Source organism: Eisenbergiella sp. OF01-20 (assembly GCF_003478085.1).
Lineage (GTDB): Bacteria > Bacillota > Clostridia > Lachnospirales > Lachnospiraceae > Eisenbergiella.
Map to the genome: position 1 here is coordinate 230,687 of NZ_QUES01000003.1, position 57,671 is coordinate 288,357.

General features: G+C 50.9%; 48 protein-coding genes (2 of these 48 running past the window's edge). 35 read left to right on the top strand and 13 right to left on the bottom strand.

Annotated features, from left to right (window positions below; genetic code table 11):
• Positions 1–429, top strand: the 3' end of a protein-coding gene (locus DXA36_RS06425) for a Gfo/Idh/MocA family protein (protein WP_118677476.1). The gene continues 648 nt to the left of window position 1, outside the view; 429 of the gene's 1,077 nt are visible here — the last part of the coding sequence; the start codon falls outside the window, past its left edge; its stop codon occupies positions 427–429.
• Positions 430–549: 120 nt separating this feature from the next.
• Here the strand turns inward: DXA36_RS06425 and DXA36_RS06430 are convergent, their stop codons facing one another.
• On the bottom strand, positions 550–1,614 hold the full coding sequence (locus DXA36_RS06430) for a helix-turn-helix domain-containing protein (RefSeq protein ID WP_118677478.1): 1,065 nt from the start codon (positions 1,612–1,614) through the stop codon (positions 550–552).
• Positions 1,615–1,798: 184 nt separating this feature from the next.
• On the opposite strand from DXA36_RS06430, the gene DXA36_RS06435 reads away from it, so the two are divergent.
• The 3 genes from DXA36_RS06435 (at position 1,799) to DXA36_RS06445 (ending at position 7,119) form a co-directional block, all read left to right on the top strand.
• Entirely contained in the window at positions 1,799–4,303 is a 2,505-nt protein-coding gene (locus DXA36_RS06435) for a glycoside hydrolase family 2 TIM barrel-domain containing protein (protein WP_118677480.1), read from the top strand.
• Between the two features lie 59 nt (positions 4,304–4,362).
• Entirely contained in the window at positions 4,363–4,791 is a 429-nt protein-coding gene (locus DXA36_RS06440; protein ID WP_118677482.1) for a pyridoxamine 5'-phosphate oxidase family protein, read from the top strand.
• A gap of 372 nt (positions 4,792–5,163) precedes the next feature.
• Positions 5,164–7,119 (top strand): six-hairpin glycosidase, encoded by a 1,956-nt coding sequence (locus DXA36_RS06445; protein WP_118677484.1) that lies wholly within the window; start codon positions 5,164–5,166, stop codon positions 7,117–7,119.
• On the opposite strand, the gene DXA36_RS06450 is transcribed toward DXA36_RS06445, so the two are convergent.
• On the bottom strand, positions 7,068–7,286 hold the full coding sequence (locus DXA36_RS06450; protein WP_147366553.1) for a hypothetical protein: 219 nt from the start codon (positions 7,284–7,286) through the stop codon (positions 7,068–7,070). The two genes, DXA36_RS06445 and DXA36_RS06450, sit on opposite strands and share 52 nt — an antisense overlap.
• A gap of 46 nt (positions 7,287–7,332) precedes the next feature.
• On the opposite strand from DXA36_RS06450, the gene DXA36_RS06455 reads away from it, so the two are divergent.
• Together DXA36_RS06455 and DXA36_RS06460 are read left to right on the top strand one after the other, a co-directional pair.
• Positions 7,333–7,779: a hypothetical protein gene (locus DXA36_RS06455; RefSeq protein WP_147366554.1), complete on the top strand. Its 447-nt coding sequence runs from the start codon at positions 7,333–7,335 to the stop codon at positions 7,777–7,779.
• A gap of 245 nt (positions 7,780–8,024) precedes the next feature.
• Positions 8,025–8,999 carry an alpha/beta hydrolase gene (locus DXA36_RS06460; RefSeq protein WP_118677706.1) on the top strand — a complete coding sequence of 325 codons (975 nt, stop codon included), beginning with the start codon at positions 8,025–8,027 and terminating at the stop codon, positions 8,997–8,999.
• Positions 9,000–9,013: 14 nt separating this feature from the next.
• Here DXA36_RS06460 and DXA36_RS06465 read toward each other — a convergent pair whose 3' ends face one another.
• Positions 9,014–9,619: a peptidase C39 gene (locus DXA36_RS06465; protein ID WP_118677490.1), complete on the bottom strand. Its 606-nt coding sequence runs from the start codon at positions 9,617–9,619 to the stop codon at positions 9,014–9,016.
• A 271-nt stretch (positions 9,620–9,890) separates the two neighbouring features.
• Between DXA36_RS06465 and DXA36_RS06470 the strand changes: the two genes are divergently transcribed.
• The 6 genes from DXA36_RS06470 to DXA36_RS06495 are packed head-to-tail and all read left to right on the top strand — an operon-like array spanning position 9,891 to position 16,591.
• Positions 9,891–11,570 carry an ABC transporter substrate-binding protein gene (locus tag DXA36_RS06470; protein ID WP_118677492.1) on the top strand — a complete coding sequence of 560 codons (1,680 nt, stop codon included), beginning with the start codon at positions 9,891–9,893 and terminating at the stop codon, positions 11,568–11,570.
• A gap of 25 nt (positions 11,571–11,595) precedes the next feature.
• On the top strand, positions 11,596–12,570 hold the full coding sequence (locus DXA36_RS06475) for an ABC transporter ATP-binding protein (RefSeq protein WP_118677494.1): 975 nt from the start codon (positions 11,596–11,598) through the stop codon (positions 12,568–12,570).
• A gap of 2 nt (positions 12,571–12,572) precedes the next feature.
• Positions 12,573–13,580 carry an ABC transporter ATP-binding protein gene (locus DXA36_RS06480; RefSeq protein ID WP_118677496.1) on the top strand — a complete coding sequence of 336 codons (1,008 nt, stop codon included), beginning with the start codon at positions 12,573–12,575 and terminating at the stop codon, positions 13,578–13,580.
• Positions 13,581–13,582: 2 nt separating this feature from the next.
• Positions 13,583–14,530, top strand: coding sequence for an ABC transporter permease (locus tag DXA36_RS06485; protein ID WP_118677498.1), 948 nt, complete (start codon positions 13,583–13,585; stop codon positions 14,528–14,530).
• A gap of 12 nt (positions 14,531–14,542) precedes the next feature.
• The gene (locus DXA36_RS06490; RefSeq protein WP_118677500.1) at positions 14,543–15,436 is read left to right on the top strand and encodes an ABC transporter permease; all 894 of its coding nucleotides are present in this window, start codon (positions 14,543–14,545) and stop codon (positions 15,434–15,436) included.
• 42 nt (positions 15,437–15,478) lie between these two features.
• Positions 15,479–16,591 (top strand): amidohydrolase, encoded by a 1,113-nt coding sequence (locus tag DXA36_RS06495; RefSeq protein ID WP_118677502.1) that lies wholly within the window; start codon positions 15,479–15,481, stop codon positions 16,589–16,591.
• 44 nt (positions 16,592–16,635) lie between these two features.
• Here the strand turns inward: DXA36_RS06495 and DXA36_RS06500 are convergent, their stop codons facing one another.
• Both DXA36_RS06500 and DXA36_RS06505 read right to left on the bottom strand, forming a co-directional pair.
• On the bottom strand, positions 16,636–17,883 hold the full coding sequence (locus tag DXA36_RS06500) for a GNAT family N-acetyltransferase (protein ID WP_118677708.1): 1,248 nt from the start codon (positions 17,881–17,883) through the stop codon (positions 16,636–16,638).
• A 274-nt stretch (positions 17,884–18,157) separates the two neighbouring features.
• Complete coding sequence (locus tag DXA36_RS06505) at positions 18,158–18,826, bottom strand: Crp/Fnr family transcriptional regulator (RefSeq protein WP_118677503.1); 669 nt, start codon at positions 18,824–18,826, stop codon at positions 18,158–18,160.
• Positions 18,827–18,920: 94 nt separating this feature from the next.
• Between DXA36_RS06505 and DXA36_RS06510 the strand changes: the two genes are divergently transcribed.
• Both DXA36_RS06510 and DXA36_RS06515 read left to right on the top strand, forming a co-directional pair.
• Complete coding sequence (locus DXA36_RS06510; RefSeq protein ID WP_118677505.1) at positions 18,921–19,547, top strand: ATP-binding protein; 627 nt, start codon at positions 18,921–18,923, stop codon at positions 19,545–19,547.
• 93 nt (positions 19,548–19,640) lie between these two features.
• Positions 19,641–19,976 carry a cupin domain-containing protein gene (locus tag DXA36_RS06515; RefSeq protein WP_118677507.1) on the top strand — a complete coding sequence of 112 codons (336 nt, stop codon included), beginning with the start codon at positions 19,641–19,643 and terminating at the stop codon, positions 19,974–19,976.
• Between the two features lie 143 nt (positions 19,977–20,119).
• On the opposite strand, the gene DXA36_RS06520 is transcribed toward DXA36_RS06515, so the two are convergent.
• Complete coding sequence (locus DXA36_RS06520; protein ID WP_118677509.1) at positions 20,120–20,956, bottom strand: polysaccharide deacetylase family protein; 837 nt, start codon at positions 20,954–20,956, stop codon at positions 20,120–20,122.
• 272 nt (positions 20,957–21,228) lie between these two features.
• Here DXA36_RS06520 and DXA36_RS06525 point away from each other — a divergent pair, with 272 nt between their 5' ends.
• A complete protein-coding gene (locus DXA36_RS06525; protein WP_118677511.1) occupies positions 21,229–24,054 on the top strand; it encodes an ATP-binding protein in 2,826 nt (941 codons plus the stop codon).
• Here the strand turns inward: DXA36_RS06525 and DXA36_RS06530 are convergent.
• A complete protein-coding gene (locus DXA36_RS06530; protein WP_118677513.1) occupies positions 24,047–24,559 on the bottom strand; it encodes a ferritin in 513 nt (170 codons plus the stop codon). The genes DXA36_RS06525 and DXA36_RS06530 overlap by 8 nt on opposite strands.
• A gap of 239 nt (positions 24,560–24,798) precedes the next feature.
• On the opposite strand from DXA36_RS06530, the gene DXA36_RS06535 reads away from it, so the two are divergent.
• Positions 24,799–25,029 carry an HPr family phosphocarrier protein gene (locus DXA36_RS06535; RefSeq protein WP_118677515.1) on the top strand — a complete coding sequence of 77 codons (231 nt, stop codon included), beginning with the start codon at positions 24,799–24,801 and terminating at the stop codon, positions 25,027–25,029.
• A gap of 52 nt (positions 25,030–25,081) precedes the next feature.
• On the opposite strand, the gene DXA36_RS06540 is transcribed toward DXA36_RS06535, so the two are convergent.
• The 5 genes from DXA36_RS06540 to DXA36_RS06565 form a co-directional block, all read right to left on the bottom strand.
• The gene (locus DXA36_RS06540; protein WP_118677517.1) at positions 25,082–26,287 is read right to left on the bottom strand and encodes an FprA family A-type flavoprotein; all 1,206 of its coding nucleotides are present in this window, start codon (positions 26,285–26,287) and stop codon (positions 25,082–25,084) included.
• A gap of 92 nt (positions 26,288–26,379) precedes the next feature.
• Positions 26,380–28,335: an HD-GYP domain-containing protein gene (locus tag DXA36_RS06545; RefSeq protein WP_118677519.1), complete on the bottom strand. Its 1,956-nt coding sequence runs from the start codon at positions 28,333–28,335 to the stop codon at positions 26,380–26,382.
• Positions 28,336–28,809: 474 nt separating this feature from the next.
• Positions 28,810–30,639, bottom strand: coding sequence for a right-handed parallel beta-helix repeat-containing protein (locus DXA36_RS06555; protein WP_118677522.1), 1,830 nt, complete (start codon positions 30,637–30,639; stop codon positions 28,810–28,812).
• Between the two features lie 6 nt (positions 30,640–30,645).
• Positions 30,646–32,007, bottom strand: coding sequence for a carbohydrate ABC transporter permease (locus DXA36_RS06560; RefSeq protein WP_118677524.1), 1,362 nt, complete (start codon positions 32,005–32,007; stop codon positions 30,646–30,648).
• Between the two features lie 12 nt (positions 32,008–32,019).
• On the bottom strand, positions 32,020–32,919 hold the full coding sequence (locus tag DXA36_RS06565) for a carbohydrate ABC transporter permease (protein WP_118677526.1): 900 nt from the start codon (positions 32,917–32,919) through the stop codon (positions 32,020–32,022).
• Between the two features lie 287 nt (positions 32,920–33,206).
• On the opposite strand from DXA36_RS06565, the gene DXA36_RS06575 reads away from it, so the two are divergent.
• From DXA36_RS06575 to DXA36_RS06585, 3 genes are all read left to right on the top strand, one after another.
• Positions 33,207–34,619 carry an extracellular solute-binding protein gene (locus DXA36_RS06575; protein WP_118677530.1) on the top strand — a complete coding sequence of 471 codons (1,413 nt, stop codon included), beginning with the start codon at positions 33,207–33,209 and terminating at the stop codon, positions 34,617–34,619.
• Positions 34,620–34,753: 134 nt separating this feature from the next.
• On the top strand, positions 34,754–36,673 hold the full coding sequence (locus tag DXA36_RS06580; protein WP_118677710.1) for a cache domain-containing sensor histidine kinase: 1,920 nt from the start codon (positions 34,754–34,756) through the stop codon (positions 36,671–36,673).
• A 50-nt stretch (positions 36,674–36,723) separates the two neighbouring features.
• Positions 36,724–38,259, top strand: coding sequence for a response regulator (locus DXA36_RS06585; RefSeq protein WP_118677532.1), 1,536 nt, complete (start codon positions 36,724–36,726; stop codon positions 38,257–38,259).
• Positions 38,260–38,331: 72 nt separating this feature from the next.
• Here DXA36_RS06585 and DXA36_RS06590 read toward each other — a convergent pair whose 3' ends face one another.
• Positions 38,332–38,652 (bottom strand): hypothetical protein, encoded by a 321-nt coding sequence (locus tag DXA36_RS06590; RefSeq protein ID WP_118677534.1) that lies wholly within the window; start codon positions 38,650–38,652, stop codon positions 38,332–38,334.
• 220 nt (positions 38,653–38,872) lie between these two features.
• On the opposite strand from DXA36_RS06590, the gene DXA36_RS06595 reads away from it, so the two are divergent.
• The 16 genes from DXA36_RS06595 to DXA36_RS06675 all read left to right on the top strand — a co-directional run.
• Positions 38,873–39,532 (top strand): response regulator transcription factor, encoded by a 660-nt coding sequence (locus tag DXA36_RS06595; RefSeq protein ID WP_182478961.1) that lies wholly within the window; start codon positions 38,873–38,875, stop codon positions 39,530–39,532.
• Positions 39,529–40,953 (top strand): sensor histidine kinase, encoded by a 1,425-nt coding sequence (locus DXA36_RS06600; protein ID WP_118677538.1) that lies wholly within the window; start codon positions 39,529–39,531, stop codon positions 40,951–40,953. The genes DXA36_RS06595 and DXA36_RS06600 overlap by 4 nt, the downstream gene beginning before the upstream one ends.
• A gap of 61 nt (positions 40,954–41,014) precedes the next feature.
• Positions 41,015–41,812, top strand: a complete 798-nt coding sequence (locus DXA36_RS06605; RefSeq protein WP_147366555.1) for a hypothetical protein — start codon at positions 41,015–41,017, stop codon at positions 41,810–41,812.
• Between the two features lie 365 nt (positions 41,813–42,177).
• The gene (locus DXA36_RS06610; RefSeq protein WP_118677712.1) at positions 42,178–43,116 is read left to right on the top strand and encodes a hypothetical protein; all 939 of its coding nucleotides are present in this window, start codon (positions 42,178–42,180) and stop codon (positions 43,114–43,116) included.
• 40 nt (positions 43,117–43,156) lie between these two features.
• Positions 43,157–44,209, top strand: a complete 1,053-nt coding sequence (locus tag DXA36_RS06615) for an NAD-dependent epimerase/dehydratase family protein (protein ID WP_118677542.1) — start codon at positions 43,157–43,159, stop codon at positions 44,207–44,209.
• Positions 44,210–44,674: 465 nt separating this feature from the next.
• Positions 44,675–45,619, top strand: coding sequence for an ABC transporter permease (locus tag DXA36_RS06620; protein ID WP_118677714.1), 945 nt, complete (start codon positions 44,675–44,677; stop codon positions 45,617–45,619).
• 18 nt (positions 45,620–45,637) lie between these two features.
• A complete protein-coding gene (locus DXA36_RS06625; RefSeq protein WP_118677544.1) occupies positions 45,638–46,546 on the top strand; it encodes a carbohydrate ABC transporter permease in 909 nt (302 codons plus the stop codon).
• Positions 46,547–46,615: 69 nt separating this feature from the next.
• The gene (locus DXA36_RS06630) at positions 46,616–48,268 is read left to right on the top strand and encodes an ABC transporter substrate-binding protein (protein ID WP_118677546.1); all 1,653 of its coding nucleotides are present in this window, start codon (positions 46,616–46,618) and stop codon (positions 48,266–48,268) included.
• Between the two features lie 43 nt (positions 48,269–48,311).
• Entirely contained in the window at positions 48,312–49,376 is a 1,065-nt protein-coding gene (locus tag DXA36_RS06635; protein WP_118677548.1) for a LacI family DNA-binding transcriptional regulator, read from the top strand.
• A gap of 21 nt (positions 49,377–49,397) precedes the next feature.
• Complete coding sequence (locus DXA36_RS06640) at positions 49,398–51,887, top strand: glycoside hydrolase family 2 TIM barrel-domain containing protein (protein WP_118677550.1); 2,490 nt, start codon at positions 49,398–49,400, stop codon at positions 51,885–51,887.
• A gap of 316 nt (positions 51,888–52,203) precedes the next feature.
• Positions 52,204–53,052: an SAM hydrolase/SAM-dependent halogenase family protein gene (locus DXA36_RS06650; protein WP_118677554.1), complete on the top strand. Its 849-nt coding sequence runs from the start codon at positions 52,204–52,206 to the stop codon at positions 53,050–53,052.
• Between the two features lie 98 nt (positions 53,053–53,150).
• On the top strand, positions 53,151–54,209 hold the full coding sequence (gene hisC / locus DXA36_RS06655) for a histidinol-phosphate transaminase (RefSeq protein ID WP_118677556.1): 1,059 nt from the start codon (positions 53,151–53,153) through the stop codon (positions 54,207–54,209).
• Positions 54,210–54,261: 52 nt separating this feature from the next.
• On the top strand, positions 54,262–54,762 hold the full coding sequence (locus tag DXA36_RS06660) for a COG2426 family protein (RefSeq protein WP_118677558.1): 501 nt from the start codon (positions 54,262–54,264) through the stop codon (positions 54,760–54,762).
• Positions 54,763–54,787: 25 nt separating this feature from the next.
• Positions 54,788–55,564 (top strand): class I SAM-dependent DNA methyltransferase, encoded by a 777-nt coding sequence (locus DXA36_RS06665; protein ID WP_118677560.1) that lies wholly within the window; start codon positions 54,788–54,790, stop codon positions 55,562–55,564.
• Position 55,565: 1 nt separating this feature from the next.
• The gene (gene hslO / locus DXA36_RS06670; RefSeq protein ID WP_118677562.1) at positions 55,566–56,450 is read left to right on the top strand and encodes an Hsp33 family molecular chaperone HslO; all 885 of its coding nucleotides are present in this window, start codon (positions 55,566–55,568) and stop codon (positions 56,448–56,450) included.
• Positions 56,451–56,490: 40 nt separating this feature from the next.
• Positions 56,491–57,671, top strand: partial view of an NAD(+) synthase gene (locus DXA36_RS06675; RefSeq protein ID WP_118677564.1) — the 5' portion only. The gene runs 745 nt beyond the window's last position; 1,181 of the gene's 1,926 nt are visible here — the first part of the coding sequence; it begins with the start codon at positions 56,491–56,493; its stop codon lies beyond the right edge, outside the window.

Sequence of the window (57,671 nt, forward strand, 5' to 3'; positions counted from 1 at the left end):
GATGCCACGGTGGTGAACAGTGAGATTGGGAATTACAATCATCCGGAATATCCCGAACTGGATGATTTCGGGGATGCCACTCTTGTGGGAAATAACGGTGCCATGGGTTATTTCCGTGTGGACTGGTTCACACCTGACGGCCTTTCCACCTGGGGGGACGGCCGTACCTTTATCCTGGGAACGGAAGGTTATATAGAACTGCGTAAATATGTGGATGTGGCCAAAGAAGAGGCCGGCGACCATGTTTTCTGGGCGGACAAAGACGGCGAGCATTACAGGAATGTCAGCGGGCAGGTGGGCTTCCCTTATTTCGGGCAGCTGATACTGGATTGTATCAACCGGACAGAAAATGCCATGACCCAGGCCCATGCATTAAAGGCGGCGGAGCTGTGTGTGAAGGCACAGATGCTGGCAAGGAAAGTAAAATAGACAGCAGCTTGATGCGGGGGATTGCGGCAAGCAGCCAGGGGCAGGCATACCTGTTCCTGGCTGATGCCGTGAGCAGGCAGACTTGTGCATGGCTGACACCGTGAGGGCATATCCCCCGTCTCACTGCCTGTTGCGGTAATCGAGCGGCGTTTCGCCGAAGGTCCTCCGGAAGACCCGGTAAAAATGGCTGCGGTTGGAAAACCCAAGCTCCGTAATAATATCTGATATACTCATATCTGTATCCAAAAGCAGCCTGCGGGCTTCCTCCAGATAGATATCCTGTCCATATTCCAATAATGTTTTTCCGCTGTATTTTTTAACGATTCGGTTCAGGTATTCGCCGTTATAGTGCAGCTGCATTTCCAGATATTCCCGGGAAACCCGGCCGCGGCTGGCTTCCATGATATGGCATACCTTGGAATAAATGTATTCCTGGCCGCTGGCATCAGACTGCACTCTGTCCATACAGTAAAGGGACGGCGTGTGCAGGATACGGAGAAAGCGGGAAAAAGCCCCTTTAAGAAAGAACCGGGAGCCTGGTTCTGTTTTCCGGATCTCTTCCACCATAAAATTAAAAAGAGGATGCAGCCGTTCCAGAGCGTCGTCTGCAGGGATGACAGGCAGGTAATCCAGATATACCTTGTCAAAACGCCTGTTTTTATTCAGGCTGTCCAGATAAAGCTGGAACACAGGGCCGGTATCCGCCGAAGAGGAGGGGGAAGCCGGCTCATATTCCGCCAGAAGCTGTTCCAGGAAAATATCCTGTATCATAAAAAAGACTACCTGGAAATCACCGGACAATTCCTCACAGTGCTTGATATTTTTATTCATTACACAGCACTGGCCGGGGCCGTAGGTGAAGGTCTGGTTTTCCACATGATTGGTGACAGAACCGGAAAGTACAAACATGATTTCATAGCAGCTGTGCTGGTGCAGCGGTCTGTTTATCAGATTTGTATAGCCGGAAAAGGTCAGCTGGGAAGAAAAGGACTCCTGTTCTGTAATTTGGTACATGGAGATGAAATCCCTTTTTTCATGGCAGGTTTCCAGCAGTATCATGAAAGGCGTGTGCAGCTCATACAGCTGCAGGGTGCTGCTGTCGGGATTAAGTACGACAAGATTATCCGGGGCCTCACGGAGCAGCTGTTCCAGGGATTTTTCCCTTGATACCGATTCATATTTCATTGCTTTCTCCAGGTTGGTTTTGGTTACAGTGCGGCCGATGAGGTTCGGTTCCCGTTATTGCGGAGGCACGCCCTGCTTTTTATACTGTTGGTAGCGGTACAAAACAGTTGCTTTTGTTTTACAGTATACACGAACCGGGTGAAAAAGGAAACCGGTATGCGCGCAGGCGCGGAAGGGAGCGGACGTGAAAAAAATCAGGTTTAATGACAACTGGAACTATCATGACGGCGGGGGAGGGGCATTGGATGCACTGATGCAAAAGGGGCAGAATACCGGAAAACCGGTAACCCTTCCGCATGATGCCTCTGTGGGAAAACCCCGTGACGGTAAAGCCGTGAACGGAAGCGGAAACGGCTTTTTTGTAGAAGAAAACTGCCATTACACCAAGGAGTTTTGGGTGGAGGAAGCGGAGAAGGATAAGAATGTCCTTTTGGAATTTGAAGGTGTATATCAGAACGCTTTTGTTTATATCAATAATTCCTTTGCAGGGCAGTGTCCTTATGGCTATGGGAACTTCTATATCGATGCCACAAAATTTATTCATTTCGGAGCGGCTAACCGGATCAAAGTAGTGGTGAAGAACGGCGTGCCCAGCGGACGCTGGTATACCGGAGGAGGTATTTACCGGGATGTAAATCTGATGATTGCGGATCGGATGCACTTTATTCCCGACGGAATCCATCTGGCCTGTATGGATGTGGACACGGATCTTGCAGTGATCCGGGCGGAAGCGGTACTGGAATATACCGGCTGCAAAACCAGGGATGTGGTATTGGAGCTGGAACTGTTTGACGAAGAAGGCAGGATAGCGGCGTCGGACTGTATGCCGGTTACGGTGGAGGAGCATACCCGGAATGCCTTCCGGCAGAAACTGTATGTGAAGGAACCCAGGCTCTGGAACGTAGATACCCCTTACCTGTACGGATACCGGATTCGTATCAGGGAAGGAGAGGCCGTTCTGGATGAGGAGACGGGCAGCTTTGGTATCCGCAGACTGCAGCTGGACAGGGTTCACGGTCTCCGGATTAACGGGGAAACCGTAAAGCTCAGGGGCGGCTGTATCCATCATGACAACGGGATTATCGGATCTGCGGTTTTTGCCCATGCGGAAGAATTCCGGGTGAAAAAACTGAAGGAGGCGGGCTATAATGCCATCAGAAGCTCTCACTACCCCATGAACAGAAAGCTGCTGGAAGCCTGCGACAAGTACGGCATGCTGGTGATGGATGAATTCTCGGATGTTTGGACCACCACAAAGGTGGATTTTGATTATGGCATGCATATGGCCGGGTGGTGGGAGCATGATGTGACCAATCTGGTGAATAAGGACTATAACCATCCCTGCGTTATCATGTACTCTGTGGGAAATGAAATCCCGGAAACCGGAAACCGGTTTGATGCGGCATGGGGAAAGAAGCTGGCAGATAAAATACGCAGCCTGGATGATACCCGTTTTGTAACCAACAGCGTGAACCTGATGCTGAGTATTATGGATCGGATGGAAGAGCTGATGGCAGGTATGGCGGCAAATGATTCCCCGGCGGCAAAGGATTCCATAGCAGCGCAAGAATCCCCGGCGGCAGAGGGTTCCATGGAGGGAACCGTGGAAATCAACAGTGCCATGAGCAATTTGGGAGAACTGATGAACCAAATTGTGGCGGGGGAAACCGCTGGAAAAGCGACGGAAAGCGCCTTTGCCCAGGTGGATATCGCGGGGTATAATTATGCCGCCTGCCGGTATGAGCCGGACGGGTTAACCTATCCTAACCGGATTATCGTGGGTTCGGAAACCTTTCCCCAGGATCTGGATGTGAACTGGGAACTGGTGCAAAAACATCCTTACCTTATCGGGGATTTCTCCTGGACGGCCTGGGATTACCTGGGGGAAGCCGGAATCGGAAAGATTTCCTACGGACAGAATCCGGGAATGAGCTTTTACGCGGAGTATCCATGTAAAGCGGCGTATTGCGGGGATATGAACCTGCTGGGAGACAGACGGCCGGTATCCTACTGGAGAGAGATAATCTGGGGCTTGCGGAAAGCGCCTTATCTGGCGGTGCAGCCGCCCGAACACCACGGGGAACAGCATTACATGAGCAGCTGGAGTATGACCAATGCGGTGCACAGCTGGAACTGGTCCGGATATGAGGGCAGGCCTGTAACCGTAGAAGTATACACGGATGCCGAGGAAGCGGCTCTTTATGTAAACGGAGTGCTTCAGGAGAAAAAAGAGGCGGGGAAGGAAAAGAAAGCCAGGGTACTCTTCGAGACGGTATATACCCCCGGGATTCTTGAAACTGTCGTTTACCGGGGCGGAATAGAAAGCGGCAGGGATCGAATCGTGACGGCAGCCTGTCCCGCAATGCTTCAGGCTGAGGCGGATCGCCGGGAAATTCCGGCGGACGGAAGCGATATCGCCTTTGTGGAAATCTGTGTGGCGGATGAAGAAGGAAACCGGAATCCGCAAGCGGATACGACAGTCCATATCAGCGTGGAAGGGCCGGGGATCCTTTTGGGGTATGGCAGCGCCGATCCGGAATCGGAGGAAAATTATTTTGATACCACGGCAAGGGCCTATGAAGGCAGGCTCAGAGCGGCCGTCAGGGGAGCGGGCCGGAAAGGCGTCATAACCGTAACCCTGCAGGCCCGGGACTGCAAAACGGTAACAGTTGAACTGGAAGCGGTTTGATGGTATGCTGATCCTGTAACCAACTGGTGATTTGCAGCATTAGCGGAGGGATAAAAGCGATGGAGAAACTAACGGCAGCAACTGAGACGATCATGACAGAGCGTTTCGGCAAAGACAGCATAATAGCATTGGCAACCGAAGCGGACGGAGTTCCTTATGTCCGTTATGTGGACGGCTTTTATTTGGACGGGGCTTTCTATATAATTACATACGCCCTTTCCAACAAAATGAAGCAGATCGAAAAAAATCCCGTGGCAGCCATAGCCGGAGAGTGGTTTACCGCGCATGGAGAGGGGATCAATATGGGGTATTTCTGCAAAGATGAAAATCATGCAGTTGCGGAAAAGCTCAGGAAAGCATTTGCGGAATGGATTGACAACGGACATAACGATTTCAAGGATACGAATACCTGTATCCTCTGTGTCCGGCTTACGGACGGAGTCCTGTTTTCTGACGGCCATCGTTATGATATTGATTTTACCGCCTGATACGGAGACGGTTTCTTCCCTCACCGGTCCCGGGATGCTGCCCGGGAAACCGGAAAGGGGCAATACAGTATAGGAACCGGCGGCCGGATTATTCCGGCCGCCGGTTTTCGGGCTCATCTCCATGGCCTGAGAGGATCTGGTGAACATTCCTTTTCCGTCCTGGGGACACCGCTCTGCCAGCGGGCGGAAGGCCATTTTGCTCCTGCGAAGTTTGAGTTAGGTACATATGATGTCAATATTGTTATAAAAAGAAGGAAATCTGTAGAATAAAGGCAAAAAAATGAAAGAAAAACTCAGAGTATTGCTATACAATTATTGTATTCCCGCGGGAAACAAACCAGAGAGAAAACATGTGCATATAGGAGGAAGGCAATGAAAGAAGCGGTATATGAGAAACCGGCAGGGACCAATCCCGGGTTCGCCCTGGAATATAACGGGGAAGGACAGCTTGTGTCCTTACAGCATCCGAAGGACAAGGACGGCATGAACTGGGTGAAGGGAAACGAGCCATGGGGGAAGGTGAAAAGCGGTTTGGAGCTGAGCCTTGGGGTGAGCAGGGAATTTACGGAAAGGGATACATTGCTGGAAACCTATACGTTCCGGAATGAGACACCATTCGACATCTGGTCCCTGGGAACCTCTCTGGGCATCTATGTGCCGTTTCCCGATTTTTATGCAGATGCGCACACCTGCATGACGGGCTGCTGCAATACGCATCTGTGGTGCGGCGGAAACAGCAGCTATATCTGCGCACTGCGTATGGGCGGGGGAAATAAGAATCTGGGCATGGTTCTGACACAGGGAAGCCTGCAGGGCTACAGTGTGGAGAGGGATGAGGAAAAGCTGAGCAACGACAGGGGGGTATTTCTCCTGCATCCGGAAAATCTGCATCTTCACCCCGGGGAAACGTATACGATAGCCTGGGAGCTTTTCTGGTTTGAAAATAAGGAAGCCTTCCTGCAGAAGCTGAACGGATATCCCGGATTTGTAACAGTAGATGCCCCGGCTTTCCTTCTGCTTGGAGAAGAATCCGTCCGCTTTACCGCCCATGTGGGAGGCGCGGAAGGGGCGGAGAAACCTCTCATCCTGCAAAACGAAAGGGAAATCCCTTTTGTATGGGAAAACGGGACGGCTTATGTGGAGGACAGGCCTGAAAATACGGACGGACAGGGACATACAGCGAAGAAAACAGGGGAATACCGGTACGATATCCTGTGGAGGGGAAAACGTTCCCATGCTGTTTTCCTGGTACAGCCCAAGCTTCAGGAGCTGGCGGAGCGCCGCTGCCGTTTCATCGCAAAAAAGCAGCAGTGCCGGGATCCGCAGAGCCATTTGGACGGCGCTTACCTGATCTATGACAACGAGGAAAAACAGCAGTATTACAGCCATCTGGACGATCATAACGGGGGAAGGGAGCGCGTGGGAATGGGTTCACTGCTGGCACTGTATCTGCAGCATTACCCGGATCCGGCGCTGGAACAAAGCCTGGATATGTATATTTCCTATGTAAAACGGGAGCTTTTTGATACCCGGACCGGAGAAGTGTATAATGATGTCTGCCGGAATAATGACTGGAAGCGGATGTACAATTTCCCCTGGATCACGGTCCTGTTCCTGGAGCTGTTCCGTCTGAAAAAAGACAGGGAATATCTGAAAGAGGCTTATGCTTGTATGAAAGCCTATTACCGGGGCGGCGGCAGTCATTTCTATGCCATCGGGATTCCCATGTATGAGATGACAGGGCTGCTGCGTGAGAACGGCATGGAGCAGGAAGCGGACAGCCTTCTTTCGGATTTCCGGGAGCATGGGGATTATATCGCCGGATGCGGAAAGAATTATCCGCCCCATGAGGTAAATTATGAGCAGAGTATCGTAGCCCCCGCCGCGGCCTGTCTGTGTGATCTGTACCGGCTCACCGGTGAGGGGGCCTACCGGGAAGCGGCCCGGACGCAGCTTGCGGTCCTGGATTTATTCCAGGGTTTTCAGCCGGATTATCATATGAATGAGGTGGCCATCCGGCATTGGGACGGTTATTGGTTTGGAAAACGCAGATGCTTTGGCGATACCTTTCCTCATTACTGGAGCGCCCTTTCCGGCCTTGCATACCGGGAGACGGAAGAGATTGCAGGAAGCGGCATTTACAGCCGGAAAACGGAAAAAACACTCCGGGGCGTCCTCAGCATGTTCCGGGAAGATGGGAGTGCCTCCTGTGCCTGTGTGTATCCTATGTGTGTCAACGGGCGTAAGGCCGGTTTTTATGACCCATGGGCGAATGATCAGGACTGGGGCCTGTATTTCATGCTGAAATATGCAGGCATCCCGGAGTAATGCCCCGTTGCCTGCGGCGGGAAGCTGCCTGCCGCGTGATAGCTGCTGCGGCATAAATGGTATTTGGTAATAAAAAAATGGGAAGCGATATCATCCAGGGTAAAAGCGTCCTGATAATGCTGCCCCAGATAGGAAAGGATGCCTGCGGCCAGAGGCCCTGCCCGCAAGGCGGCCGGTTTCCCTGCTCTCTTCCCGGTACTCTGTGGATAACAGATGCACAAGTCTGACGAACCGTGGATAAATCCGGGCATAGTCATTCTTTGCCGCCAGATCACCCAGTTGCAGACAAAGGGCCTTAACTTCGGGAAAAACCTCCGTCTTTATGCGAAAGTGTGTGAGCCTGAAATCCTGCAGAAGCAGGATGCGGCTTTCCGGGGTAAAAAAGCGGTTGAGGAAAAGTTCGCCGAAATAAAGGATAAGAAGCTCATTGCCGGAAGAAACAAAGGACTTGTGCATGCAGCCGGGCCGGGTGTAAGACACATCACGGGGGCCGATATGGAAGGCTTCGTCCATGGTGACAAGCGTATATTCGCCGGTGACGGGAATACAGATGAGAGTGCATGGGCAGGCTCCTCCGTCCGTTATTGTCCGTTCCCCCGCCTGCAGAAATACCGTCCGGCGGGGGAAAAGGTGGTGGCTTATTGTTACTTTATCATATAAGCCCCGGAGGAAAATAGCAAGAATCATCTTCCTGCCGCAACGGTTACTCCCCAAAACTGAAATTTTTAGTGATTCAGGATAGAAATCAAGAGACAAAACGTTTATTATAGTATGTATGTGTATAAACCGATAAAGCACGGCGATGCATGTGCATAAAAGGATAGGGTGCCGGACGTCTGCAGAACGCAATGTTCAGACACACGCTCGGGGAAAGGAAAAAAGGACGGAAAAGGAGACAGGAAGATATGAAAAAGGAAAAACTGGTAATATGGGAGGAGGGGGAATACGGATATCCCCTTGCGTTTGGATTCGTTCCCAATCTGGTGGGGTATATCCATGAGGAGGATACACAGACAAGGCCCTGCATGCTTGTGGTCCCGGGAGGCGGTTATTGTGTGGTATCGCCAACCGAGGGGGAAATTGTGGCGATGGAATTTTATGAAAAGGGCTACAATGCCTTTGTTCTGACATATACTACCAATCCGTTGATGCTGGAGCCTTTAAAGGAACAGCCTATGAAGGATCTGTCCAGGGCCGTCCGGCTGATAAGAAGCCGGGCGGACGGATACCATATCGATCCCGGCAGAGTATTCCTGTGCGGTTTCTCGGCAGGCGGTCATCTTTGTGCCAGCGTCTGTGTCCATTACAAGGATGTGGCAGATGACAGATACGGCTGCTTTTCCAACCGGCCGGATGCCGCGGTCCTGTCCTATCCGGTTATTACGGCGGGGGACAAGGCACACAGAGGATCCTTCCAGGCGCTGCTGGGAGAGGAGGCGTCGGAGGAGCAGCTGGAATATATGTCGCTGGAGAAGCAGGTTACGCCCGAGACCCCGCCCTGTTTTTTGTGGCAGACAGCTACAGATGACGCGGTGCCTGTGGAAAACAGCTATCTGTTTGCAGAGGCGTTGAAGGAACAGGGAGTACCCTTTGCCCATCATGTATTTTCTGCCGGCAGGCACGGCCTTTCCCTGGCTGATGAAAAGTGGGCAAAAGGAGAATACGGCGATCCCTATACGATGGAACAGACATTGCAAATAGCAGAAAAGGTGAAGAATGGAACCATTCCGGTATCCGAGGAGGTGAAGGCAAGCTTTCTTCCTCAGTTCGAACGCAGCAAAGAGGAAACGGATGCGCTTCTTGCGGAAAACAGCCCCAATGATGAAGTGGTTATCTGGCCGGTGCTTGCCCATCAGTGGATAAAGGCCGTGTTTCATTAAAGGGGGGCTTTCCATTATTTTCCGGTATTAAACATAATCAGGGCTTCCCGGCAGGAGTAATCCCCCATTTCATAATAGTTCTTACCGAACCGGTTCAGCCTCTCTATCGAGACTGCCCGGTTTGCTTTTTTAGGCTGGTCGTTAATAAAGGTGATACCTTCCGTATAATATTCCGCGTCGAATTCCGGGGTGCCCTCTTCCTCATAATAAGGATCAAACAGAAGGACCCTGTCATCCTCTATCCCTGTGAGAAGCACATAATGGCCGACCTCAAGAAAGACGTGCAGCAAAACCACACCCCCCTGCCGGAGGGCATTATATATCTGGTTTCCTTTTGTGATGGTCACGGTTTCGCCGGACAGGAACTCACAATGGATGGGAAACGGCTTGACCTGACTGAAATGGTTCAGCCAGCTGGAAACGAAATTCATAGCCGCTGCGGAGGTGCCGTGTTTGCAAAGTTCCCCCGCTTCATTATAAGTATCCATACAATAGAGCATAATAAATTTAATGACATCAGGATATATTTCTTCCCTGTCAAATAAATAGCGGATGCCGTTGATAAGGGAAACGGGGCCGCAGTCATATTCCGAGGACTGATAAATTAAAAAGTTTTTCATTTTTATTGTACCTTTTTCACAGAGTGTAGTAAAATAGATAAGGTTGTAAAAAGGACAGAAAACGCAAAGTGATTGTAATATAACCCTACGGGCCTGTTTTGTCAAGAAAAGTACAGCGATTAGGCATAACTTTTTTTTAGAAAATCTTGACAAGGGGGTTGTGTAACGATATAATAAACCAATTTATTTCATATCTGTCAGGTAGGAAAACTATAGTATCTATATTATTTATAATACGTAGGGATACGTAAAAAGTGAAGGAGGAGTAACCATGAAAAGATTTATAAGCAAGACCTTAAGCCTGCTGCTTGCAGCCGTTATGGCCTTATCTCTGGCAGCCTGCGGCGGTGCTACAGATGGTGGTACCGCAGACGGCGGCGCAGCTGCCGAAAGCGCAGCCGGCGGGGAAAGTACCGCTTCCACGCAGCCTGCCGGTAATTCCGGTGAGAAAATTGTGAATGTGGGCGTGACGGATACCCTGAACAGCCTGAATCCGCTTTTGTTAAACGGCGGGGAGATCAATAAATATGCCACGGCTCTTATGTTCCTTCCTCTGATGGAGCTGGATGCGGATCTGAACTTCCAGGGAATGCTGGCGGATTCCATCACCACGGAGGATAACCGGAATTTTATAGTCCATATCGATGATGCGGCAGTCTGGTCCGACGGAACGCCTATAACGGCGGAGGATGTGGCTTACACGGCTCTCCGGCTGACCAGTCCGGTAATCAACAATACTTCCATGATGTATTATGTGTTTGAAGGCGTGGGCGAGGACGGATTTGTGGAAGCCGGCGCGGACAGCGTGGACGGCGTCCAGGTAATTGATGAAAAGACCGTTCAGTTTACCACGAAGGAATCCATGTCCCTGACAACCTTCCAGAACTCTTATGCGAGATATCTGCTGACCCTTCCCAAGCATGTGATTGAGAAGTACAGCGAGGAAGAGCTTTCCACAGCAGAATGGTTCAACAAACCGGATGTTGTAAGCGGCCCCTTTTATGTGACGGAGTTTGATGTGGATCATTATATTTCCTATCAGGCAAATGCGGATTACTGGAGAGGCGCCCCTAAAATTGACAGGCTGAATATTAAAATCGTGGATGGCAGCCAGCTGTATGCAGGTCTGCAGTCCGGCGAAATCGATATTACCCAGCATACCATGAGTGTAATCCCTCCGGAGGATTATGCCAGCGTGGAAGCTCTTGAAAATGTGGAAGTGGTTTACGGTTCTCCCGTGACCAACCAGTCCATGTTCATCCAGACCGCAAACGTGCCGGATGTAAGGGTGCGCCAGGCCATGCTGTATGCCATTAACAGAGAGCAGATCCTGACGGAGCTGCTGAACGGGCACGGGGAAGTCGTGGATGGTTTCCTGTCCAGCGCCAGCCCTTTTTACGATGACAGCATCACTCCGATTACCTATGATCCGGAAAAAGCAAAGGCCCTTTTGGAAGAGGCCGGCTGGGACGGATCCCAGACGCTCCGCTTTTATGTGAACTCCGGTGACAGCACCTTTGTGAACGCGGCGACCGTAATGGTGGCCCAGTGGGCGGCCGTAGGCATCAAAGCGGAAGTCCAGACTGTGGATTTTGCCACACTGATGTCCGTGGGAGGCTCAAGAGATTATGATATCCTGGCCGTACAGTATACGTATGCACCCGTGGATCCTTATCCCGATGTGGCATGGCTGCTGGGCGGCGAAGGCAGCTGGACCGGCTATGGGGACGAAGAAGTTACCAACGCGCTGACCTCCACCCAGCTGACAAGCGATGTGGAAGAGATCAAAGGCCTTTATTCCATCGTCGATAAAAAAGTACAGGAAGATGTCCCTATGATTTCCGCCTATATCATCAGTGCACAGGGAGCGGTAAACAAGCGCCTGACAGGGGCGGTTCCCAGTGTATACGGATTCTTTAACGACGTACAGAACTGGGATATCGTGCAATAATATGGAAAGCAAGTGAGGTAACGATATGTCGCATTTACTGGAGGTAAACGGGCTGACCACCGCTTTTACCGGTGATTATGGAAAAACGGTCAGCGTGGATCATGTGGATTTTTACGTGGATGAGGGAGAAGTGGTCTGCATCGTGGGGGAATCCGGGTGCGGAAAAAGTGTTACCTCACTTTCAATTATGGGATTGTTAGGAAGGGGCGGGGCCGTCATAGACGGCTCTGTCCTGTTTGATGGTAAGAATCTTCTGGAAATGGGGGAAAAGGAGCTGGATGATATCCGGGGAAACCGCATCACCATGATTTTCCAGGATCCCCTGACCTCCCTGAATCCTGTTTTTACCGTGGGCAACCAGATAACGGAAAGCATCCGCAAGCATATGCATCTGCCTAAAGCGGAAGCGGCCAAAAGAGCGGAAAGTATATTGGAAAAGGTAGGGATGCCGGATGCCCATGCAGCCATGCGCAAATTCCCCCATACCCTTTCCGGGGGAATGCGTCAGCGTGCCATGATCGCCATGGCCCTTTGCTGCAATCCGGCCCTGCTCATCGCGGATGAACCCACAACGGCGCTGGATGTGACCATCCAGGCCCAGATTATGAGTCTGTTAAAGGAGCTTCGGGAAGAAATCGGGATGTCCATCATCCTGATCACCCATGATATCGGACTGGTAGCCAGCATGGCGGATCGGGTCCTGGTGATGTATGCAGGGCAGATTATTGAAGAAGCGCCGGCAAAGGAAATCTTCCTCGCCCCCAAACATCCGTATACCAAGGCGCTTCTGGCTACGGTACCCAGCATTTACGACGGGGAGGACAGACAGCTGGTATCCATACCGGGAATCGTGCCGGAGGGCTACGATGATATACCGGGCTGCCGGTTTGCCGATCGGTGCACGCTGCGCAGGCCCGAGTGTGATAAGCCCCAGGAGAATTATTCCTTCGGGGAAAATCACAGGGCGAAATGCGTTGTTATGAAGGAAGAGGAAAAGTAAGGATGGATCAGGATAAAAGAAAAAAAGTTCCTCTGATAGAAGTGGAAAATATGAAAAAGTACTATCCCATCAAGGGCGGGATCGTCACCCATACCACCGGCTATGTAAAAGCGGTGGACGGCGTTAGTTTTTCCGTGATGGAGGGGGAAACCCTGGGGCTTGTGGGGGAATCCGGCTGCGGGAAGTCCACCATCGGGAGGCAGATCGTAGGGCTGGAGCAGCCTACGGAAGGGAAAATCTATTATGACGGCAAGGATCTGTCCGCATGCAGGCCCGGGGAAATGAAAAAAATCCGTACCCAGCTGCAGATGGTTTTCCAGGATTCCTATTCCTCCCTGAATCCCAGGAAGCATATTTATGAAATACTATCCCAGCCCATGCTGTATCACCATATTTCCACGCCGGACACCATTTCCGGGGATGTGGACAGAATCCTGGACATGGTGGGGCTTTCCAGGAATGTGCTGGGCAGGTATCCCCATGAGTTTTCGGGCGGGCAGAGGCAGAGAATCGGGATTGCCAAGGCCCTGTCCTTAAATCCCCGGTTCCTGGTATGCGACGAGCCGGTAAGCGCCCTGGACGTGTCTATCCAGGCACAGATCCTGAACCTGCTGCGCCAGCTGCAGAAGGAGCTGCACCTTACCAGCCTTTTTGTGGGCCATGGCCTGGGGGCGGTGAATTATGTGAGCGACCGGATCGCGGTGATGTATCTGGGTAAAATAGTGGAAATCGGGAAAGCGTCGGAGGTGTTTCATTCGCCGGTGCATCCGTATACCAAAGCGCTCATCCAGGCGGTACCTATAGCGGATCCGGACAGAGCGGAAGAAAAACGGAACCTGCTGCAGGGAGAAATCGGTTCCAGTACCAATCCTCCCGCCGGCTGCCGGTTCCATCCCCGATGCCCTTATGCGGTGGAAAGCTGCAGCAGGGAGGAACCCGGGATGGCAGAAACGGTTCCCGGGAGCGGCCATATGGCGGCTTGTCCCGTCGTAATGAGGAAGGAGGCGTAAGTATGAGCAAATATATCATAAAACGGATTTTGATTGCCATACCCGTCCTTATCGGGATCACCATTATTGATTATGCCATTATGTGTCTGGCGGGCAGCCCGCTGGAAATGCTCCAGGGTCCCAGGGTTTCCCAGGCGGCTGTGGAGGCAAAACGGATTGCCCTGGGGCTGGATCAGCCTTTTTATGTCCAGTATTTTGTCTGGCTGGGGCAGCTGCTCCAGGGAAATATGGGGTATTCCCTTAAAAGTTACCAGTCGGTGAGCGCCATGATCGGCAGCCATCTGGGACCTACCCTGCTGCTTATGGGCGCCTCTCTGGTGGTGAGCCTTATCATGGCGGTGCCTGCGGGGATATACAGCGCCATCCACCAGTATTCCAAAGGGGATTATACGGTAGTTACGTTATCGTTTCTGGGCAGCAGTATTCCCGGATTTTTCCTGTCCCTGCTTCTTATTTTTATCTTTACCGTGAAGCTGGGCTGGCTTCCTTCCAGCGGGATGACCACGCTGGGGACAGCGGGAGGAGCGGCCGATGTGGCAAAGCATATGGTCATGCCTGTGCTGGTGCTCGCCACCTCCATGGCAGGCACCAACATCCGGTATATCCGGAGCGCCGTCCTGGAAATCCTGCAGCAGGATTATCTGCGTACCGCCAAAGCAAAAGGGATCGGACGCTTTAAGGTGATTAACAAGCATGCCCTGCGCAACGCCCTGATTCCTATTGTGACGGTAATCGGTATGGAAATTCCGATGCTTTTCGGCGGACAGGTAATTATTGAACAGGTGTTTTCCTGGCCCGGGCTGGGCCTGATGACCATGAGCGCCATAACAAACAGGGATTATCCGGTAATCATGGGTGTGTGTCTGTTGTCCGCGGTGGTGGTTCTGGCGGCGAATCTGCTGACCGATATTTTATACGCACTGGTGGATCCTACGATTCAGCTGCAATAGGAGCAATGGGATATGTGGAAGAATAAACAAACGGAAGAACCTAAAAAAAGAGATATAACGAGAGAAAGCTATCTGCAGACCGTGTTCCGGCGTTTCCGCCGTCATCATCTGGCGGCGGTCAGTCTTGTGATATTGATAATCCTGGGAGGGGCGGCACTTCTGGCTCCGGTGATCGCGCCTTATGATCCGGATGCCATTGTGGGTACCTTCAGCGGCGCGCCCAACGCGCAGTTCTGGCTGGGAACGGATCAGATAGGAAGAGATGTGTTCAGCAGGCTTCTGTATGCCATGCGGATTTCTTTGCTGGTAGGCGTGATGGCAACCCTGATTTCCACGGTGATAGGAGTGGTGCTTGGCCTGATCGCCGGCTATTTCGGCGGAGTGGCGGATATGATCATCATGCGCTTTACGGATATGGTCATGTCCTTTCCCTACATCCTTCTGGTGCTGGTGGCCGCTTCGATATTTAAGCCCGGGCTCTGGAATATCATTCTGATCCTGGGTTTTGTGGACTGGCCGGGAATCGCCCGTCTGGTCAGGGGAAATGTACTGAGCCTGCGGGAAACCAATTTTATCAAGGGTAATATTGTGGCGGGAATGCCGCTTCGGCATATCCTTTTTTCAGAAATCCTGCCTAATACGGCGGCTCCTATCCTGGTGTATGCCACCTCTGTCCTGGCGCTGTCCATGCTGGACGAGGCGGCGTTAAGCTTTTTGGGAATGGGGGTGCAGCCCCCTACGGCCAGCCTGGGAAATATGCTGAACGGCGCCCAGTCGCTGACGGTGCTCACCAAACAGCCATGGCTCTGGATTCCTCCGGGCCTGCTCATTGTGGTTCTGGTCATTGCCATTAATTTCATTGGGGATGCCCTTCGTGACGCGCTGGATCCCAACAGCAGGAATTAGTACTGCAGCCGGTATGTATATAAGCAGGAAGAGGTGAGAGCTATGACGGAACAGATGCTGAAGGAAGCTTTTTACTGGTTCCATCAGAACCCGGAGCTATCCTATGAGGAATATAAGACAACAGCAAAAATCAGAGAACTTCTGGAAAAAGAGGGGATAGAAATCCTGCCCTGTAAGCTGGAAACCGGCCTGGCAGCCGTGATCCGGGGAAAAAGGCAGGGGCCTGTGCAGGCGCTGCGCTGTGATATCGACGCGCTGCCTATCAGGGAGGAATCCGGCCTTCCCTACCGCTCCCTCTGTCCGGGGAAAATGCATGCATGCGGCCATGATTTCCATATCACGGCGGGGATCGGCACAGCCCTGATCCTCCAGAAAAAAAGAGAGGCGCTTAAGGGAAGTGTGCGGATCCTTTTCCAACCGGGGGAAGAATCCTCCCTGGGGGCGCTGAAAATGCTGGAAACCGATGTGATGGAAGGGGTGGAACGGATCTGGGGAATCCATGCGGATCCCACTAATCCGGTGCATACCATCGGAATCAGAGAGGGCTATGTGGCCGCTGCCGTGGATCGGTTTGTGGTGACCATACAGGGAGTGGGCTGCCACGGGGCACATCCCGACGACGGTACGGATCCCATTCCCGCAGCGGCAGCTATGGTGCAGGCCTTTCAGACGATTGTAAGCAGAAATGTAAATGCCTTCCATCCCTCCCTTCTGAGCGTCACAAGAATCCAGGCGGGGAATACCTGGAACGTGATTCCGGAAACGGCCTGGCTGGAAGGGACTGTGCGGACCATGGAACGGGAGGACAGACGTTTGTATGAAAAAAGGCTTCGGGAAATAGCGGAGCAGACGGCGCGGGCCTATGGGGCCGCGGCGGATGTGGAATGGATTCCCGGGCCTCCCGCAGTATATAATGACGGCGGCATGGCGGAACTGGGAAAACGCAAGGCGCTGGAGCAGGGATTCCTGGTCGCGGAGGAAGAGCGCTCCCTGGGCGGAGATGATTTTTCTTTTTACACAGAACGGATCCCGGGCTGTTATATCAAGATCGGAACCGGAAAAGGGCAGCTGATCCATCAGCCCGGCTTCCGGGCAGATCCGGATGCCCTTCTTCCCGCGGCGCAGTACCTGGCCGGGCTGCTCCTGGAGTCCTGAAGGAATCTCCCCCGGGCATAGAGAGGCCGTGAACGGTGATACTTTTAGAAATAATCGGAAAAATAAGGTTTTTCAACCGGAATCAGCCGCTCCAGCCAGGTGAGCATATAGTATTCGGTCTGGATTTTCTCATGGTCATAGAGATAGGTAGGCCTCTTGTAGCCCATGAGCATGGTAGTCAGGGTATTGATGCTCAGCTCCACCACATTGATGGACTGGTTATCCTCCACCTGTTCGCAGACCGTTTCCCCGTTGTGCCAGGAAACCATGAAATCAGCGTTGTTCCAGGAGGACATCTTGTCAAAGACCCGGAAATGGATCTTGAAATCTTCGGGCTGGATCTGGTAAGGGTATTCGGTAAGAAAATCCTTCACGTCAATGATACGCGCCATGATATAAGGGGATATAGTTTCCGTGATCTCGCTGTCTTCAAACAGATAGGCCATAGGTTCCCCGGAATAATTATCCCCCTGCACCTGGGTGATCATGGAAAAATGGGCGCTGACATAATTCCACAGCCCATAGTTCGCTTCTATATTCAGATAAACCATATCTTTGATGTGGAATATTTCGTTGGCAATGTAATAAACCACATAGCCCAGTGGTTTATGATCTTTATTGTAATAGACGGCGGCAATCATATCATCATTTTCCCAGCGCCAGTATTCATCCCAGGCGAGATTGTCCCGGATCATGGCGCCGTGCCGCTGATAGGCGAAGTAAGAATAAACGTTTTTGTAATCCTCGGATTCCAGGCTGACCCGTTCCACCATTCCGGTCACAGGCCTGGATTTGGGCAGCTGGGTATCCTTTACCGTAAAGGTGAGCTTGTCGGAAACGATCTCCCAGCCCATTTTCCGGTAGAAGGGTATGGAATAGGGATATAGAAAAGATATGGGGAATTCCTGGTCATGCATATAGTTGATGGCCCGTTTCATCAGGGAATGTATCAGCCCCTTGCCCGTGTATTCCGGATAAGTAGCCACTCCCGTGATACCGCCCATGTCCATAATGTTGTCGTGGATATTCACCTTCATGGAATAGACCACGATCATGGATGCCAGTTTTTCCTTGTAAAACCATCCCAGCACATATGCTTCCTCCAGGATGGGACGTTTGGCATATTTGATTTCATCCTGCTCCCAGCCGGTCTGGAGCAGTTCATAAGAGGTGACCTGGAATGCGTATTGGAGCAGGGCATTAAACTGTTCCAGGTCACTTTTGTCCAGCTCCCGCATTCGGTAATCACCGTTTGTTTCCAGATATGTATGATTTTCTTTTTGGTTTTCCATAAAAGCCTCGTCTGCTGATAGTTGTTCTGTTTCTTGCTCCCCGAGAGCGGCGGTTTTATGCCGCTGCAAGGATCTCCTTTTTATTTTACATCAAGAAAACCGTAGAGTCCATGGGCTTTTTGAGAAAAAACATCCCTAAGTTTTTACAAAAGGGGAGAAAAATGTCCTCAAATCCCGCCGGAAGCGAGCCAATGCGCCCATTGTGCATAGTATTTCCCCAAAACATTCCGGGCTGCCCGTTATGGTCAGCCCCCTGGCGTATAGGAAGCAGGAGTTAATCACATACATCTTCCTTCAGGCAAAAATGATTTTTATCCACCGTCAGGAGGCCGTCCTTCTGCATTTTCCCCAGCTCGTTGGAAAGAGCGCTGCGATCGACGCTCAGGTAATCCGCCAGCTGCTGCCGGTTGAAAGGAATCGTGAAATCCAGGCTTTTGTTCCGCGCGGCCTGATAGGACAGGTAGGAAACCAGGCGCCCCCGGATGGACTTGGAAGAGGTATGGAAAATCCGGCGGGACAGATTCAGGTTTTTTTGGGCGGATATCGTCAGCAGGTTGCGGATGAGCTTGCTGTGGTGGAGGCAGGCGCTGGGGCAGGTCTGCAGAATCCGTGCCCCGTTCAGGAATAAGATCTCCGAAGGCTCAGAAGCCACTGCGGTGACCATGAGCGGCTCGTCTGGGATACAAGCGTAGGTTTCCGCGAATACCAGCCCGGGACCGATGCTGTCCAGGACGCTTTTATTTCCCCAGAGATCGTCATTCTCTATCTGCACGCGTCCCGAAAGCACCAGCCCCATGGACTGGGCCGTATCGCCGGCATGATAAATGGTTTCCCCCTTGGCAAATGTTTTTTGTTCAGCACCGAGACAGTCCAGCATGGACTTCACTTCATCGAGGGAAGAACCGCTGAATAAAGGCGTTTTTTGTAAAAATTGATAATCCATTCCGCTCCTTCGTTGTTATAACAACATACATGTGTGAGTCATTGTATTATACTGGATGCATAAAGTCAAGATACAGCCGAGGAGGAAAACGGTGATGATTCGTAAAATTATCCATATTGATGAAGACAAATGCAACGGATGCGGCCTGTGCGCCGGTGCCTGCCATGAAGGGGCGATCGGCATGGAGAACGGAAAAGCCAGGCTGCTGCGGGACGATTACTGCGACGGCCTGGGAGACTGCCTTCCCACCTGCCCCACAGGGGCAATTACTTTTGTGGAACGGGAAGCTGCCGCTTATGATGAGGCCGCCGTAATGAAAAAGAAAAAGGAAAAGATACAGAAAGAAGGCGGCAGCGTATCCCGGCTTGGACAGTGGCCGGTACAGATTAAGCTGGCTCCGGTCAATGCGCCTTATTTCGACGGGGCGCGCCTGCTGGTTGCCGCGGACTGCACCGCCTATGCCTACGGCAGGTTCCATGAGGATTTTATCCGGGGCAAGGTGACATTGATAGGCTGCCCCAAGCTGGATGCCTGTGATTATACCGAAAAACTGACCGAAATCATAAGCCGTAACGACATTAAGAGCCTGACCGTGGTACGGATGGAAGTCCCCTGCTGCAAAGGGATAGAGCATGCAGCCGTGGAAGCGCTGAAGAACAGCGGAAAATGTATTCCCTGGCAGGTAGTCACTATCTCTACGGACGGACGTATTTTAGAATAAGAGAATGCCGATACTAAGAAGGACAGAGAATAACGGTCCGGCAGGTCTGCCCGCAACTGCGCGGCTGCCGGACCGTTACGAAAGGAGCAGGTAATGTCTTATATTAAAAATATTGACCATGAGGCCGTTCTGCCTTTGGTAAAGCAGGTTTCTGCGCAGCCGGGACAGATAGTGAGCAAAACGCTTTCGCAGAATAAGGCGGTCAGCCTTACGCTGTTTGCCTTCGCCAAAGGGGAAGAAATCAGTACCCATGATTCGGAAGGGGATGCCATGGTGCAGGTACTGGAGGGCGTGGGCCGTTTTACCGTGGACGGAACACAGCATCTGTGTACGGCGGGAGAAGTGCTGGTGATGCCTGCGAAAAAGCCGCATTCCGTGTATGCGGTGGAAGCATTTAAAATGCTGCTTACCGTGGTGTTTCCTTCCTGAATGGGGAAGGAAGCGGAAAAAGCCGGGGCTTATGAATGTGCGTATGCACGGACATAAGCCCCGGCCTTTTCTATCATCAGGAGGATGGGAAAAGCAGGTATCTGGGTGTTGGAATTTTCTCTGTCTGCGTGGGAGCCGCCGGTTTATTTATCTTTAATCTGCCGTCCTTCTGCATTCATGTGGTAACTGTCACGATATATCAGTTCGGATACAGGAACGATTTCGTAGCCCTGCCCCTTCAAATTGGTGATCAGGGTATCCAATGCGTCCGCCGTGTATTTCGCGCCGTTGTGGCAGAGGATGACAGAACCGTTTCCCAGATGTTTGTTATTACATACGGTGCTGATAATGGAATCCACGCCGTAATCCTTCCAGTCCAGGGAATCCACATCCCATTGGATGGAATAGTAGCCGCATTTGGTTGCCGTCTTTATGACGTCGTTGTCATAATCTCCGTAGGGAGGACGGAAGAGGAACATTTCATAGCCGGTGAGGTTTTTCACCTTTTCATGGACCTTCATCAGCTCCTGTTCCTTATCATCGTTGGAAATCTGGCTCATGTTTTTATGGTTCTCACTGTGGTTGCCGAGATCGTGGCCCGCCGCGAGGATGGCCTTCACATCTTCCGGATAGCTGTCAACCCATCCGCCTGTCATGAAAAAGGTCACATGTACGTTATGTTTGGCCAGGATTTCCAGGATTTTCTGTGTATCCTCATTTCCCCAGGCGGCATCAAAGGAAAGGGCCACCTTTTTCTCATCGGTTTCCACACAGTAAATGGGAAGCTCTCTTCCGTTGATCGTGCTTGAGACGGAGACCGCCTGGGGCACAAAGGTGGTAACACATTTGACAAAGGCCACTACGCCCAGAAGAAAAAGGGCGGACTTGATAATCTGGTTACGCAGATTGGTCTTGAAATCCTCCGCTTCCCGGAGCCTTTTTATCTTGCATTGTATGAGATGGATAAAATCTTTTAGCATAAGCTGCACCCGGTAAATCTATTGTTACAATATATGCCGGAATTATGGGGTTATGCGGCCAGTTATGCAGGTACAGGCTAAAAAAAGCAGAGGGTTGCTCTTCCATCCCTGCTTTGTTATACTGTTATAAATAGGAATAGAGCAAGGTGCATGCCTGCAGAGCGATTACATGGGCAAGTTTTGAAGTCCGGGGCGTTTGCCATGCGGAATAGATGTCCTTAACTGCTGCAGTATTACACGGTATGACGTAAGACGGAAAATGGAGTGCATATATGGATAAGAAAAAAAGCTGCCGTTGGTTATGCGGGGGACTGGGGCTTATAGCAGGCATGATGATTTTTTTCAGCGCGGCGGTACACGCGGCGGCGCAAACTCCGGGACAAGTACCGGAGAGGCGTGTGCTGAGGGTTGCCTTTCCTGAACTGGAAGGAATCAGTGAAGTTGACGAATATGGCAGCTATACGGGCCTTCTGGTGGACTATCTTAATGAGATTGCCAAATATACGGGCTGGGAATATGAATATATCCAGGTGGAAAACGAGGATTTGGTTCCTGGTTTTGAGGAGGGCCGGTTCGATTTAATGGGAGGTGCTTTTTACTCAGCCGGTTTTGAAGAATTCTTTGCTTATCCCGATTACAACACGGGAAGGAGCAGGGCGGTACTTCTTTGCCGAAGGGATGATGACAGCCTGAAGGGGTACGATTTGACTTCGCTCAACGGGAAAACGATTGGAGTCTATGAAAAGGCTGTGGATAAAATACGTTATCTGAATGAATTCCTGAGCAGTAATGATTTGGATTGTCAGCTTATTTATTATACCTATGAGGAAATGGAGAATACCGGTAACCTGTACCGTCAGCTTCGTGACAAAAAGGTGGATATGCTTCTGGGAAATGATTTGGAGATAGGCGGGGAATTCCGCATGGTGACTTCCTTCCAGGCCCAGCCCTATTACATAGTTACAACGGTTGATAAAACGGATATTCTGGACGGGCTGAACATGGCGCTGGAATATATTCTGGAATCCACGCCTGACTTTGCGGAAGAGGTCTATAATGCCAACTTCCCGGATGTAAGACTGATGGATATTCAGCTCAGCGAAAGAGAACTGGCGTATATAAACGAGAAACAGACCATTACCGTTGCCCTGCCAAAAGACTGGCATCCCCTTTACTGTGATAACGCAGCGGATCATCATGAAGGCCTGATTCCCGAACTCCTTTCGGAAATCAGCATGTTTACCGGACTTCAGTTTACTTATGTTTATTCGGACAGTTATGCGGAAAGCATCCGGCTGGTGCAGCAGGGAAAGGCGGATATTCTGGGGGCCTATCTGAACGGGGATGAAGAGGCATTTGCAGACGGGCTGGCTCTTTCCCAGCCTTATATCGAACTGAACAACATCGTGATGAAGAATAAGTCGGTGAGCTATCCGGGAGAGGGGCTGACATGTGCGGTATTGACCGGCCGTACGCTGCCTCCCAACCTGAATCCGGCAGAAATCCGTTACTATGACACGCTTGCTGAAATGATAACCGCGGTCAATACCTGGGAAGCAGATTATTTATATGGGGTATCAGCCATGCTGGAACAGGAAATGCAGAACCACCGTTATCTGAATATTTTGCCGGTGACACAGGCAAGCGATGACAATACGCAGGCTGCCTTTGCAATCGCCATGCCTGCGGAGGCTGAGCTGCTGACTGTTTTAAACAAAGCGATTAGCAATATTCCTACACACGAAAAAACGGCGATGCTAAACCGGAATATGGTGTCGTTAGGATATACCAGGATGTCAATTCAGGATTTGATTTATGCGAATCCTCTTGTGACGCTGCTCCTTTTCAGCGGGATCCTGCTTTCGGCTACAACAGGGGCATTGTTCTTTATAAGAAGCCGTATGAAGAACTCCATTATGCGGAGCAGGCTGGAGGCCGCGGAGGAAAAGAGCCACGCAAAGAGTGAATTCCTGTCCCGTATGAGTCATGAGATCCGCACACCGATGAATGCTATCATAGGGCTGACCGATTTGGCCTGTATGGAACAGAATGTGCCTCCTGAAATTGGGAAAAAACTGCATAAAATCCGCAGCTCCTCCCAATACCTGCTTTCCCTGATCAATGATATCCTGGATATGTCCCGGATTGAAAACCAGAAAATGGTGATTGAACGGCAAGGTTTTTCTCTGTCCGAGGTACTGGATGCCTTACAGGGTATGATGGGCGTCCAGGCGGAGCAAAAGGGGCTTACGTTTATGGTGGACATACGGACGGCGCATGATTTTCTGGAGGGAGATCCTGTCCGGCTGCGGCAGGTCCTGACAAATCTGCTTTCCAATGCGATTAAATTCACACCGGCCGGCGGGACGGTAACTCTTCAGGCAGATGAAATAAACGATGACGGACAGACGGCAGAATACTATTTTTGTGTGAAAGATACAGGAGTCGGTATCCCGCCGGAGGATCAGGAGCGGATTTTCGATGCCTTTGAGCAGCTGACACCTAGTGTATCACGCAGTGCCGGCACCGGACTGGGGCTGCCGATCTGCCGCAGCTTAGTGGAATTAATGGGCGGAGAGCTGCAGGTAATGAGTGAACCGGGAAAAGGCTCGGCATTCTGCATGACGCTGCGGTTCCCGCTGGATACCGGAGAAAAGGAGCGCAGCGAAGCATCGGAGATTCCTGACGTGAGTCTGGATGGAGTGCGGATTCTTCTGGCTGAGGATAATGACCTCAATGCCGAGATTGCACAGGAACTGCTGGCTACGCAGGGAATTCATACGGAGCGCGCTTGCGACGGGCAGCAGGCGGTGGATTTATTCACTGCCTGTGCTCCGGGAACGTATCAGGCGGTTCTCATGGATATCCTTATGCCGGTTAAAAATGGTTATGAAGCGACGCGGGAAATCCGTGCCAGCGGCCGGCCGGACGCGGATATTCCTGTTATTGCCATGACAGCCAACTCCTTTAAACAGGATGAAGAGGAGGCACGGTCTGCCGGGATGGACGGATTTGTACCGAAGCCGGTTGATCCGGAACGGTTATTTTCCGTATTAAGGGAATTCGTAAAAGCTGGCCGTCCGCACGCTGCTAAATAACCAGGGAAGGGGCTGTATAGGTCCTTCCGGCCAATTCACTGTTGAGCATATACAGCCCTTTCGTATCACTGCCGAAAAGCTGCATTTTGGTAATGAGGTCAAGAGAATTCTTTTCTTCTTCCCCCTGTTCCTTGACAAACCAGTCCAAAAACTGTACGGTACGGAAATCGTCGGCCTTGAGGGCGGCAGCATAAATCGCATTTATCAGCCCGGTTACGTATTTTTCATGTTCCAGCGACGCCTTTAGAGGGGCGGACAGGTCATCATCAAACAGCTGTTCCGGTTTGCTTATGGATTGCAGGGTTACGCATTCGTCATTGTTGTGCAGGTATTTATAAAACAGAAGGGCATGATCACGCTCTTCCTTAGCCTGTATTTCAAACCAGCCGGCAAAACCGTCCAGCCCTTTGGTTGAGTAAAAATTAGCGATATCCAGGTACAGATATGCGGAATAAAATTCTTTATTGATTTGCTCATTGAGCATTTCAGCGACCTTTTTTTCCATGGTTTTATCACCTCTTTCTATTTCGTATGCAGCCGGAAGGCTGCATCTACCAGCCCAGTATATCACGGCGGGCCTTCATGTCAATGTTATCCGGTATTTATAGAACGCAAATTCCGACAATCGGAAGGCATTATGGTAACAGTTCAGACGGCCGGCACAGAAAGTCGTATCCTTTTCGGGATAAAGAGAGTATAATAGAACACAGTAGTTTGTAAACAAATCACCAGGGAGGTGGCAGTATGATAGAAAAATATATTTTTCTCAAGACAGAACAGGATGCTGTACGTTTAAATGGGATTGTTACAAAATATCCGTATGATATTGATATGGTACATGGGAAATACGTGGTGGATGCCAAGTCTATCCTGGGCGTGCTCGGCGTGGGGGTAGGGAACAAAACGAAGCTTTGTATCAACACGGATGAAGCGGAGCAGCTGCTGGAGGAGATCACTCCTTATCTGTGCGGCTAATCCGGAGAACGGCGGCTGCCGGGGGACGAAGGCGCCGCCTGTATCCGTCCGGTTATAGGGAAAGCGATAGGAGAAGGTTTTCTTTGAGTCTGTCTAACTGGGAAAGGGTTTCTCCCTTCAGGGAAGAGCGGACCGTAACCACAGGATCCAGCACCTTGACATCCTTCATTTCCTGCAGCATGGCCTGGATCTGCCTGCCCGCCGCAGGGGCCCAGGATCCGTTTTCCAGCAGGCCGATGGTACGGTTCTGCAGATTCAGGGCTTTCATATCGTGCAGAAAGTTAGCCATGACCGGGTAAATGCCGTTGTTATAGGTGGGGGCGGCCAATAGCAGATGGCTGCAGCGGAAAACTTCGGCGATCAGGGTGGATACATGGGTATTGGAGATATCGTATACGCAGATATTCTTCACGCCGGCGCCTGCCAGGCCGTGCGCCAGGATGTTAATCGCATTTTCCGTATCACCGTACATGGATCCATAGAAAAGGGCCGCGGTCTGCTCTTCCGGCTCATAGCGGCTCCACAGGTCATATTGATGGAATAACTGATCCAGGCGGCTTCTCCACACCAGGCCATGGAGCGGGCATATCATTTTTATATCCAAAAGGGAAAGCTTCTTCAGCGCGGACTGGACCTGAATCCCGTATTTTCCCACAATATTTCCATAATACCTGCGGACCTCGGACAGCCAGTCCTGTTCCAGGTTTACTTCGTCATTGAACAGATTACCGCTCAGGGCGCCGAAGCTGCCGAAAGCATCGGCGGAGAAGAGCAGCTTCTCTGTTTCTTCATATGTCATCATGACCTCGGGCCAATGTACCATTGGGGTTAAATAAAAGCGCAGCGTGTGGGAACCAAGCCCCAGGCTGTCTTTTTCTTTGACCGTGAGCATATGGCCTGTAAAATCAAAATCATAAAACTGGCGCATCAGCGCAAAGGTCTTTGCATTCCCCACCAGCGTTATATCCGGGAAACGCAGCAGCAGCTCTTCAATGTTGGCGCAATGATCCGGTTCCATATGGTTTATTACCAGATAGTCCAGCGGGCGTCCGTTTAACGTATGGAGAACGTTCTCCAAAAACTGACGGGAGATCGAAGCGTCCACCGTGTCGATTAATGCGGTGTGTTCATCCATGATAAGATAGGAATTATAGGTGATCCCATGGGGAATGGGAAACAGATTTTCAAATAAAGCCATACGGCGGTCACAGCCGCCCGTCCAATATACGGAATCTGATAGTTTGCAGGTGCAGTGCATGAGGGATTCCTCACTTTCCTTTTTGCAGTATTATCTGTTATACTGCATTTCTTATTCAGAAACATATGGCTTTATTCCGTCAGGTTTCTTTATCAGTCGATTCCATAAGGAAGGCCCAAATCGAAGAGCCAGTCGTGATCTTTCTTCGGCTTTAGCGGAACGGACAATTCGCTCAGAATCATTTTGTGCACATCATAATAGACATCCCGGCGCCCTTCCTCCAGAATACTGCGCACCTGCGCGCACAGGTCTTTATCACCGTCCAGAAGATCGACCAGATCCCCGGAATACCTCGTTTGACGTCCGGCTTTCAGCTCTTCCAGCACCGTATCAAAAGACTTGGCAGTTGCGTAATTGCGTCCCAGGTGATCGGTAGCGGCATCCAGGCTGTCACAGATAGTGATAATATCAATAAAAATCTTCTGGGGAGAAGCCGTATTGTCAAATTCCTGCGGATATCCCCGGGTACCGTCATAGCTTTTGTGGTGTCCCAGCGCGATATCCCGGAAAACCGACAGACAGGGCAGATTTTCCAGCATTTCACCTCCGGTGACAGGATGGAACATAAGCACCTGGAATTCCAGCTCTCCCAGGCGGTGGCTCTGGGCGTTAATTACACTGGAGCACAATACCTTTCCGATATCATGAAGCAGCGCACCGGAATAGAGATAACGCCGGAACTCCTTCCTGCGGCGCACCACCTCTTCCGGAGAAGTGGTTCCTAACTGGCCTGACAGCAGATCCGGACGACGGTCGATCAGACGGTCCAGAAGCTCAAGCGCCAGCCTGCCGACCATGATGGAGTGCATGGCTGTCTGTACCTGCCGGAACATGGTCAGCTTCAGAAGTGTCTGCAGCAGAATTTCCTCATCACAGATATGAGGCAGCGCGGAAAGCACATAGCAGTAATTATAGGAACCGCAGACGTAATCCACAAAGGTAGTATAGGGCCGGGTGGTAAAATACCGGGCGAAAAGCTCCTGCACCGCCTGGTAAAGAGCCGGTTCTTTTTCTCCGTGCCGGGTCAGATTTTCGGTTGCCAGCTGGATGGCGCTCACGGCCTCTACTGCTCCCTGGCTGTAGGTGGCACCTGTAAACAGTGTGGGAAAATACTCCTGTGTCAGCTGTGTGAGTTCTGCGAGAATCGTCTCATCCGTGCACAGGCCAAGCAGACGCTGGGCCATCCGGTAAACCAGCCCGGTTCGTACCCGGTAATTTAACGAGGGAGCTTTTCCGGATCGATCAGGGTCATGCTGGCGGTGTGCGGCGGCCTGATAGATGACCTCTGCCTGGGCGGCCATACACATCCCGGGCATTAGGCATAAGGCCCCAAAACCCATATAATAAGCAAAGTCAGGTATGATCCGGTTGAATTCATACCCCTGATCGGTGCGGATAACATATGCGGCAGCACGGTTTGCCGCTTCATAGCAGGCTAACATGTCATCCAACAGTCCGGGGGTGATGCTTCCCAGTTTTAAACAGTTGATAAAGCGGTCAAATTCCAAGTCATAGATGGATAACCCCATGCTCTGCTCTTCCGGGGTAAGCTCCATGAAATGCCGTTCATAGAATACGGCGGCACGGACACAATCCTCATAAGCCCGGGAACCCAGGTGGATGGGTTCCAGAAAGCCATAGGAAAAGGCTCGTACCGTATAGCATTTCATTAATGCTGTCTCATCACCAAGCGGACTATAAAAATCCACAAGTGAATCTGCGATTTCATATGCGCAACCGAGATCCTGCACGCGGGTGATAAAACGGAAAAGGGAGTCTGTCAGCGGGTCTGCCACTTCCCTGGTCCAGCGCCCGGGCGTACGTGTGAACCAACGGACATGGCGATCCAGCATCTGCTCATTGCGTACGTAAGCCTCCCGGATCTGCCTGGAGTTATGGCGGTATCCCGCAATCCACTCGTCTGCCGGGAGATCGCTTACTATGAGTTCATAGCTGGCATCATTTATTTCCGACACAATCAGGTTATAATCGGCAAACCACTGTGTCCACTCCTCACGTGAGCAAAATCCATGAGTTACATTTTCCATGTCCGTCCCCCCTGTAGTACTAATGTTTAACTCTAATTATATGATTTCATACCGGCTTTGTAAAGGAAAGAGAACTGCTGGTGTAAAAAGAGCCGGCGGCCTATACGTTTTATAAAGTTACCGCGTCGGTTATCCATATGCTTCGGGTCAGGAAAATGAAATCACCGGAGGAACGGTATGTGTGATTATTTTGTTCATCGGCATCTATATGATCCGTCTGGCCGGGCGGGAGAGAAAGAAAATTGCAGAATGAGCCAATCAGAAAAACCGCTCCGGAGTCTGTTCCCCGGGGCGGTTTTTCAGCCCGTGTTTTTCCAACGTGAGGCGGTGCAAGGGATAGGTATCGCTGCATTTATAACTTAATAATTCGCAAACAAAATGCAAACAGAACTGCCGATAATCTGTCATATAATAAATCCATCAGATAACAAAAGAATCTAATAATACAAGCGATTCAAGGAGGTTTTTGCCCTGCTAATGCTGCAGCATGGAGAGAACCGTATTGTTTTCTTCCAGGATGCAGGATGCCTTTTCAAATTGGATAACCCCCCGGTAGGTTTCCCCGTACACCGGTTTTTCCATGGTGCTGGATCCGTAGCAGGCTTCCTCCAGAGGAAGCTGCAGCGCGTTGATGATGACATTGTCACGTACGATGACATTGCGGCAGGAGGAAAGGAACATGGCCTGCCTGGGGCAGTCGATAAACGTATTCTTTTCGATTACTACATTACGGAAAACCGGTTCCTCCGTCCTGTCGCCCGGCAGGTACACACCCATATACAGCACTGCCATCTGCCAGGCGTTCAGGTCACAGTGGCGGATGATATTGTTCCGGATAAGGAGGCCGCTCACGCCGTGGCCTTCGCTCCAGCGGGATTCACAGCCGGTTTCGATTTGGATGGCCGCGCCCTGGATGTTTTCAAAGACATTGTTTTCCACCAGCCCGTTGGAACCCTGGAGAAGGATGCCTCTGGCCCGGTTGTTGGTAAAGCGGCAGCCTCGTATGATATAGTTTTGGGTGGAAAAACGCCGGTTCCACAGAACGGTGCCGGGAGAAAGGGACTGTGGAAGGGGATCCTCAAAGGTGAGCATACAGGTGCGGCTGTGGGGATTATAATCGGCACCCGTAAGCCTGGATACATAACCGGTTGGGGACAAATCCGGATTGCGCAGCTCCACAGGGAAACCAGGCTCAAACAGCACGGATTCCTTTACCGCCCGTTGGGCGATCAGGGAATGGGAGCCTGTAATTTCTATTCCCATGCAGGAATTGTCGTGGATATTGATGCAGTCGTCCCCCGCAAACCCGAATTCACAGTCTTCTATGATAAAATTCCCCTGGGAATTACAGATGTGAAGGCAGTCTGTGGCAGTGGAAATGCTCCGGGCGGTGCCCGGCCGGACGGTGACCTTACAGCCTTTGAAATGCAGGCCATGGATATCCCCGTTTCCTACGAAACCGCTTCCGGGGGAGGAATAAATGGTGATATTTTCCAGGGTACAGTCGGTCGTATCCCGAATGGGGATTGTGAGGATGCTGTATTCATAATGCCGGAAATTATAGCAGTCTCCGCGATGAAAATGCTGCTTTGTAAAATCCGGATCCGCGGTATAAAACCGCATGGTATTGGCATCCACTCTCTCCTGGACCGGCTTGAACACCCCGGACAGTTCCCGGATCAGTTCATGCATACGGGCGTCTGTTTCTTCATCCCCGCTGTCTTTTACATATTCATTTTTATAGGGACGGAATTCCATGCCGTTTTTGCAGCCCGGCGTATAGCGGTGCGGATCAAAGGGACCTACAATAGTAAAATGCATCTTGTCGGGAATGGTTTTACAGGCGGGAAAGGTACATTCGATATAGCTGCCGTCCGCTGCGACCTCCGTTACAATGCCGGCGCTGGCAAGAGGGGCTTTTTCCCAGTTCCAGTCAAGAACCAAATCCCGGATCATAATCCGGTGTGCGCCGCAGACAGAAAGATAGGGCTTACATGTTTCGAAAATAAATTCACTTCCCTGGCCGTCTAAAAGAAAGTTCTCCATTCCATCCAGATCAAGATGGGCGTTCCCGCCGCATTCTTTAAAGCGATAGACTCCCCTGGGGACAAGCAGGGTTTCCAGCTTTTCTTTCCGGCAGCAGACAAGCGCCCGGGCGAAGGCCTTATAATTGCAGGAATTCCCGTCCGGTTTTGCACCAAAGTCCGCAACGCTGACACTGCGCCCCGGGGCGGGTCTGCGGATGTGCAGGCCTGCCAGTTCGTTTTCAAGTGTTTCCATAAAAGAAGTATCTGTTTTTTCCATTTCCTGTTATCCTTTCACGCCGGACGCCATAATACTTTGCTTCAGCTGTTTGGAGAAGAGGATGGACAGAAGGATTACCGGGGTTATGGTTATGACGGCAAGGCCCATTAATGCATTCTGTTTGGTTCCCATATTGTTGGAAATGTTATACAGCGCCACATTCAGCGTCCACAGCTTTTGATCCTCCGTTACCAGCCATGCCCAGAAGAAATCGTTCCAGTTCCCGATGAAGGTCTGCAGGGCGATCAGGGAAATAATCGCTTTGGACAGCGGCATGCAGATCTGGGTATACAGGTAAAAATGACTGGCACCGTCCAGAGAAGCGGCTTCAAAATAGCTTCCGGGGATCTGGTCAAAAAAGCCCTTGTACAGATACACATAAAAACCAAAGGGGTAGAGGAAGGGCAGCAGCAGGGCGGCATAGTTATTATAAGCGCCCATCTGCCGGTACATGATGAGCTGGGGCAGCATAATGCTGGCAAAGGGGACCATCATGCCTCCCATAAAAAAGAGCAGTACAAAATTCCCCGCTTTTTTCGTCAGCAGCCGGCTGATGACAAAGGCACAGACGGAGCAGAGAATGACCTGGGAGATCATGGCGAAGCCGATGACGATCACGCTGTTCATGACAAAGGTCATAAAACCGAATTTGACAATGGTTTCACTTTGGGGATAGATATAGGCCGGCATCTGGAGATAATATTGGAAGCTTTCCAGATTGAGCAGATTCTTGGTTCGGCTGCCTGCGCCGGCAAGCGTGCCGTTGAGCGCGTAGTTTTCGGCAAGCGTCGCCGAGACCTGCTGGTAAAAGGTGTCTGCCAGGCCTTCGGGCGGTGTCCGGGTGATTCCGTCCGGATCGAATTCATAGCCGATGGATTCGCAGGCCCTCAGATAGCGGTCGCCGTGAAGCAGGACATCCCTTTTGATGGTCGTTCTGGAATAAATTCCATAATCCCGTTCCATCTGCAGCTTCATCTGATGTGCCCTGGAATAGAACAGGGTTTTGCCGTCCTTTGTCCCATAGACCTGGATCTCCATAATGGACTGGTCGGCCAGTTTATAGTTGATGCCGAGCATTGCCAGAATGTTATCCTGGAGCATGGCATCCTTCAGCTGTGCTTCATCGCCGAAATCCTTTCCGGAATAGTCTATGACGAGAGAAAGGCTGTTGGCGCTGTCCGGAAGCAGCTGCGGCGGTACCTCATAGATCTTGGCATTGTCCTTCATAGCGCTGGAAACGGCGAAAATCAGAGGATAGAGCATGAGGGCGGCAAAGAGCAGCGAGATGGTGACCGCACAGATTTTCAGCCTGCGTTCCGAAGCTCCCGGTTTAATGTGGTTCTTTTTTGTTCCGTTCTTTTTTTTCATGAGTACCGGCTCCTATTCTTTTTCTGATTTTTCAAAGCGCATCTGCAGCATGGTCAGGGCGGCGATGACGAGCAGAAGAATGACGGAAGCGGCGGAACCGCGGCCGTAATTCAAATCCTGGTTAAACGCATTATAGATGAAGATCCCCTGTGTGGTGGATGCCCCGCTGGGGCCGCCGGAGGCATACATGTAGGGGGCGTCCAGAAGCTGCATGGTGGTGATCACACACATGATCAGCTGGATAAATATCATAAAGGAAATGTTGGGCAGGATGATCCGGAAAATTTTGCCGAAGCCCGTACAGCCGTCCAGCGCAGCGGATTCCATGATGTCGGAGGATACGCCCTGTATGGCGGACAAATACAGAAGAACGGTAAGCCCGCCCCCCAGCACACCGGGGAAAATAATGCAGAATTTGACCAGATCGGGATCGCTGAGCCAGGCCTGGGGCTGGCCGCCGAAAAACTTCACGATCTGGTTGGCAATCCCATAATCGGGATGCCAGATCCATTTCCATATAATGACGTTTACGGAAGTAGGGATAAGCGCCGGCAGGATATAGAGGGTGGTCAGGCATTTCTGGAGGCGGATCAGTTCGTTTAGGAGCAGAGCCTGAATCAGAGGGATGAAAAAGCACATCGCCAGCTGCAGCAGGAGGAAAAGAAACGTATTTTTCCAGGCATCCCAGTAATACTGCATACGGAACATGCCGATATAATTGGAAAGGCCTACGAATCTGCCGGGCGGGTTAATAGGGTCGTATTTAAATAAGGAAATATAAAAGGCGCTGAGAATGGGATAGTATTTCAGCCATACGGTAAAGGCCATGGGCAGCGCCAGGATGCACCAGGGCGCCGCTTTTTTCCGGAATGTGTAGCTTCCGAAGCTTCCGGTAAATTTGTTTCCTTTCATAGATCAATCCTCCCCGAAGTAAATTATTTGAAGGTGCACACCATAGTGGGCGTACGGATACTAACCCTATTATAAATAGAATGAAAGAGGTACATAATCAATAAAATAAACCATCATGTCACCTTTCTTAAGCTGTTTTGCCCGTCCCGGAAAAAGCTTAAGAAAAGTGACATTTTCCGCGTATTCGGTTAATATTGTATCGTTTTCAGAAATATTATTTTTTGTTATGATAGTTTTATCAAAACGAGTTCGCTGTTGTTGGGGGACTACAAAAAGGAGGAAACAGAATGAAAAAGAAAGCATTGGCTGTTGTTTTGACATTATGTATGGCTGCCGGCCTGCTGGCCGGCTGTGGAAGCAAGCCGGCAGAAAATACGGCGGCCGCGCCTTCCGGGCAGACCGCTGCGGAAGATACGGCAGGGGATAAAGAGGAAACTTCAGAGCCGGCAGCCGTGACTGAGGCACAGGATACGGAAAAGGAGCCGGTGGAACTCACCTTATGGGTGACCAGCCGCAATACGGATGATTGGTCTACAGAGATGGAAAACCAGTTTCTGAGTGAACATCCCTGGATTACCCTGAATAAGGTGGTAAAGGAAGGGGACCCGGGCAACGAATTTTACCAGGGCGTGGCTGCCGGAAACGCACCGGATCTGGTAAACTGCTCCTTTACTATGATGAATTCCTATATCGCTGCCGGTATCCTGGAACCGCTCAATACCTATACGGACAATTGGGATGAGTGGGGGAATTTCACAAAAGAATATGTGGATATGTTCACACGGGACGGTAACGTATACGGACTTCCCGGTTCGGTTGCCCCCATGCTGTTCGGATACAATAAAGCGCTGCTGGAGGCCGCAGGCGTGACGGAACCGCCTAAAACCTGGGATGAAGCCATTGAAGTGGCTAAGTTAGTCAACGATCCTTCCAACCAGATCACCGGCTATGCAACGCTGGCGGCGGAGTGGACCGAATGGTTTTTCCAGTATTATGTATGGCAGGCCGGCGGGGATCTGACGAAAGAAAATGCGGATGGGACGGCGGAGCTTACCTTTACGGATCCCGCTGTAATAGAAGCCGCAAAGTTTTATCAGAGACTGCGCAGTGAAGGGGTTCTCCAGAGTGACCTCACTTTGAAATTCGGCGATCTCGTAACGAATTTCGGCCTTGGAAAAATCGGTATGATGCCGTTTGCAGGTGACTGGGTATCGGAAGCCATCAGCAACGGGATTGATCCGGATGACATCGGCCTTTGTCTCCCTCCTGCAGGTCCTTCGGGAGAGCAGACAACCGCAATTGCCGGTACCTGCTATGTCATCAACGCAAAAGCGGATCAGGCCAAGAAAGACGCGGCATGGGAATACATCAGCTATTATACAAGCAAAGAATATCTGACATCCTTTTTTGAAAATCTCGCTACCAAGGGAGCGCCCAATCCGGTTATCATACCCCGTGATGATATGAGCGTGACTGATTTTTATGAATTCCCGGAAGAATATAAGGAAGTCCTGGAAGCTGCCAAAACAGTAGGACGTCTGGAATTCTACGGAAAGGCTGACTTCGGCTCTTATGTGGACAGGGCCGTACAGAAGATATTGGTGGATCCCAATGCGGATCCGGAAAAAGAGTTCGCCGATGCCCAGAAGCTCTGTGAAAACGAGGCGCTGGATGCCTTTAATGAAGCGAACAAAAGATAATCTTATTGCAGATACCCGGGGAATATAAGACCTTGCAGCCAGAAAGTGTGAGAATTCATTCTTGCACTTTTTGGCATTTACAAATACCTGTGGTATAATTTGGTGCAGGACAGACGGTGGGGGGATGCCGGCATATGCGCATACTTAAGAAAATAAAAGAAACAGGCAGGAAGGCCGACAGGCATATCAAAACAATGCTCCGGAAGGTAAGCCTGTTCCGCAGGCTCAATACGTCGTTTATGCTGCTTCTGATAACGGCGGCTATTTTCCTTACTTTTTTCAGCTTTTACAAATATTCTGATGAGATCAGTAAAAATACAGACAGGTATATTTCCCTTCTTGTCCAGAATGTGGCGCTGAAAATTGAGGACACCATGCAGGAATATGAAGCGGAGGCCCTGCGGTTTTATGATGACAGCCAGGTGGTGCGGGCTTTGCTGGAAAACGCGGAGCCGGGGGCGGCTTTGGACAGCGAAGCCTATGAACAGAACCGGTACTGTATCGAGAATGCGCTTTATAATATTGGCTATGGGCGGAAATATATCGTAAATATCCAGTTTGTGACGCCGGAGGAACCATATTATATGGTGGAACCGGGCGGATACCGCAGGGGCGGTATCATCCGGGATCCGGAAGCCTTTTATCAGACGGATTTTTACAGGCTGCCCCAGGAAAAAAACGGATATCCCGTCTGGTTTGACACCGCGGATCAGACCGAGATTTTTTATAAAAACGAACAGAGCGTCTATGGCCTTGCCAATATCGTGACGCTGGGTATCGCGGTGTATGCGCCGGCAGGCAGGGAGTTCCTGGGTGTTCTTCTTCTGAATATTGACCTGAATGCGTTTGCGGGAGCGATGGAGGGGTATGAAGCCTACAATGACGGAAATACGTTCATGATAGGGGAAGACGGGATCCTGATGTGGTTTAATCCCAGTATATCCGCACCGGCTTTTCCCAAGGACGGTCAGCTGTTCCAGGAAATGAAGGAGCAGGGGAAGGGGATCCGGGAAATAAGCGGCGACGGGCAGAAGCTGATTCTGGCATATGAGAGGATACCCAATACGTTTACCTTTGTAGCCCATGTTGCGGATCTGGATGTACTGTATGCCGGGACCTATCAGATCCGCAACCTGTGTATTCTGGTATTACTGGCCGTTGTGATTGCCTGCACGGTGATATCCTATTATGTCACAAGCAGTATCTCGGAGCCGGTGGGGCAGCTGATTAAGGTGATGCAGATGGCCGGGGACGGCAAATGGAACGAGAGATACCAAAACTCCGGAAACGATGAGATCACTATTTTAGGGGATCGCTTTAATGAGATGGCGGATAAAACGGATCAGCTTATCGAACAGGTCTATCTGTCGGAAATCAGGAGGCAGAAGGTTTCCATCAGCTGGATCAATGCAAGGCTGGATGCGCTGCTGATGCAGATTAATCCCCATTTCCTCTACAATACCCTGGATATTATCCGCTGGGAGGCCATGTATGAAGCCGGCGGGGAAAGCCCGGTCACGCAGATGATCGAGAAATTCAGCCAGCTTTACCGTATGGGGATGCGCACCGGAGGAAATACCATTACGCTGAAGGAAGGAGTCGAACACGCCAAGGCTTATCTGGAGGTCATTAATTTCCGGCACAGGGAAAAAATCTCGCTGGAGCTTCAGGTGGATCCGGAGGACGAAAAATTATATATCCCCCAGTTTATGCTGCAGCCGATTATGGAAAATGCGGTGGTGCATGCATTCGGCGATGCCAGCAGAGGATACGGGATTACGATTCGTGCCTGCAGGGAGGAAAACAGGCTGCTTGTGAGCGTCAGGGATAACGGAAAAGGGATGTCGCAGGAGGAGCTGGAAAAACTCACCTCTGTTATGGAAAAAGAGACTTTTGCGGAAGAAAACATAGGGCTTGTGAATGTCAATCAGAGAATCCGGCTTTTTTACGGAGAGGACTATGGGATCCGGCTTACCAGCCAAAAGGGAGAAGGGACGGAAATCATAATTTCACTGCCGGTGAGAAGCCGCTCGGAAAATATGGAAAAGACATAAGGACAGGACGGAACCGTTACACGAAAAGACAGAAGGAGGAGGGGAGCAGGATGGCATACAAGGTATTGATCGTGGATGATGAGGAGATTGTATGCAGGGGACTTACCCAGTTTGTGAAATGGCAGGAGCATGGGTTCCAGGCAGCCGGAAGCGCCAACAGTGTGGAGGAGGCGCTTCTGCAGCTGGAACATATGGAGGTCGCCGTTATTTTCCTGGACATCCGCATGCCCGGAAAGACAGGCTTGGATATGCTGCAAATCCTGCAGCAGTCGTACCCTGGTATAAAGACCGTGATATTAAGCGGTTTCAGTGAGTTTTCCTACGCCCGGGAAGCGATCCGCTACGGTGCGGTGGACTATCTGAGCAAACCGGTGAATCTGCAGGAAGTGGAAACCCTACTGGACCGCCTGAAGGCGGAATTTGAAAAAGAGGGCAGGGAAAAGGAAATCCGCGATAACCGGATTGAGGGGCTTCTGATATCGGTGGTCAAAGGTGTTAGCGAGGTGGAACAGGAAAAATACCAGCTGCCGTCTCTGGAAAGCTGGTATGGATTTTCAGCAAGGCTCATGGTAAACGACGTGCCGGATGAGGAAATCGGTTTAAAAAAGGAAGCGCTCCGGAAGAACATAAAAGCGATTGTGCCGGACGCTTATGTTCTGGATCAGGATGTATACGGGATCTTTGCAGTGATTCCCTGCAGCGAAGGGACGGAAGCGGAGAAGTTTGCGGTGATGCTGGAACAGACCTGCCGGGTGGAACAGGAATGGGCCTGCGGGCTAAGCAAATATAAACATGGGGTACGGGATTTACGGGAAGGCTATCAGGAAGCGGAATATGCCCTGCGCTACCGCAGAGCGAGAGAAAAGCGGGGGATTGTCTGGTACAAAAATATCGAAACGCTTTACGCACAGAGCGCGCCGGAGGTTCCCGACATTGTCATGGAGCTTACCGGAAAACTCATGAATCCGGAGGAACGGGCCCAGGCCGCGGCACAGATGGAGCTAGCCCTGGAAAATATCTGCATGCAGCGGCCTGTGATCACCCGGTTCCAGACCACCTGTATCCGGTGTCTGATAGAAATGAACAGCATGTTGGAAAGCATGGAGCCAAAGGGGCTGGATCTCCATGGACAGCTGAACAAGGTGCTGGAGAATATCTTGTTTTGCAGCGACTATAAAACCACCATCGCCTGTATGACCGATTATGTGAGGCTGCTGGCTTCGGGGCTTGACGGAACGGATGAAAAGCAGCTGGGGAAAGGTGTGATCCGGGAAATCCAGCTTTTCATCCGGAAGAATTACAGTAAAAATATTACCCTGAATATGCTGGCGGAGCAGTTCTATCTGCACCCCAATTATTTAAGCCGGCTTTTTAAGGAAAAAACCGGGAAAAACTTTGTGGAATATATGACGGAAATACGGATGGAACAGGTGAAAAAGCTGCTGGAAAATCCGGAAAACCGCATAGCCGATATCAGCATTATGGTGGGGTATGATAATACCCGGTATTTTAATAAGGTATTTAAACAGTCCGTCGGGATGACGCCCAGTGAATACAGGGAAAGGCTGCTGAAAAATGAGGGGTGAATGCATAGGTATGCTTCCGGTAATTCTCTGCCGTAAGAGGGGTATCCCTCCTTACCAAATCCGGCCTCATGACTATCGTAGGGTTAAAGCTTGTGCCGACGGTCCCCCGTCCTCTTCCGCCGTCGTATCGAACGCGGATTTATAAATGACATAATTACCTTTTCCGTTGTCGGATCTTAATTTCTCCAAATCTTCTTTCATATTCTTGACATCCGGATTGCCGGCGCCGAAAACGCTTCTGACGTTCTCCACAACCTTTTCATATTCTTCAGGCGTATAGAGTTCGAAAAGCCCTTCCAGAGTGGGATCGGAAGTCTGCTCAGGGGAAGGGGACGCTTCTGCGTCCGGCTCACCGGATCCGGGAGCTTCTCCGGCAGACGGTTCCCGCGGCAAGTATCAAGGCCAGTGTAAGCGTTCTTTTTTTAGGATTCATGGTTATCCCTCCTGGAAGTTTTAGGAAAGGATAGCATAGGTTTCTCTAAATAGTATCTAACCGGTATATATTGCATTAGCGTGCAGAAAATATCCGGTGTATTTGTCCGGAGATGTTTCAGGTTTGTTACAAATGGGGGATATACTGCGGTTATACAGAAAGGAAAGGAGGCGGCGGACGGTGAAGCTATTGATTGTGGAAGATGAGGAAATGATTGCCAGGCTCATCCGGATAGGGCTGGAAAAGGCGGGGTATTCCTGCGAATGTGTTTACGATGGAAAGACGGCGGCGGATTTCCTGGAGCAGAAACGGTATGATTTGATTCTTCTTGATATTATGCTTCCGGAAATCGACGGATATGAGCTGCTGGAATACAGCAAAGAGTTCGGGATACCGGTTATCTTTATTACGGCAAAATCCGGCCTGGAGGATAAGATTAAAGGCCTGAGGGCAGGGGCGGACGATTATATTACAAAACCCTTTGAACTGGCCGAGCTTACGGCCAGGGTGGAGAGTGTGCTGAGGAGGTATCATAAGGGGCAGGCCCGGATAAAGGTGGCGGGTCTGGATATTGACAGGGAATCCAGAACGGTAAAAAGAGACGGGACGGAAATTGAACTCACCATGAAGGAGCTGGATCTGCTGCTGCTTTTTCTGCGGAACCGGAACATAGCCCTGTTCCGTGACCGGATCTACGAAGAGGTCTGGGGCGGGGAATACGATCCGGAAAGCAGGACAGTGGATGTGCATGTACAGCGCCTGAAAAAAAAGCTGGGGCTGGAAGGCGTTATCGTACCGGTAAGGAAAATCGGTTACAGACTGGAGGCGGATAAGGAATGAAGCTGAGACAAAAAATTATGATTTCTGCTCTTTTGCTTTTTATGGCGGTATTTACAGGAGCTAATATCCTGACCATAGAAAACAGCTGTAAGCTCTCCTTCAACCGGATCCTGCAGCAGGCCAGAGATGAGCAGGAAAGTATTTCATCGGGGATTGAACAGTATGTATGGGCTGAACGTGAAAAAAACGGGGATAACGGCAGTAAGGATGCGGTTACGGACTATCTGGACAGCAGGGTGAATTCCCAGGGAACAGCATTGGAAATCCTGGCGGATGACAAGGTGCTGTACAGTACACTGGATTTTAAACAGCCGGTGGCTGTGGAGGTTGAATATACCAGCAGGCTTGCAACGTACAGCAGACAGGAAATTGACGGAAAGCAGTATCTGATTCTGAGCAGTTTTTTCCCTCTTAAGGACAAAACAATACGGAACCTCTTTTTCGTGGATATCAGCGGTATCTATGCGGATCGGGCCAAGCAGTATGCTTTTTTCTTCCGGCTAGCTACGGGAACGGCGGTGCTGCTTGCTGTCTGCCTGTATCTGCTCACCGGAAGGCTTACCAAAACCTTGCGCGTACTGACGGCTTCCGTGAGGAAAACAGGGGAAGGCAATTATGCGGAGAGGATACCTGTCACGACGAAGGACGAAGCGGGGGAACTGGCGGAAAGTTATAACAAAATGGCGGATGCTATTGCGACCACCGTGGAGGAGCTTAAAAGGAAAAACCAGGAGCAGCAGCGGTTTACGGATAATTTCACCCATGAACTGCGCACCCCCCTGACGGCGGTAGTGGGCTATGCGGATCTGCTGCGTTCCACCAGCGGTGACGAAGAGTATGTGCAGGAGCTGGGCGAGTGCATTTTCCGGGAGGGCAAACGGATTGAGAAGCTTTCGGAAGTGATGATGGATATGATCTTTTTAAGAAGGCATACCTTTGATATGGAGCCTTGTGACGCAGGAGATATCATCCGGCAGGCGGTCATGGCATATGAACCTGCGGCGGGGAAAGCGGGACTGCGGCTGGAGACGGTATTACCCGGAGAACCGGTCCTGCTTCTTGCCAAACCGGATTTGCTGCTGACCCTGTTCGGCAATCTGGTTGATAATGCGGGAAAAGCCTCCGAACCAGGCGGCAGGATATGGATAAGGCTCAGGGAAGAGGGCGGATCCGTCACCGCAGAGGTGGAGGATGAAGGAAAAGGAATACCGGAGGAAGAACAGGCCCGGGTTTTCGAAAGTTTTTACCAGGTGGACAAGGTGAGAAACCGGAAGAATAACGGCGTTGGGCTGGGCCTTTCCCTTTGCTCGGATATCGCCCGGATCCATGGGGCAAAAATCGAGCTTGTTTCCCGGGTGGGAAAAGGGACAATGGTAAAAATCATGTTTCCCTGTTACAAAGAGGTTACAAAAACCGGGTAGTCTGTATTACGTGCAAAACAAAAAAGGTACATAGCGGCCTGAGAAAGAGGAGGATTTACCAATGAAACGAAGGATACAATTGTTGCTGCTTTTGGGAGCGCTTCTGGCGCTGGTGCTGACGGGGTGTGCGGCCAAAGCGCCTGACGGCGGCGGAACGGCTTCGGGGGATTCCGCGGAGGCAGAAAGGCAGACGCAGCAGTGGATCGAGACCTCTGCAAAGAAGCAGGACGGCATACAGATAGAAGCGGAAGCCGGCACACAGGTTTCCGGGGAACCTTCCGGCTCGAATCTGGAGGCGGCTCCGCCGGAGCTGGTGCAGAAGGCTGTGGATGCTCTGAACTATTATTTTGATGTTACGCTGGATGCAGAGGACTTTGAAATCGGCAGCCGTTTTTCTCCGGAAGAGGTTTATGAAGGGGATCTTTATAAAGCCAATACCACCCTCTTTTTTTCTTCCCCGAAAAACAGAGAAGAAACGGGGTATTTCAATGGCGAATATGTGACGCCGGAATATATAGTTTCTTTTCTGGAAAACGGGGAGATCAAAGATATCTATCTGGCAGGGATGAATACGGTGTGGGAAGATGCCGACAGACCTCCGACAGTGGAAGAGGCGAAAAAAATCACCAGGCAGTTCCTTCTTTCCAAAAAACTGTCTGCAGAAGAGGATATCGAACTTCTGGGTGCAGCTTTTAACAACGATACCTCTATCGCCGTCATATATAAGGACGGCAGGGACGGGGCCATCGTGGTGACTGTGGACGTGGCTTCCGGCAAGGTGGACTGCTTTGACCGGCAGAGCAGGGGCCGGGCTATGAGATGGATCACACCGATAGAGGCAGGCTCCGGAAAAGGATGACGGCAGTATGATATGACGGCATCGCACAATACGTTACTGGTCACGGAGTGAACAGGAAAACCACAATACCCGTACCGCCCGGCATGGCGGTACGGGTATTTGACTGTGTGTGGATACTGTGTTATCATAAAAAGGCACCGGCGGCCGAAGGTGTGTAAAAATCTGTCGCCGCAATTCCATTCAGACCCTATTCAAAAACAATTCGTTATTTCTGTCCTATTCGGACAACAATTCATAAAATGAGAAAAAAATGAGTAGCAACCAAAAAAGGAAAAGAGTAAGAGGCGGTTGTCCGGTGTTGGATTTTCAGATATAATTATGTGGAGGGCGGAAATTTACACATGGCTTACGGAACAGGAGGCTGTGTGGATAAACACAAACAGAAAGAGAAACAGACCGAAGCACGGGAAATACACCATGAGGATCTGGCACTGAAAACAGCAGCGCAGTATTTCGGCAAAGAGCTGCTGCCTCTGCTGGGTATTCCCGGTACGGTAAAGTACATCGCACCTACCGAAAGGGTGAAGCTTGAGGCGAGACAGATGTATCAGGATTTTAATTATTTTTCTGCAGAAGGTGTGCTGATGCATCTGGAGTTTGAAAGCGATGCCATTACCAGAGAGGATTTGAGGCGCTTTCGTGAATATGAAGCGGCTACCAGCCGTACATTTCAGTGCCCGGTGGTTACTTATGTGATATGTACCTCAAAAGTAAAATATTTGAGGACTGAACTGGCGGAAGGGATTAATAGGTATCGGGTTAAGCTTGTCCGTTTGAAGGATTCGGATTCGGATCTGTTGTTTTCCGGGCTGGACAGGAAACAAAAGCAGGGAAAAATACTGGAAAAAGCAGATCTGGTGCCTTTGCTTTTAACGCCGTTGATGTCCGGCAGCCTGGAAATCGGAGAGAGGATTATTAAAAGTTTACAAGTCCTGCAGAATTCAGGTAATGCAGTAACGGAGATGGAACTGGAAAAAATGTTTGCCGTGCTTTATACGCTGGCGGATAAATTCCTGGACGAGAAGGAACTGAGCAGAGTAAAGGAGATATTAGCGATGACAAAGCTGGGAACAATGTTGTTTAATGATGGGAAAGCGGAAGGAAAAGCAGAAGGAAAAGCGGAAGGGAAAGCCGAATTAGTGGCAATCATCCGTAAAAAAAGGAACAAGGGATATACCGTGCCGGATATAGCGGAGGATCTGGAGCTGGAGGAGGCATATGTCGGGGAGGTTGCCGATTTGATAGATGCCGATCCTGACAGAACCGATTTACAGATAGCAGAAATTCTTGTCGGACAGATTTAGGATCAACAACAGCCCTTGAAACGGGCGGAACGGAGGAAAAATGAAGATATTATTTATCGGGGGGACCGGTACCATCAGTATGGCGATCTCCAAAAAGCTTCTGGAGCAGGGACATGAGCTGTATCTGATTAACCGGGGAAACCGGAATGAGGGGCTGGCGGCGCAGCTGCCTGGCACGGGGGAATGGAACCGTCCCAGGGAGATTATTGCGGATATCAACAGGGAGGAAGAAGCGGCGAAGCTGCTGGAAGGGATGTCTTTTGATGTGGTGGCAGATTTTATCGCTTTCCGTAAGGAACAGTTGGAGAGGGATTTCCGGCTTTTTCAGGGCAGAACCAGGCAATTTCTTTATATCAGCTCCGCATCGGCTTATCAAAAGCCATGTGCGGATTATTTAATAACGGAAAGTACACCGCTGTGCAATCCCTATTGGCAGTATTCCCGGGACAAGATAGAAGGGGAGGATTACCTCATGAAGCGGTACCGGGAGGACGGCTTCCCCGTTACCATCATAAGGCCCAGCCATACCTTTGACGAGCGTTCCGTGCCGCTTGGTCTGCATGGTTTAAATGGCAGCTGGCAGGTTCTGAAACGGATGCTGGAGGGAAAGCCGGTGATCATACACGGCGACGGCACTTCTCTCTGGACCATGACCCATAACAGTGATTTTGCCCCGGGATTTATCGGCCTGCTTGGGAATCCCCATGCCCTGGGACAGGCGGTGCAGATCATGTCGCCGGAAAGCATGACGTGGAACCAGATTTATGAAGTGGTTGCCGATGCGCTTGGGGTAAAACTGCATGCTGTTCATATTTCCACAGAATTCCTTGCCGCCGCGGACGGAGGAAGGTATGACTTCAGCGGTTCGCTGTTCGGGGATAAAGCCAATACGGTCGTTTTTGATATCTCGAAGCTGAAACGTCTGGTGCCCGGCTTTTCTCCGGCAAAGACCATGGAGCAGGGGCTTCGGGAAACCGTAGCGCAGGTATTGGCCCGTCCGGAGCTTCAGAGGGAGGATCCGGAGTTTGACGCCTGGTGTGACCGGGTGATTGCGGCAAGGCAGAAGGCACTTGACAGCCTGCGGCAGGGATGACAAATAAGAAGTGTGAATAACGAAAAAAGGGATGGCCCGTTCTGCGGGTCATCCCTTTTTTAACGGAAAGCAGTCCGGTCAGACATAATCCGGGTTGCATGGATTGCGCTTATTGCGTTGCGCACAGTTGCGCAAAAAAGGGGAATAAATTTAGAAAGTATATACTGTGTGGATAAAGAATCTTTGTTTTTATTGCGAATTGATTGTGATAAATTACAATGATATCATTAAATATACTTAAAAATACAGCAAAATATATGATAACAAATGGATGCGCAAAAAATGAATTGGATATAATGTATATTTTTATGCAATTGTTCAGCAAGGCAGTGCATTTACTGCCCCGGACGTAAAATTGGTTCAGGTGTGCAAAAATTCTGAACAGTTACACTTATCAGAATGCCATGCAGGCCCGGAATAGGGAGCATGGAAGCCGGACGGGAGGAAAGGAGCAAAAAAGAAAAAATGAAGAAGGTAGCAGAACAGACGCGGTACAAACCATCTTTTTGGAAAACCGCAAAAAAACACTGGATGTTATTGCTGATGCTGGCGCCGGCACTGTTGTATGTTGTTATTTTTTCCTATGTGCCTATGACAGGAATTGTGCTGGCGTTTAAAAATTACCAGTATGCCGGCGGCATTTATGGTTCTCCATGGACAGGGCTGGACAACTTCAAGGCGCTGCTGGTCGCCGGAAAGCTGGGGCAGGTAACGCGGAATACCTTATTGTATAATGTGGCATTTCTCTTTTTAGGCGTTATCTTTGAAATGGGCAGCGCTATCCTGCTGAATGAGCTGTTCGGAAAATGGTTTAAGAAAATTGCGCAGTCCTTTATGTTTCTGCCGTACTTCATCAGCTGGGTAGTGGCCGGAGCGATTATGTATAACATTTTCAACTATGAACGGGGGGTATTTAATCATGTATTGAATATGCTGGGGGCCGGAGCCTTTGATTTATACAATACGCCGGCGGCATGGCCGTTCGTCCTTATTTTCCTGAAAATCTGGAAACAGACGGGTTACGGTTCCGTGGTTTATCTGGCCGCGATTACCGGGCTGGATCAGGAAATGTTTGAAGCATCCGCCATTGACGGAGCCAATGCGTGGCAGAAGATCAGATACATAACCATTCCTTCCCTGATTCCCACCATGATGATTCTGGTACTTATGGGAATCGGCAACATCTTCCGGGGAGATTTCGGATTGTTCTACCAGACGGTTAAGAGCAGCGCCCTGCTCCAGCCTGTGACGGACGTCATAGATACCTATGTATTCCGTTTGCTGATTAATAACAGCGATATCGGAGTATCCGCCGCCGCCGGTCTGTACCAGTCGGTACTCTGCTTTGTAACAATTACCATATGCAATAAGCTGGTGAAAAAAGTAGAACCGGATTATGCCTTATATTGATGGAGGGAGAGTAGAGCTATGGCTAATAAAAAAATACATCACAAAAGGACGATGAGCAGGGACGCGCTTGCCATAAATGTGATGGGTTATCTCTTGATCGGCATGTTCGGCCTGCTGTGTGTAATTCCCTTTTACCTGATTATTGTCGCTTCATTTACATCGGAGGCTTCGCTGATCCGGAACGGATATCCGCTGCTGCCCACTGATTTCAGCATACAGAGCTATCTGCTGTGCCTGAAAAACCCGATATCCATATTGAAGGCATACGGAACTACGATCGGCGTTACCATGGCGGGTACGGTATTATCCGTATTTATAGCCACCATGACAGGGTATGTGCTGTCACGAAAGGATTTTCCGTGGCGCAATCAATTGTCCTTCTTCTTTTTCTTTACCACCCTGTTCAGCGGCGGGCTGGTACCCTGGTATATGCTGTGTGTACGTTATCTGCATTTCAAGAATTCGTATCTGGGGATTTTGCTTCCGCTGATGTTCTCCGTATGGAATATGATCATTGCCAAGTCTTTTATGGCAGGGATTCCCAGTGCGATCAGTGAATCGGCCAAAATGGACGGAGCCAATGATCTGGTAATATTTATCCGTCTGATCCTTCCTCTGAGCAAGCCGCTGCTGGCGACACTGAGCCTGTTTTCAGCGCTGGCCTACTGGAATGACTGGTACAACTGCATGCTGTATATCACCAATGAAAATATGTTCACCCTTCAGTATTATCTGCAGAGGATGCTGGGAAGTGCGGAGGCTATGAGGATCGTGGCGGAAAAGTCAGGTATGGCGCTCCCCTCCGTGCCGCTGGAAAGTATGAAAATGGCTATGACGGTTATTGCCACAGGGCCGATTGTCCTTCTGTATCCGTTTGTCCAGCGTTATTTTGTGAAAGGCCTTACGATTGGTGCGGTTAAAGGGTGACGGCGTCCGGAAAAGGGCCGTACAGTCCACAACTTTCGCATCACAAACTATAAAAAAGGAGAAAAAGCTATGAAAAAGAAAAAAGTACTGTCCGTTTCACTTATTGTATGCCTGTTGGTTACCCTGCTCGCAGGCTGCGGAGGCTCTCCGGCCGCCACGTCCGACAGCTCCGCCGGCACGACGCCGGCCGCAGAATCCACAGCGGCCGGAGGGGAAGAGACTTCTACGGCAGCCCTTGACAGCCTGCCGGCGGCGGTAGGGGAAGGCACGATCACCGCATCCCCTGCATTCTACGCAGCTACAGATTTAAGCAAGGATTACACAGTCAATATGTACCTGATAGGTGATGTCCCCAACGACTGGGAGAAGGCTCTCAGCCTGGTCAATGAATACCTGAAGCCTTATAACACACAGCTTGCCGTTACTTTTATGAGCTGGAGTGATTATCAGACCATGTATTCCCTGGTGCTGGCAGGCGGCGAACAGGTGGATCTGATCTTTACGGCACCCTGGTGTTATATGTACAACGAAGCGGCGAAAGGATCCTTCTATGAGCTTTCGGACGAATTCATTACCAAGTATATGCCCCTGACGAGGAAATACCAGGCGCCCGAGAGCTGGGATGAAACCACCATATCCGGCCGGACAATTGCGGTCCCTTCCAATGTGGCATCCCCTATGGGCAAAATCGTGGCGGTACGTCAGGATTTAATGGAAAAATACGGAATGACCGAACTTAAGGACTGGGACGACTACAAAAAGTATATGCTCACGATTGCCGAAAAGGAAACACCGGAAAGCGGTATTTATGCACTGGCGGCTTCCGGAGACAACAATGAGCTGTGGGATGTGTACCGCCAGCAGACAGATACGTTCCTGGCTCTGGACAGCAGCTATCTGGACATGATGTATGAATATAAAGGGGATATTCCCGCAAAAGAAGATATTAAGCTTGCCTATGAATTTGATTCCTTCCTGGCTTATGCCAAAGATATGAAGGAAATGGCCGATGCAGGCTGCTGGAGCCGCAGCGCGCTGACCAATACGGTAACGGATGACGATGCGTTCGGCAATCTCCAGGGTGCGTCCATCGCCTGGAACGCTTCCGTATTTACCTACATGGAGCAGGCGGAAAAAACAGAAGGTGTGGAATGCATGGCCTATGACCTGACGACCGATCATCTGGTGAGCGCAGAGGCATATTCCAACAATGATATGGCGATTACAGCCGGATCCAAAAATCCGGAACGCGCAGCCATGGTTCTGGACATGATTAAGTTTGATACCTATCTGAACAGACTGCTGATTCTCGGTATCGAGGGAGAGCACTACAGCATTGACGATCAGGGGCAGTATACCGAGCTGGATAAGGCAACGGAATTCTCAGCCAGTGCCATTTCCGCTTCTTGGGCCATCAAGAACGGTGATCTGACGGAAGCCGGCGTGCCGGAACGGGAAAAAGCCATTACCGATGCCTGGAAAGAGCGGGTGGAGATGAATCCCACCATCACCTTTGTGTTCGACGATACGAATGTGAAATCTTATGTTTCCGCAGTTACCGCGGTACTCACCGATTATGTGCCCATGCTGGAGCTGGGGCTTGTGGACAGCGTGGAAACCACACTGGACGAGATGATAACGAAATGTTATGATGCAGGTTTGCAGAATATATATGACGAATTCTATACACAGTACGATGCCTGGCTGGCAACCCGCGGGTAAATAAGCTGGCAGGGAACGGCAGTTCTGCCTTCCCGCGTGAGGAATGAGCCTGTCGGTCCTCACGTCCGTTTGGCTCATTGCCCGTGGGAATGTCAATGATAGGAGGTATGGGAAAATTACTCTTGAAAAGATAGCAAAAGAACTGGGAGTGTCCAAGAGTACCGTTTCCCGTGCCTTGTCAGGGAAGGGCAGGATTGGGGAAGCTACCAGACTGAAAATACAGGCCTATGCCAGGGAACAGGGAATATGGCGGGAAAAAGAACCGGGGACGGGGCCGGCCAGAACGGAAAACATAGCGGTGGTGATTCCGGTGGACGCTTATTCCACCAATGTCCCGTTCTTTCAGGAATGCCTTCTGGGAATCAGTGAAATGGCAACTATGCTCCAATATAATGTGTTAATAACCATCGGTTCCCCCAATGATATATCCAACGTCCGCAGACTGGTGGAGAAAAGGCAGGTGGACGGTATTGTTCTCCTGCGTGATTTGGAGCATGACCGGCTTCTTCAGTATCTGACGGAGCAGCATTTTCCTGCGGCTCTGTCCGGGACCTGCGATTATGAGGAGATCATCCAGGTGGACATTGATAACGAAGCGGCGGCAAACAGCCTTGTTTCCCTTCTCATCGGGCAGGGCTACCGCCGGTTTGCCATGCTCTTCGGGGAAATGTCGTATCGGGTGAACCAGAAACGCTGCCAGGGCTGTTATGACGCGTTGGACAAATACGGGCTGTCAAAAGCACATCAGCTATGTTACCCTGATTTTGACAATACGGAATTACTCAGCAGTATCATAAGCGATATGTTTGCCGGGAAGGTGGAATGCATTGTATGCGGAGACGATGTGATCTGTACCAGGGTTATGTCGGCCCTGCAGGCGGAGGGGTATCGGATCCCCCGGGATATTTCTATTGCCTCTCTGTATAACAGTATGAATCTGAACTGTTTTTCCCCTGCCGTTACGGCAGTCAATGTGTCGGCAAGGCAGGTTGGGAACGTGGTGGGAAGACAGCTTATAAACCGGCTGCGGGGAGAAGCTTACAGCGCAGTGACAAATCTTGGATACGAAATGCTGCTGCGTAAATCAACCGGAAAAATGTATCCGTAAAAGACGGAAAAGGGAGAGAGAATGTATTTAACAGGGAAGGATGTAAGGCAGAAGGAAACCTTTAATTTGGATTGGTTCTTTTATCATGGGGAGGAGGAAAAGGTTCCCGGCGATGCAAGGACCACGGGCTACAGGCCGGTAAAGCTGCCCCATGACTGGAGTCTGGAATATCCTTTTGAGGAGGATGCGCAATCGCGCGGATCCGGAGGCTATGTAAGGACGGGGATCGGCTGGTATAAGAAATGCTTCCGCGTCGATCCTGCCGCGGTGGAAAAGGGCAGGGTGTTCCTGCATTTTGAAGGCGCCTATATGCTGGCACAGGTATGGCTGAACGGGCGGAGCCTGGGACGGCATGTGTACGGATATACCCCTTTTGAATGGGAGATTACGCAGCTGCTGGCTGCGGACGGAAGTGAAAATGTGGTGGATGTGAAGGTGGATAACTCCGCCCAGCCAGGTTCCCGGTGGTATTCCGGCTCCGGTATTACGAGAAATGTATGGATATATGGGACAAACGATATCCATATCGCTCCCTATGGGGTATGGATCCGCCAGCCGGAGGTGACAAAGGAACAGGCGAAGATACATATGGAAACACGGGTATGTGTGGAGAAAGACAGCAAGGCTGACGGAAAATCCGATCCGGAAGCGGCTCTGGCTGCAGAGAAAAGCACAATTGTCGTGGATACGAGTATTTATGCGCCGGACGGCAGTCTGTGCATACAGGCGGGCACAGGGCAGGGCAGGCTGACTGCGGCATACGGAAAAGAGGAGCTGCTTTTTGACCAGGAGTTCGTATTGACGTCTCCCGTACTCTGGGATACAAAAGAGCCTGCCCTGTATGAGGCCGTTACCAGAATCTATAAAGAAGGGATTCTTCAGGATGAAGTACACACGGTTACCGGTTTCCGGGATATCCGCTTTGACAGCGCACAGGGCTTCCTGCTGAACGGGATCAGAGTGAAACTGAACGGCGTATGCATTCATCACGACGGCGGCTGCGCAGGCGCCGCGGTCCATCCGCAGATATGGGAAAGAAGACTGGAAAAGCTCAAGAGCATGGGAGTGAACGCGGTGCGTATGTCCCATAACCCGCCGGATCCGGCGCTGCTGGATTTATGCGACCGGCTTGGGCTGCTGGTTATGGATGAAGCCTTTGATGAATGGCGGATAATGAAGGGGAAGGAGCTGGGAAGCAATACCCATGAAAGCAGAGGGTATTCAGAGTGGTTTGACAGCTGCCATGAGGAGGACATCCGCACGATGCTCCTGCGCGACAGAAACCATCCTTCGATCATAATCTGGAGCATCGGAAATGAGGTACCGGATCAAACGGTCCCGGAAGGGTATCTGACGGCAAGAAAGCTGAAGGGCATATGCAGGGAACTGGATCCGGAACGCAGGGTGACCCAGGCGAATGACCAGATCTGTGCGGAACCCCGGGCGGCTTCCGAAGAGTTCCTGAACGAACTGGATGTGGTGGGCTACAATTATGTGGACAGGTGGAGGACCCGCGCGGAGACGCTTTATGATGATGACAAACGCGCCCATCCCGGCTGGTGCGTGATCGGGACGGAGAACGGAAGTCTCGGCGGGGTGAGGGGAGAATACCCGTTATCCATGAAGGAGAAGGCCGGCTGGTGGAAGCAGCCTTATTACAGCGCGCCGGTGAAGGTGGGCCGGCTGCTGCATTTTACTATGACTCACGATTATGTCGCAGGGGACTTCATGTGGACCGGAATTGATTACCTGGGAGAAGCCCACTGGCCTGCGCGTTCCTCCGCCGCCGGTGTGCTGGATACCTGCGGGTTCGAAAAGGACAGCTTTTATTTTTATCAGAGTATCTGGAAACGCTCCGAGCCTATGGCCCATCTGCTTCCGCACTGGAACCAGGACATGGAAGAGGGAACCATTATTCCGGTGCTGGGTTATACCAGCTGTGAGAGCGCAGAGCTGTTTCTGAACGGAAAATCCTACGGAAGAAAGGCATATGCTTATCCTTCCTACGGCATGACGGAGCGGTACGGACATTTTGATAAAGCGCCGGTACCGGTAAATACGGATGATTTGTTCCTGAGCTGGGATGTGCCCTATATACCGGGCTGTATCGAACTGGTGGGCTATGCGGACGGCAGGGAAGCCGCCCGCCATACCGTGAACACGGCAGGTGCACCGGCGGCTGTGAAGCTCAAATGCTACCGCCGGGAAATGAAGGGGGACGGCCTGGATATCGCCCAGATAGAGGCGGAACTTGTGGATGAACGGGGAAACCTGTGTGTACAGGCCGATACCGGACTCACCTTTACAGTACAGGGACCGGCCTCCGTAATCGGTGTTGACAATGGAAATCCGGAGGGGATGGAAAGTCTGAAGGGGCACCGCATTCCTGCTTTCCACGGACGCGCCTTCGTGATCATCCAGTCCGACGGTTCCGGGAACGGAAAGACCTGTACCCTGTGCGCTCACGCGGACGGCCTGCCGGAAGAAGAAGTCACGGTATCTATCCTGTAACGATTCAGACCGGTCTGAACGATTACGCTGTCCTAAATCAAATACCCCGCTGCAAGCAACGGGGTATTTGACCCTCGCGGCAGTCGCCAAATATCCATGCCAGCATGGCTGCTTGGCTCGTTGCTCGCGGGAATAAACAATAGGTTTGCTTTTCCCGGTTTGCCGCAGGATATTCCGATGTCCTGCGGCAAACCGTTTTTGCTGAGTGGGACACCGCAGCAAAATCATAAGCATAATTGCATGGACACCGCAGCCGGAATCTGTTACCATCAAGAAAAGATACAGTAACAGTTCAGGAAGGAGAGGTAATAATCATATGAATCCACTAATTTTCCAATCGGATTTCGGGCGGGCTGACGGTGCCGTAAGCGCTATGTATGGTGTTGCGTATACCGTATGCGGGGAACTGCAGATTTCCGATCTGACGCATGAAATTCCCCAGTATGATATCTGGGAGGCATCCTACCGGCTGATCCAGACCGTCAGTTACTGGCCGGAGGGCGCGGTTTTTGTTTCTGTTGTGGATCCGGGGGTGGGATCCACCAGAAGAAGCATTGTGGCAAGGACGGAAGGCGGGCAGTATGTGGTGACTCCGGATAACGGGACGCTCACCCATATCAAAAAACTGTGCGGCATCACAGAAGCCAGGGTGATTGATGAGACTGTGAACCGGCTTCCGGGATCCGGGGAAAGCTATACCTTCCACGGAAGGGATATTTATGCCTATACCGGAGCCAGGCTGGCGGCAGGTATTATTGACTTTGAAGGAGTGGGACCCGCGGTCCCTGCGGACAGTGTGGTGGAGATTCCTTTCGCACCGGCCCAGCTGCAGGAAAATGAGGTATCGGGTACTATTGATGTGCTGGATGTCCGATTCGGAAGTCTCTGGACCAACATCCCCCGGAAATTGTTCCTGCAGATGGGCGCCGTCTACGGGGACCGGATTGAAGTTATTATAGAAAAAAGAGGGCATACGGTTTACCGGACATCGCTTATATATGCCCATTCCTTTGCGGACGCCTTTATCGGTGAGGCGCTGGTATATGTGAACAGCCTGGATTTCATGGCCGTGGCTATTAACCAGGGTAATTTTGCACGTGCCTATAATGTGGGCACAGGACTTTCATGGCGTATTACCATGCGTAAATCCACGCTTAACAGGTAATTATTGCTATTGGCACATTTTCATACTATAATAAAAAAGTTAAAACCGGGAAAGAACTGACAGCAGCTTGGGACCGGTTACGGAAAGAGGTACGCAGCATGGGCTGGGAAGAACAGGTACGCAGGGTGGTTCCCTATATTCCCGGGGAACAGCCGAAGCAAAAGGGAATAATTAAACTGAACACCAATGAATGCCCCTATCCGCCTTCACCGCTGGTGAAACAAAAGGCGGCGGAGTTCCAGACGGATGATTTGCGGCTGTATCCGGATCCGGATGCCTCCCTTCTGGTAAAGGCCCTTGCGGATTATTACGGGGTAAAGGAGGATCATATTTTTACGGGGGTGGGTTCGGATGATGTGCTGGCAATGTCCTTTCTGACTTTTTTCAATTCGGACAAGCCCATTTTATTTCCTGATATCACCTATTCCTTTTATGATGTATGGGCGGAGCTTTTCCATATCCCCTACCGCACTCCTGCGCTGGACGAAGCGTTCCGGCTGAAAAAAGAAGATTATTTATGCGAAAACGGCGGGATCATTATCCCTAACCCCAATGCGCCCACCGGCCTTTCCGAAGAGCTGGATACCATAGAGGCAATCGTGGCGGGCAATCCGGATTCCCTTGTGATCATCGATGAGGCTTATGTGGATTTCGGCGGCGAAAGCGCCATTGGGCTTGTGGATAAGTATGAAAATCTGCTGGTGGTCCGCACCTTTTCCAAATCAAGGGCCATGGCCGGCATCCGTATCGGCTTCGCCGTAGGAAGCAGCAGGGTGATCCGTTACTTAAAGGATGTTAAATTTTCATTCAACTCCTATACCATGAACGCTCCCTCCATCGCATGGGGCGCGGCCAGTATCCTGGATGACGGGTATTTTAAGGAAACTGTGGGAAAGATTATAAATACAAGGGAACGCGTAAAAAAAGAGCTTAGGGAGCTGGGGTTCACCTTCCCCGATTCCCGCAGCAATTTTCTATTCGTTTCCCACAAAAGCATACCCGCGGCGGAGCTTTTCGAAGCGTTAAAACAGGAAGGAATTTATGTCCGCTACTTTAACAAGCCGAGAATTAACAATTACCTTCGTATAACAATCGGCACTGACGAAGAAATGGACAGGCTTCTTACCTTTTTAAATAACATGGCTGTTCCGCGCTGATCTGCCGGACAGTTACTAAAAATACAGGAAATAATGGAGGAAGTTTAATCGTATGGATTCAATTGCATTGTGGTTTGCCTCAACTCTGGGACAATATGTGTCCAAGGAAGTGGTCATATTTATTATTTCAATGATTCCCATCCTGGAGCTACGGGGCGGCCTGCTTGTGGCATGGTCTCTTGGGGTGCCGATTCTGAAAGCCATCCCTATCTGTATCATCGGTAATATCATTCCGATACCGTTCATCCTTCTTTTTATTAAAAAGATTTTCCAGCTGCTGAAGAAGATTCCTTTCTTTGCCAGAATTATCGGCAGGCTGGAGAACAGGGCGATGAAAAAGAGCGACAGTATCAAGAAGTATGAATTTTGGGGACTGGTGCTTTTTGTTGGGATACCGCTGCCGGGAACCGGGGCCTGGACAGGCTCTCTCATCGCGGCGCTTCTGGAAATTGATTTTAAAAAGGCTGTGCTGGCGGAGCTTCTGGGGATTATCGTCGCTACCATTATCGTCTCTTTTGTAAGCTACGGCCTGCTGGGCAGTATCGTGGGCTGAGGCCGGACCGGCAGGGAGGCGGAGGATGGAAGCTTATACGGATTTTGCCAATGTATATGATGTTTTTATGGATAACACCCCCTATGGAAAATGGGGCAGCTTTCTGACGGACCGGCTGAAAAAGGCTGGGATTGAAGATGGCATTCTGCTGGATCTGGGCTGCGGGACCGGGAATATGACGGAACTGCTTTCCAAAGAAGGCTATGATATGATAGGTGTGGATTGTTCCGGGGAAATGCTCAACGTGGCTATGGAAAAAAGGGAGCGTTCCGGAAGGCAGATTCTGTATCTGCAGCAGGATATGCGTGCGTTCGAGCTATATGGAACCGTGCGGGCTGTCATATGCATCTGTGACAGTCTGAATTACCTTCTTGAAGAAAAGGAGATAGAGGATACCTTCCGGCTGGTGAATAACTACCTGGATCCGGGAGGCCTCTTTCTTTTTGATTTCAATACGGTCTATAAATACGAAACGGTTATCGGGGATGCCACGATTGCGGAAAACCGGGATAACTGCAGCTTTATCTGGGAAAACTTCTATGAAGAAGAGGAGCAGATCAATGAGTATGATCTGACCATTTTTGTGCAGGAGGAAGGGGAGCTTTTCCGTAAATTTACGGAAACCCATTACCAGCGGGGCTATACCCTGGAGCAGATGAAACGTCTGGTGGAAGCGGGCGGCCTTGTATTTGAGGAAGCGCTGGATGCGGATACCCTGCAGGCGGTAACGGATACCAGTGAACGGATTTACTGTATTGCCAGGGAACAAGGGAAGCCGCAGGCTTTCCGCATGGAGGACTAAGATGAAGGATTATTTGGTAAAAGCGACGGCGGCCAATGCCCAGGTCAGGGCCTTTTCCGCCACAACCAGACAGATGGCGGAAACGGCAAGGAAGAATCATGATACCAGCCCGGTGGTGACGGCGGCATTGGGGCGGCTTCTCACAGCAGGGGCCATGATGGGCAGCATGCTGAAGGGGGAAGCGGATCTTCTGACCCTTCAGATTACCTGCGACGGTCCTATAGGCGGTATGACGGTGACGGCCGACGGCAGGGGCCGGGTGAAAGGATATGCCAAAAATCCCCAGGTAATCCTTCCTGCGAGCAGCCAGGGCAAGCTGGATGTGGGAGGAGCGGTAGGCTCGGGAATCCTGCGGGTTATCCAGGACTGCGGGCTCAAGGATCCCTATGTGGGACAGACCGCACTGCAGACAGGGGAAATAGCGGAGGATCTGACCTATTATTTTGCCACCTCCGAACAGGTGCCTTCTTCGGTCGGGCTGGGAGTCCTGATGGAACGGGATAATACGGTACGGCAGGCAGGCGGTTTTCTGGTACAGCTGCTGCCATTCGCAGAAGAGGAAACCATAAGCAGGCTGGAGCAGAATCTGCAGAAAATCCGATCCGTCACTTCCATGCTGGATGACGGAATCACACCGGAGGGCCTGCTGGAACTTGTGCTGGAAGGCATGGACATGCAGATAACGGATACCATGGATGTGGAATTTGCCTGCAGCTGCAGCAAGGAGCGGGTGGAAAAGGCGCTGATAAGCATTGGACGGGAAGAAATCGATAAGATGATTGCGGATGGGGAACCCATAGAGGTAAAATGCCAATTCTGCAGCCGGGGATATCGGTTTACTGTACAGGAGCTTACGGATATATTGGAAAAGGCCAGGAAGCAGTAACTGTGAAGGGACGGAACAGTTGCAGGGAGTAGGAGAGAGCATGAAACATGGATTTGTGAAAGCGGCGGCGCTGACTCCGGGAATCAGGGTTGCGGATACCGTATACAATGCAGGGCAGATAAAGAAGGAAATGGACGAGGCTGTGGAAAAAGGGGCGAAGATTATCGTGTTTCCGGAGCTTTGTATAACGGGCTATACCTGTGCGGATTTGTTCCTTCAGGAAACCCTTCTGGAAGGGGCAAAAGCCGCGCTGCGGGAAATAACCGCTCATACAAAAGGAAAGGACAGCCTGATCTTTGTGGGGCTTCCTTTGGAAAGCAAAGGGAAGCTGTATAATGTGGCGGCGGTTCTCCAGGACGGTAAGATCCTGGCATTTATCCCCAAGGCCAGCATTCCCAATTATGGGGAGTTCTACGAAGCCAGACATTTTGCGCCGGGGAAGGAAGAAGTGGAGGACTTTCTGTTTGACGAAGTGGCAGTTCCCTTCGGAACCCATATCCTGCTGTCCTGTGATGCCATGGAAGGGCTTGGGGTGGCCTGTGAAATCTGTGAGGATATCTGGGCTCCCGATACGCCTTCCACAGCCCATGCACTGGCGGGGGCGACGGTGATCGTGAATCTTTCCGCTTCTAATGAAACCGTGGGGAAAGACAGCTACAGGGCTGATCTGGTGAAAGCCACCAGTGCAAGGCTGCTGACGGGATATGTATATTCCAGCGCCGGGGAGGGGGAGTCCACCCAGGATCTGGTATTCAGCGGACATAACATGATCGCGGAGAATGGTACAATCCTGGCCCAGGCAAGCCGTTTTGCAAACGAATCCATCTACGGGGAAATCGATATCCACAGGCTGCGCCATGAACGCCGCCGCATGAATACCTTCGTGCAGGATGCAAAGGGTTATCGGATTATTCCGGTGCATATGGAAAAAGGAGAGACAAGCCTCACCCGCTCCTTCGACCCCCTTCCATTTGTCCCTTCTGATGAGACGAAAAGGAAACACAGGTGCAATGAAATCCTTTCCATCCAGTCCTTCGGTTTGAAAAAGAGATTTGAGCATACCGGCTGCCAAAGGGCGGTGGTGGGCATTTCCGGCGGGCTGGATTCCACACTGGCGCTTCTGGTTACGGTACGCGCCTTCGATATGCTGGGCCTTCCCCGGGAAAATATCCATTCTGTTACAATGCCCTGCTTCGGCACTACGGACAGAACCTATGACAA

Coding starts and splice junctions, on each gene's coding strand:
- DXA36_RS06430 (WP_118677478.1), bottom strand. CDS start 1,614: ATGAAATATGAATCGGTATCAAGGGAAAAATCCCTGGAACAGCTGCTC.
- DXA36_RS06440 (WP_118677482.1), top strand. CDS start 4,363: ATGGAGAAACTAACGGCAGCAACTGAGACGATCATGACAGAGCGTTTC.
- DXA36_RS06445 (WP_118677484.1), top strand. CDS start 5,164: ATGAAAGAAGCGGTATATGAGAAACCGGCAGGGACCAATCCCGGGTTC.
- DXA36_RS06455 (WP_147366554.1), top strand. CDS start 7,333: ATGCACAAGTCTGACGAACCGTGGATAAATCCGGGCATAGTCATTCTT.
- DXA36_RS06460 (WP_118677706.1), top strand. CDS start 8,025: ATGAAAAAGGAAAAACTGGTAATATGGGAGGAGGGGGAATACGGATAT.
- DXA36_RS06465 (WP_118677490.1), bottom strand. CDS start 9,619: ATGAAAAACTTTTTAATTTATCAGTCCTCGGAATATGACTGCGGCCCC.
- DXA36_RS06470 (WP_118677492.1), top strand. CDS start 9,891: ATGAAAAGATTTATAAGCAAGACCTTAAGCCTGCTGCTTGCAGCCGTT.
- DXA36_RS06475 (WP_118677494.1), top strand. CDS start 11,596: ATGTCGCATTTACTGGAGGTAAACGGGCTGACCACCGCTTTTACCGGT.
- DXA36_RS06480 (WP_118677496.1), top strand. CDS start 12,573: ATGGATCAGGATAAAAGAAAAAAAGTTCCTCTGATAGAAGTGGAAAAT.
- DXA36_RS06485 (WP_118677498.1), top strand. CDS start 13,583: ATGAGCAAATATATCATAAAACGGATTTTGATTGCCATACCCGTCCTT.
- DXA36_RS06490 (WP_118677500.1), top strand. CDS start 14,543: ATGTGGAAGAATAAACAAACGGAAGAACCTAAAAAAAGAGATATAACG.
- DXA36_RS06495 (WP_118677502.1), top strand. CDS start 15,479: ATGACGGAACAGATGCTGAAGGAAGCTTTTTACTGGTTCCATCAGAAC.
- DXA36_RS06500 (WP_118677708.1), bottom strand. CDS start 17,883: ATGGAAAACCAAAAAGAAAATCATACATATCTGGAAACAAACGGTGAT.
- DXA36_RS06505 (WP_118677503.1), bottom strand. CDS start 18,826: ATGGATTATCAATTTTTACAAAAAACGCCTTTATTCAGCGGTTCTTCC.
- DXA36_RS06510 (WP_118677505.1), top strand. CDS start 18,921: ATGATTCGTAAAATTATCCATATTGATGAAGACAAATGCAACGGATGC.
- DXA36_RS06515 (WP_118677507.1), top strand. CDS start 19,641: ATGTCTTATATTAAAAATATTGACCATGAGGCCGTTCTGCCTTTGGTA.
- DXA36_RS06520 (WP_118677509.1), bottom strand. CDS start 20,956: ATGCTAAAAGATTTTATCCATCTCATACAATGCAAGATAAAAAGGCTC.
- DXA36_RS06525 (WP_118677511.1), top strand. CDS start 21,229: ATGGATAAGAAAAAAAGCTGCCGTTGGTTATGCGGGGGACTGGGGCTT.
- DXA36_RS06530 (WP_118677513.1), bottom strand. CDS start 24,559: ATGGAAAAAAAGGTCGCTGAAATGCTCAATGAGCAAATCAATAAAGAA.
- DXA36_RS06535 (WP_118677515.1), top strand. CDS start 24,799: ATGATAGAAAAATATATTTTTCTCAAGACAGAACAGGATGCTGTACGT.
- DXA36_RS06540 (WP_118677517.1), bottom strand. CDS start 26,287: ATGCACTGCACCTGCAAACTATCAGATTCCGTATATTGGACGGGCGGC.
- DXA36_RS06545 (WP_118677519.1), bottom strand. CDS start 28,335: ATGGAAAATGTAACTCATGGATTTTGCTCACGTGAGGAGTGGACACAG.
- DXA36_RS06555 (WP_118677522.1), bottom strand. CDS start 30,639: ATGGAAAAAACAGATACTTCTTTTATGGAAACACTTGAAAACGAACTG.
- DXA36_RS06560 (WP_118677524.1), bottom strand. CDS start 32,007: ATGAAAAAAAAGAACGGAACAAAAAAGAACCACATTAAACCGGGAGCT.
- DXA36_RS06565 (WP_118677526.1), bottom strand. CDS start 32,919: ATGAAAGGAAACAAATTTACCGGAAGCTTCGGAAGCTACACATTCCGG.
- DXA36_RS06575 (WP_118677530.1), top strand. CDS start 33,207: ATGAAAAAGAAAGCATTGGCTGTTGTTTTGACATTATGTATGGCTGCC.
- DXA36_RS06580 (WP_118677710.1), top strand. CDS start 34,754: ATGCGCATACTTAAGAAAATAAAAGAAACAGGCAGGAAGGCCGACAGG.
- DXA36_RS06585 (WP_118677532.1), top strand. CDS start 36,724: ATGGCATACAAGGTATTGATCGTGGATGATGAGGAGATTGTATGCAGG.
- DXA36_RS06600 (WP_118677538.1), top strand. CDS start 39,529: ATGAAGCTGAGACAAAAAATTATGATTTCTGCTCTTTTGCTTTTTATG.
- DXA36_RS06605 (WP_147366555.1), top strand. CDS start 41,015: ATGAAACGAAGGATACAATTGTTGCTGCTTTTGGGAGCGCTTCTGGCG.
- DXA36_RS06615 (WP_118677542.1), top strand. CDS start 43,157: ATGAAGATATTATTTATCGGGGGGACCGGTACCATCAGTATGGCGATC.
- DXA36_RS06620 (WP_118677714.1), top strand. CDS start 44,675: ATGAAGAAGGTAGCAGAACAGACGCGGTACAAACCATCTTTTTGGAAA.
- DXA36_RS06625 (WP_118677544.1), top strand. CDS start 45,638: ATGGCTAATAAAAAAATACATCACAAAAGGACGATGAGCAGGGACGCG.
- DXA36_RS06630 (WP_118677546.1), top strand. CDS start 46,616: ATGAAAAAGAAAAAAGTACTGTCCGTTTCACTTATTGTATGCCTGTTG.
- DXA36_RS06635 (WP_118677548.1), top strand. CDS start 48,312: ATGAGCCTGTCGGTCCTCACGTCCGTTTGGCTCATTGCCCGTGGGAAT.
- DXA36_RS06640 (WP_118677550.1), top strand. CDS start 49,398: ATGTATTTAACAGGGAAGGATGTAAGGCAGAAGGAAACCTTTAATTTG.
- DXA36_RS06650 (WP_118677554.1), top strand. CDS start 52,204: ATGAATCCACTAATTTTCCAATCGGATTTCGGGCGGGCTGACGGTGCC.
- hisC (WP_118677556.1), top strand. CDS start 53,151: ATGGGCTGGGAAGAACAGGTACGCAGGGTGGTTCCCTATATTCCCGGG.
- DXA36_RS06660 (WP_118677558.1), top strand. CDS start 54,262: ATGGATTCAATTGCATTGTGGTTTGCCTCAACTCTGGGACAATATGTG.
- DXA36_RS06665 (WP_118677560.1), top strand. CDS start 54,788: ATGGAAGCTTATACGGATTTTGCCAATGTATATGATGTTTTTATGGAT.
- hslO (WP_118677562.1), top strand. CDS start 55,566: ATGAAGGATTATTTGGTAAAAGCGACGGCGGCCAATGCCCAGGTCAGG.